This window comes from Megalodesulfovibrio paquesii, from assembly GCF_054653055.1.
In genome coordinates, this window is record NZ_BAAIGQ010000003.1 from 1 (window position 1) to 56,853 (window position 56,853).

Annotated in this window: 48 protein-coding genes (1 of these 48 only partly in view); 23 read left to right on the plus strand and 25 right to left on the minus strand. The window is 65.4% G+C overall.

Annotated features, from left to right (window positions below; all coding sequences use genetic code 11):
- On the plus strand, positions 1-384 hold a 384-nt coding region (locus ACYQ00_RS02220), incomplete at its 5' end, for an ethanolamine ammonia-lyase light chain EutC (RefSeq protein ID WP_460030581.1).
- A gap of 41 nt (positions 385-425) precedes the next feature.
- Here ACYQ00_RS02220 and ACYQ00_RS02225 read toward each other — a convergent pair.
- Both ACYQ00_RS02225 and ACYQ00_RS02230 read right to left on the minus strand, forming a co-directional pair.
- Positions 426-1,013, minus strand: coding sequence for a MerR family transcriptional regulator (locus ACYQ00_RS02225; protein WP_460030582.1), 588 nt, complete (start codon positions 1,011-1,013; stop codon positions 426-428).
- Positions 1,014-1,114: 101 nt separating this feature from the next.
- Positions 1,115-1,582 (minus strand): SRPBCC family protein, encoded by a 468-nt coding sequence (locus ACYQ00_RS02230; protein ID WP_460030583.1) that lies wholly within the window; start codon positions 1,580-1,582, stop codon positions 1,115-1,117.
- Positions 1,583-2,156: 574 nt separating this feature from the next.
- Here ACYQ00_RS02230 and ACYQ00_RS02235 point away from each other — a divergent pair.
- From ACYQ00_RS02235 to ACYQ00_RS02250, 4 genes are all read left to right on the plus strand, one after another.
- Positions 2,157-2,912, plus strand: a complete 756-nt coding sequence (locus ACYQ00_RS02235; protein WP_460030584.1) for a ParA family protein — start codon at positions 2,157-2,159, stop codon at positions 2,910-2,912.
- 2 nt (positions 2,913-2,914) lie between these two features.
- Positions 2,915-3,283: a hypothetical protein gene (locus ACYQ00_RS02240; protein ID WP_460030585.1), complete on the plus strand. Its 369-nt coding sequence runs from the start codon at positions 2,915-2,917 to the stop codon at positions 3,281-3,283.
- A gap of 62 nt (positions 3,284-3,345) precedes the next feature.
- Positions 3,346-4,155 (plus strand): hypothetical protein, encoded by an 810-nt coding sequence (locus tag ACYQ00_RS02245; protein ID WP_460030586.1) that lies wholly within the window; start codon positions 3,346-3,348, stop codon positions 4,153-4,155.
- Positions 4,156-5,225: 1,070 nt separating this feature from the next.
- Entirely contained in the window at positions 5,226-6,488 is a 1,263-nt protein-coding gene (locus tag ACYQ00_RS02250) for an ATP-binding protein (RefSeq protein ID WP_460030587.1), read from the plus strand.
- A 28-nt stretch (positions 6,489-6,516) separates the two neighbouring features.
- On the opposite strand, the gene ACYQ00_RS02255 is transcribed toward ACYQ00_RS02250, so the two are convergent.
- Positions 6,517-8,745, minus strand: a complete 2,229-nt coding sequence (locus ACYQ00_RS02255) for a sigma-54-dependent Fis family transcriptional regulator (protein ID WP_460030588.1) — start codon at positions 8,743-8,745, stop codon at positions 6,517-6,519.
- A gap of 340 nt (positions 8,746-9,085) precedes the next feature.
- On the opposite strand from ACYQ00_RS02255, the gene ACYQ00_RS02260 reads away from it, so the two are divergent.
- From ACYQ00_RS02260 to ACYQ00_RS02285, 6 genes are all read left to right on the plus strand, one after another.
- Entirely contained in the window at positions 9,086-10,507 is a 1,422-nt protein-coding gene (locus tag ACYQ00_RS02260; protein WP_460030589.1) for a dihydrolipoamide acetyltransferase family protein, read from the plus strand.
- Positions 10,508-10,558: 51 nt separating this feature from the next.
- Positions 10,559-11,011 (plus strand): Lin0512 family protein, encoded by a 453-nt coding sequence (locus tag ACYQ00_RS02265; RefSeq protein ID WP_460030590.1) that lies wholly within the window; start codon positions 10,559-10,561, stop codon positions 11,009-11,011.
- On the plus strand, positions 10,998-11,960 hold the full coding sequence (locus tag ACYQ00_RS02270; RefSeq protein ID WP_460030591.1) for a thiamine pyrophosphate-dependent dehydrogenase E1 component subunit alpha: 963 nt from the start codon (positions 10,998-11,000) through the stop codon (positions 11,958-11,960). Before ACYQ00_RS02265 ends, ACYQ00_RS02270 begins: the two co-directional genes overlap by 14 nt.
- Positions 11,961-11,998: 38 nt before the next feature.
- The gene (locus tag ACYQ00_RS02275; protein ID WP_460030592.1) at positions 11,999-12,970 is read left to right on the plus strand and encodes an alpha-ketoacid dehydrogenase subunit beta; all 972 of its coding nucleotides are present in this window, start codon (positions 11,999-12,001) and stop codon (positions 12,968-12,970) included.
- Positions 12,971-13,041: 71 nt separating this feature from the next.
- Positions 13,042-14,040: an NAD(+)/NADH kinase gene (locus ACYQ00_RS02280; protein WP_460030593.1), complete on the plus strand. Its 999-nt coding sequence runs from the start codon at positions 13,042-13,044 to the stop codon at positions 14,038-14,040.
- A 20-nt stretch (positions 14,041-14,060) separates the two neighbouring features.
- A complete protein-coding gene (locus ACYQ00_RS02285) occupies positions 14,061-14,363 on the plus strand; it encodes a DUF6506 family protein (RefSeq protein WP_460030594.1) in 303 nt (100 codons plus the stop codon).
- A gap of 216 nt (positions 14,364-14,579) precedes the next feature.
- On the opposite strand, the gene ACYQ00_RS02290 is transcribed toward ACYQ00_RS02285, so the two are convergent.
- Positions 14,580-14,903: a carboxymuconolactone decarboxylase family protein gene (locus ACYQ00_RS02290; protein WP_460030595.1), complete on the minus strand. Its 324-nt coding sequence runs from the start codon at positions 14,901-14,903 to the stop codon at positions 14,580-14,582.
- A 213-nt stretch (positions 14,904-15,116) separates the two neighbouring features.
- Entirely contained in the window at positions 15,117-16,103 is a 987-nt protein-coding gene (gene lplA, locus ACYQ00_RS02295; RefSeq protein WP_460030596.1) for a lipoate--protein ligase, read from the minus strand.
- Between the two features lie 146 nt (positions 16,104-16,249).
- Between lplA and ACYQ00_RS02300 the strand changes: the two genes are divergently transcribed.
- Both ACYQ00_RS02300 and ACYQ00_RS02305 read left to right on the plus strand, forming a co-directional pair.
- Positions 16,250-16,966 carry a metallophosphoesterase gene (locus tag ACYQ00_RS02300; RefSeq protein ID WP_460030597.1) on the plus strand — a complete coding sequence of 239 codons (717 nt, stop codon included), beginning with the start codon at positions 16,250-16,252 and terminating at the stop codon, positions 16,964-16,966.
- Positions 16,967-16,998: 32 nt separating this feature from the next.
- Entirely contained in the window at positions 16,999-17,394 is a 396-nt protein-coding gene (locus ACYQ00_RS02305; protein ID WP_460030598.1) for a tautomerase family protein, read from the plus strand.
- A 16-nt stretch (positions 17,395-17,410) separates the two neighbouring features.
- On the opposite strand, the gene ACYQ00_RS02310 is transcribed toward ACYQ00_RS02305, so the two are convergent.
- From ACYQ00_RS02310 to ACYQ00_RS02340, 7 genes are read right to left on the minus strand one after another with little or no spacing between them, the layout of a single operon-like run.
- A complete protein-coding gene (locus ACYQ00_RS02310; protein WP_460030599.1) occupies positions 17,411-20,230 on the minus strand; it encodes a PEP/pyruvate-binding domain-containing protein in 2,820 nt (939 codons plus the stop codon).
- Positions 20,227-22,860: a PEP-utilizing enzyme gene (locus tag ACYQ00_RS02315; RefSeq protein WP_460030600.1), complete on the minus strand. Its 2,634-nt coding sequence runs from the start codon at positions 22,858-22,860 to the stop codon at positions 20,227-20,229. The genes ACYQ00_RS02310 and ACYQ00_RS02315 overlap by 4 nt, the downstream gene beginning before the upstream one ends.
- Before the next feature lie 6 nt (positions 22,861-22,866).
- Positions 22,867-23,295 carry a response regulator gene (locus ACYQ00_RS02320; RefSeq protein WP_460030601.1) on the minus strand — a complete coding sequence of 143 codons (429 nt, stop codon included), beginning with the start codon at positions 23,293-23,295 and terminating at the stop codon, positions 22,867-22,869.
- Entirely contained in the window at positions 23,292-25,943 is a 2,652-nt protein-coding gene (locus ACYQ00_RS02325) for a PEP/pyruvate-binding domain-containing protein (RefSeq protein WP_460030602.1), read from the minus strand. Before ACYQ00_RS02325 ends, ACYQ00_RS02320 begins: the two co-directional genes overlap by 4 nt.
- 28 nt (positions 25,944-25,971) lie before the next feature.
- The gene (locus ACYQ00_RS02330; protein WP_460030603.1) at positions 25,972-26,730 is read right to left on the minus strand and encodes a TIGR02186 family protein; all 759 of its coding nucleotides are present in this window, start codon (positions 26,728-26,730) and stop codon (positions 25,972-25,974) included.
- Positions 26,731-26,733: 3 nt separating this feature from the next.
- Positions 26,734-27,678 (minus strand): sulfite exporter TauE/SafE family protein, encoded by a 945-nt coding sequence (locus tag ACYQ00_RS02335; RefSeq protein ID WP_460030604.1) that lies wholly within the window; start codon positions 27,676-27,678, stop codon positions 26,734-26,736.
- Positions 27,679-27,720: 42 nt separating this feature from the next.
- Positions 27,721-28,167, minus strand: a complete 447-nt coding sequence (locus ACYQ00_RS02340) for a universal stress protein (RefSeq protein ID WP_460030605.1) — start codon at positions 28,165-28,167, stop codon at positions 27,721-27,723.
- A gap of 209 nt (positions 28,168-28,376) precedes the next feature.
- Between ACYQ00_RS02340 and ACYQ00_RS02345 the strand changes: the two genes are divergently transcribed.
- The 3 genes from ACYQ00_RS02345 (at position 28,377) to ACYQ00_RS02355 (ending at position 32,195) form a co-directional block, all read left to right on the plus strand.
- Positions 28,377-29,897 carry a sensor histidine kinase gene (locus tag ACYQ00_RS02345; protein ID WP_460030606.1) on the plus strand — a complete coding sequence of 507 codons (1,521 nt, stop codon included), beginning with the start codon at positions 28,377-28,379 and terminating at the stop codon, positions 29,895-29,897.
- Positions 29,887-31,242, plus strand: a complete 1,356-nt coding sequence (locus tag ACYQ00_RS02350; RefSeq protein ID WP_460030607.1) for a sigma-54-dependent transcriptional regulator — start codon at positions 29,887-29,889, stop codon at positions 31,240-31,242. Before ACYQ00_RS02345 ends, ACYQ00_RS02350 begins: the two co-directional genes overlap by 11 nt.
- 131 nt (positions 31,243-31,373) lie before the next feature.
- The gene (locus ACYQ00_RS02355; RefSeq protein ID WP_460030608.1) at positions 31,374-32,195 is read left to right on the plus strand and encodes a sigma 54-interacting transcriptional regulator; all 822 of its coding nucleotides are present in this window, start codon (positions 31,374-31,376) and stop codon (positions 32,193-32,195) included.
- Between the two features lie 89 nt (positions 32,196-32,284).
- Here ACYQ00_RS02355 and ACYQ00_RS02360 read toward each other — a convergent pair whose 3' ends face one another.
- Complete coding sequence (locus ACYQ00_RS02360; protein WP_460030609.1) at positions 32,285-32,722, minus strand: hypothetical protein; 438 nt, start codon at positions 32,720-32,722, stop codon at positions 32,285-32,287.
- A 244-nt stretch (positions 32,723-32,966) separates the two neighbouring features.
- On the opposite strand from ACYQ00_RS02360, the gene ACYQ00_RS02365 reads away from it, so the two are divergent.
- Positions 32,967-33,371: a hypothetical protein gene (locus ACYQ00_RS02365; RefSeq protein WP_460030610.1), complete on the plus strand. Its 405-nt coding sequence runs from the start codon at positions 32,967-32,969 to the stop codon at positions 33,369-33,371.
- 83 nt (positions 33,372-33,454) lie between these two features.
- Here the strand turns inward: ACYQ00_RS02365 and ACYQ00_RS02370 are convergent, their stop codons facing one another.
- The 4 genes from ACYQ00_RS02370 to ACYQ00_RS02385 form a co-directional block, all read right to left on the minus strand.
- Positions 33,455-33,976 carry a hypothetical protein gene (locus tag ACYQ00_RS02370; protein ID WP_460030611.1) on the minus strand — a complete coding sequence of 174 codons (522 nt, stop codon included), beginning with the start codon at positions 33,974-33,976 and terminating at the stop codon, positions 33,455-33,457.
- A gap of 21 nt (positions 33,977-33,997) precedes the next feature.
- Positions 33,998-34,618, minus strand: a complete 621-nt coding sequence (locus ACYQ00_RS02375) for a hypothetical protein (protein WP_460030612.1) — start codon at positions 34,616-34,618, stop codon at positions 33,998-34,000.
- Between the two features lie 124 nt (positions 34,619-34,742).
- Positions 34,743-35,393 (minus strand): response regulator, encoded by a 651-nt coding sequence (locus ACYQ00_RS02380; protein WP_460030613.1) that lies wholly within the window; start codon positions 35,391-35,393, stop codon positions 34,743-34,745.
- Positions 35,390-37,459, minus strand: coding sequence for a sensor histidine kinase (locus ACYQ00_RS02385; protein WP_460030614.1), 2,070 nt, complete (start codon positions 37,457-37,459; stop codon positions 35,390-35,392). Before ACYQ00_RS02385 ends, ACYQ00_RS02380 begins: the two co-directional genes overlap by 4 nt.
- A gap of 94 nt (positions 37,460-37,553) precedes the next feature.
- Here ACYQ00_RS02385 and ACYQ00_RS02390 point away from each other — a divergent pair, with 94 nt between their 5' ends.
- Complete coding sequence (locus tag ACYQ00_RS02390) at positions 37,554-37,973, plus strand: hypothetical protein (RefSeq protein ID WP_460030615.1); 420 nt, start codon at positions 37,554-37,556, stop codon at positions 37,971-37,973.
- 7 nt (positions 37,974-37,980) lie between these two features.
- On the opposite strand, the gene ACYQ00_RS02395 is transcribed toward ACYQ00_RS02390, so the two are convergent.
- From ACYQ00_RS02395 to ACYQ00_RS02405, 3 genes are all read right to left on the minus strand, one after another.
- On the minus strand, positions 37,981-38,256 hold the full coding sequence (locus ACYQ00_RS02395) for a hypothetical protein (RefSeq protein WP_460030616.1): 276 nt from the start codon (positions 38,254-38,256) through the stop codon (positions 37,981-37,983).
- A gap of 79 nt (positions 38,257-38,335) precedes the next feature.
- Positions 38,336-38,503 carry a hypothetical protein gene (locus ACYQ00_RS02400; RefSeq protein WP_460030617.1) on the minus strand — a complete coding sequence of 56 codons (168 nt, stop codon included), beginning with the start codon at positions 38,501-38,503 and terminating at the stop codon, positions 38,336-38,338.
- 62 nt (positions 38,504-38,565) lie between these two features.
- Entirely contained in the window at positions 38,566-40,005 is a 1,440-nt protein-coding gene (locus ACYQ00_RS02405) for a putative sulfate exporter family transporter (RefSeq protein ID WP_460030618.1), read from the minus strand.
- 336 nt (positions 40,006-40,341) lie between these two features.
- Here ACYQ00_RS02405 and ACYQ00_RS02410 point away from each other — a divergent pair, with 336 nt between their 5' ends.
- Positions 40,342-42,780, plus strand: a complete 2,439-nt coding sequence (locus ACYQ00_RS02410; RefSeq protein WP_460030619.1) for a c-type heme family protein — start codon at positions 40,342-40,344, stop codon at positions 42,778-42,780.
- On the plus strand, positions 42,781-44,199 hold the full coding sequence (locus ACYQ00_RS02415; protein WP_460030620.1) for a sigma-54-dependent transcriptional regulator: 1,419 nt from the start codon (positions 42,781-42,783) through the stop codon (positions 44,197-44,199). It begins immediately after the preceding gene.
- 48 nt (positions 44,200-44,247) lie between these two features.
- Here ACYQ00_RS02415 and ACYQ00_RS02420 read toward each other — a convergent pair whose 3' ends face one another.
- The 5 genes from ACYQ00_RS02420 to ACYQ00_RS02440 all read right to left on the minus strand — a co-directional run bounded on the left by ACYQ00_RS02420 (position 44,248) and on the right by ACYQ00_RS02440 (position 52,938).
- Positions 44,248-44,817 carry a recombinase family protein gene (locus ACYQ00_RS02420; protein WP_460030621.1) on the minus strand — a complete coding sequence of 190 codons (570 nt, stop codon included), beginning with the start codon at positions 44,815-44,817 and terminating at the stop codon, positions 44,248-44,250.
- A gap of 209 nt (positions 44,818-45,026) precedes the next feature.
- Complete coding sequence (locus ACYQ00_RS02425) at positions 45,027-45,323, minus strand: EF-hand domain-containing protein (RefSeq protein ID WP_460030622.1); 297 nt, start codon at positions 45,321-45,323, stop codon at positions 45,027-45,029.
- A gap of 45 nt (positions 45,324-45,368) precedes the next feature.
- On the minus strand, positions 45,369-49,280 hold the full coding sequence (locus ACYQ00_RS02430) for an efflux RND transporter permease subunit (RefSeq protein ID WP_460030623.1): 3,912 nt from the start codon (positions 49,278-49,280) through the stop codon (positions 45,369-45,371).
- Positions 49,281-49,300: 20 nt separating this feature from the next.
- Positions 49,301-51,514, minus strand: a complete 2,214-nt coding sequence (locus ACYQ00_RS02435; protein WP_460030624.1) for an efflux RND transporter periplasmic adaptor subunit — start codon at positions 51,512-51,514, stop codon at positions 49,301-49,303.
- Entirely contained in the window at positions 51,511-52,938 is a 1,428-nt protein-coding gene (locus tag ACYQ00_RS02440) for a TolC family protein (protein ID WP_460030625.1), read from the minus strand. Before ACYQ00_RS02440 ends, ACYQ00_RS02435 begins: the two co-directional genes overlap by 4 nt.
- Before the next feature lie 320 nt (positions 52,939-53,258).
- Between ACYQ00_RS02440 and ACYQ00_RS02445 the strand changes: the two genes are divergently transcribed.
- The 3 genes in view from ACYQ00_RS02445 to ACYQ00_RS02455 are tightly spaced (each overlapping or abutting the next) and all read left to right on the plus strand, a layout consistent with a single transcriptional unit that may run on beyond the window.
- On the plus strand, positions 53,259-54,605 hold the full coding sequence (locus ACYQ00_RS02445) for a hypothetical protein (RefSeq protein ID WP_460030626.1): 1,347 nt from the start codon (positions 53,259-53,261) through the stop codon (positions 54,603-54,605).
- Positions 54,589-55,728 carry a pyridoxal phosphate-dependent aminotransferase gene (locus ACYQ00_RS02450; protein ID WP_460030627.1) on the plus strand — a complete coding sequence of 380 codons (1,140 nt, stop codon included), beginning with the start codon at positions 54,589-54,591 and terminating at the stop codon, positions 55,726-55,728. The genes ACYQ00_RS02445 and ACYQ00_RS02450 overlap by 17 nt, the downstream gene beginning before the upstream one ends.
- On the plus strand, positions 55,725-56,853 hold the 5' portion of the coding sequence (locus ACYQ00_RS02455) for an MFS transporter (RefSeq protein WP_460030628.1). It continues 137 nt past the right edge of the window; 1,129 of the gene's 1,266 nt are visible here — the first part of the coding sequence; it begins with the start codon at positions 55,725-55,727; its stop codon lies beyond the right edge, outside the window. Before ACYQ00_RS02450 ends, ACYQ00_RS02455 begins: the two co-directional genes overlap by 4 nt.

The following is a 56,853-nucleotide window of genomic DNA, read 5'->3' on the forward strand; positions in this document are numbered from 1 at the left end:
TTTCTTGCCGCCCTGGAACCGGCAGGGCTGCGCGTGGGAGCTGTCTGCGTGGTGCACAACGGCCGGGTGGCCGTGGCCGATGAGATTGGCGAACTGCAGCGGGCCCGACTCTCCGTCATTCTGATTGGCGAGCGTCCCGGCCTGAGTTCGCCGGACTCCATGGGCGTGTACCTGACCTGGAACCCCCGCCCCGGTACCACGGACGAAGCCCGCAACTGCATCTCCAATGTCCGTCGCGGCGGGCTCAGCCTCCTCGAAGGCGTGCGCAAGCTGTGCTATCTGGTGGAGGAGGCCTTCCGCGTGCAGGAAAGCGGCGTGAACCTCAAGGACCGCATGGCCCCCGGGCATCTGCCCTTCGGCCGCGAACTGATCCTGCCGGAGTAGCCGCCTGAGCGGGGAGCCGGCGAGTTTCCTGCTCCCCTCCCCTACTCTTTTTCCTGCTCCGCTGCTGTGCCCGCCCGCGTCCAGCGCAGCACGGCGTCCACGGCCTCGGCGTCCAGGCCCAGCAGACCCAGCAACCGCCGATGCGCTGCCGGGTTGCACGCTTCCAACTCCTGATGAAACCGCCGCTGGTCCTCCCGGCTCAGCCCTGCGGCCTCCAGGAGCGCGGTAAAGGCGGCCTTGTCTATACTGTCTATGCTGCCGATGGTGCCGATGCGTCCGGCCCCGACCTGCGCCACCGGCAGATGCAGCAGTCCGGCAATGAGCCGCTCCTGCGCCCGCAGCCCGGCCTGCTCCTGCTGCAGGGCCTGCAACCGGGCGGTGAGCACCGCCGTTCTGGCTGTATCCGCGGGATCCGGCGCATCCAGCACGGTCTTGATCTGCTCTAACGTCAGCCCGGCCCGGCGGTACAGGCAGATGCGTTCCAGCCGCGCCGCCTCGGCCTCGCCATAGGTGCGGTATTCGCCTGCCGCCCGACCCTGCGGACGCAACAGGCCGATGCCGTCATAATACAACAGCGTGCTGCGGGAGAGCCCGAAGCGTTTGGCCAGACGCCCCACTGTCCACTGCATGCCCGTCCTCCTGAGGCCTCCCGAAGTTGCGGGGGCCGGCAGCGCACCTTTCTCACGGGAGAGAGCGCCGTCGGACGCCCTCCCCGCGTGCTGCGTGGTTCCTACAACATGTTCCCTGTTTCAAGATAGTGGCGCAATTGCGTTTCCAGCCGGCCCATGCGCTCGGCCAGGCGCGGGCCGTTGAACTGTGCCATGGCCGTCTCACCAGTTTCGCCCAGCGCCGTCACCACGATGCGCCAGGCCATGTCCGAGCCGCCATCCGGGCGTTCCGTCAGGGAAAGACGCATGGCCACGGTGGCGCGGTCATGCAGAAAACAGACAAACTCAATACGCTGTGGCGGCTCGTACCGGCTGACCTGCCAGAGCCGGCCTTCCTCGCCGGGCATGTCTGTTTCAAAGAGGCAATCCAGCTCAGCCACGCCCGACGCGCTGTGGAGGAGCCGGCATTCCAAGCCGCGGATCCAGTCGTATTCCCGGATCGGACACAGCAAGGGAAACACGACCTGCGGCGGGGCCGGCAGGTGCATCACCCCCGAGTTGTCTATCCTGGGCGCCAGGCGAGGGACCATGGCGACAGTTGACTTCAGTGACTTCTGCAATGTCTGCGACTTCAACACAATGCACCTCCTGCAGTGCCATAGGCTGCAGGCGGCAGGAACGCCCTGCCCTCCTGCAGCGGGTTGATCCCGGCGTGCTGCAGGGTGAAGCCATAGACAGGTCAAGCGGATTGTGCGGGGCATATTTTTTTGAGCGGCCGTTCATAATTTTTTTAGATTCATAATTTAACATTTGATAAATCATTCGTTATGAAGCCCCCCCCCGGGCTCCGCCTCAGCGTGGCCTCGCACACGGACTCCGGCCGCTCATCCTGTGAATTTCTGAGTTGATATTTCGCTACTTGTGAATTATTAATTCACATTGCATCAATTATGAATTATTAATACGAATAAAAACGGAAGATTATGCCTAATATTTCATAAAATCATAATTCATAATGCGTAAGTTCACAATGTGGAAATTATCTAGAAAATATTTATTGTCGGCCACTGCGAGCCGTGCTACCGTCCCGTTTATCTGGTGGCCGGCAGACGGCCTGATGCCAATTTTCATTTTTATTAATTTCTACATTATGAAGGACCCCGCGTGAACATCCTCGCCATTGCCAACCAGAAAGGGGGCGTCGGCAAGACCACCACCGCCCTGAACCTGGGCGCTGCGCTGCACCGCGAGTCCGGCGTCAAACCCCTGTTGGTGGACATGGACCCGCAGCGGAACCTCACCCGCGCCTGCGCCGTGGATGGCGACAACCGACAGAGCACCTTTGAGTTTCTGGCTGGCACGGTTCCCTTTGAACAGGTGGCCGTGGAGGGCGCGGCCTTTGACCTTATCCCCAGCAGCGTCCGCCTGGCCGACGCCGATGTGACCTTTGCCACCAAGATTGGCCGCGAGCGTCTCCTGACCAAGGGGCTCCGCACGGCCGAGCAGTTCGGCTATGAATACGTTCTGGTGGATTGCCCGCCCAATTTGGGGCTGCTCTCCGTGAATGCTTTTACCGCGGCCACGCATGTGCTCATCATCGCCCAGTGCGAGTTCTTCTCCCTGGACGGGCTGGTGCTCATCAAGAAGACCCTGGCCGAGGTCCGCGAGGAGCTCAATCCCGGCCTCACGGTCATGGGCGTGGTCCCCACGCTGTACGACAAGCGCAAGACCCTCAATCGCGACGCCCTCAAGGCCATGCGCCACGAGTTCGGCGACGACGTGCTCACCCCCATCCGGGACAACGTCAAACTCGCCGAGGCTCCCAGCTTCGGCAAAACCATCTTCGAGTACGACCCGGAATGCAACGGCGCCTACGATTACGCCATGCTGGCGCGCGACATTCTCAAGAGGAGGACCTAGCCATGGGACTCGGCAACAATCCCCTCGCCACCGAAGGCGACCGCTTCATCAAGAACACCCTGGATACCCCCCGCGGCACGCCAAAACCCGCACCGGCCGTGCCCGTCGGAGCGGGCGGAGCGGGCGGGGCCATGCGTGACACCGAGCCCGGCGCGTACCCCGACGCGCTTCCGGGCACGCCGCGCACGGAACTGCGCGAAGCCCGGCAGGGCAGGGCGGCCAAGCCGAAAATCGGCAAGCACGTCAAATCCTTCAGTCTGGACGAGCACTTGGTGCAGCGGCTCAGGGCCTATGCCTTCCATGAGGAGGAAAAGGCCTCGGCCGTGGTCAGCAGGGCGCTGCATCAATACCTTGCCGACCGCGGCTACTAGCCCCCCCAGGCTTCCAAGGGTTCCCGGACTTCCCAGGTTTCCAGGGTCAGGAGAGATCGATCATGACGGACCGTACAGCCAAGATTGCGGAACTGCAGCAAAAAGACCGCATGACCCGCTTTGTGCAGCTCAAACTGTATCAGCAGCAGAGCGTCATGCCCAACCTGGCGGCCAAGTCCCTGCTGTTCCGCCCCACGGCCAAGGGGCGCCGCCCGCATTTTCCGGACTGGCAGCCCGTGCCCGTGCTGAACATCCAGAACATGGAAATGTCCTTTCGGAACTATCAGCTGGATCAGAATGATCTGACCGGCTGGCTGGTGCTCCTGCAGTTTGCCAAAAACCGGGAGGACCTCATCGCCGCCTTTTCCGGCAAGGAGTTCCTGCGTCGCATGCGCAAGCAGGGCAGCAGCCGGGACTATGCCTGGCTCAATTCCTTCATCGACCGCATCTCCGGCACCCAGGTGCGCATTGCCGTGTCCGGGGAAACGGAAAACGGCAGCCGCAAATTCCGCTATCAGGGCGCCCTGGCCCCGCAGGCCATGATCGAGGAAACGCGGGAGTTGTACGCCCTGGAGCTTTCCAAGGTGCTCTGGTCCTTCTTCGGCATCGACAGCTGGAGCTACGTGAACATGGAAGCCCGGCTGGCCCTGGGACAGAACCAGCTGGCCATGGCCTTTCAGGCCTTCCTGATGGCCAACCAGTCCCCCTTCTGGACCACCTGGGAAACCCTCTTTGCCATGTGGGGCGGCAACTATCAGGAAATGCGCAAGTTCAAGCACGCCTTTCAGGACCGGGTCTTCAATGAGCTGCTCAAGGTCGGGGCCATCGAAAAAATCATCCCCAAGGGCAAAAGCCTGGGTATTTTCTGGTGATCGCAGCGTGAAATCGCCGGACGTCACATACGGGAGACGGGGCCAGGCCAGGAGTAGGGCCAGGAGTAGGGCGGGGCGACGTGAAATCGCCGGACAACTCCGGAAGTTTGACAAGGCGGAAACAGTGCCTGCTTGACCGCTGACGTGAAATCGCCGGACATCTGGAGGAACTCATTCCTCCTTGTCGGGGCCTGGGAAGATGACGTGAAATCGCCGGACGTCGCGCCGCGAGCCTTTCCGGAAGGCTGGGTGACGTGAAATCACCGGACACTCGATCCCATCCCGGTCCTGCCAGTGGGTGTCAAATGGACCGGCAGCGTGAAATCACCGGACAGCCGCCGCCGTCCCGGCCGGCGGAAGCGTTTCTCCCTGGCCAGGGTCTGCCGAAATGACGTGAAATCGCCGGACACTGTCCACCTTCCTCCGGCAAGGCTGCGTGAAATCACCGGACACTCCTGAACATGACGTGAAATCACCGGACAGCAGCAGGTGGCCCTAAAAAATTCACAGAAGCAGATTTCGTGAAATTCCAGATTGTTATATATTTTGACGACGTGAAATCACCGGACAGAGGGAAACCCGGCCGCCTTGACGGCGTGAAATCACCGGACAGACAGCGTGATATCGCCGGACATCCGCAGTCCGAACAGCGTGAAATCACAGGACAAGCCACGTGAAATCACCGGACAGGGCAACGTGCGAACAGGGGACACCATGGCGTGATATCGCCGGACACAGACGCCTGGGAACCCGCGCCGCCATTGAGGATCCGGGACTCTAAAACTTGTCTTAACAACTTGCTACACATAAGAAGAGAGCCCGGCGTCTCTCAGATTTTACCCAGCAAACGTGATATCGCCGGACAAGCATTCTTTGAGGGGGCAGGCGTTGCCTGCTGAAGAACAGACCTGCGGGCCTGCGGCCCTGTACTGGGGGCCTTGCCCCCAGCCCCCCAAGCCCGGACTCGCAATAAGCTAGTATTATATGGAAATTTCAAAAAAAACCGAGTTTTGATGAAAAACATCCAGGCGGTGGTTGAAATTCATCCGCCAACCGGCTAATTTTCAGCCATGTATTCACGCTTCCTTTCCGCTGCCATCCAAGAAGCCATGGCCGACACGCCGGTGGTGCACCTCAGGGGAGCCCGGCAGGTGGGCAAGACGACCCTGGCCCGGCAGTTTGAGACCGAGACCCGGCCCTATCTGACTCTGGACAACGCCGCCATGCTTGATGCAGCCCGCCGGGATCCCTCGGGATTTGTTGCCGGCCTGACGCAGGGTGCCTCCGGCGGGGCCATCATTGACGAGGTGCAGAAGGCTCCGGCGCTGTTGCCGGCCATCAAGGAGGCCGTGGACCGGGAGCGACGGCCCGGCGCCTGGCTGCTCACGGGCTCGGCGGATATCATGGCCGTGCGGGAGGTCTCGGAGTCCCTGGCCGGACGCATGGAAACGCTGACTCTTTGGCCGCTCTCCTGGGGCGAGCTGCAGGGCCGGCAGGACTCGTTCCTGGATGATGTGTTCGATCCGGCCTGGCAGCCGGCGGCCGCTCCGGCCAGGATTCCGGGAGAAGAGCCGGATCTGGTGTCGCGTCTGCTAATGGGCGGGTACCCCGAAGCCGTGGCCCGCCCCACACCCAAACGGCGCGGGGCGTGGTTTGAGTCCACCCTCACCGCCATTCTGGAGCGAGATGTCCGGGAGCTGGCGGCCATACAGGATCTGACGGCGTTGCCCCGGCTGCTGCGGCTGGCGGCGGCCCGCAACGCCGGCCTGTGCAACCATGCGGCCATGGCTGCGGATCTGGGCATGCCGCAAACCACCTTCAAACGGTATCTGGCGCTGCTGGAGGCCACGTTTCTGCTCTGGGAGCTGCCGGCCTGGTCGGCCAATCTGGGGCAGCGCGAGGTGAAGGCCGGCAAGCTGATGGTTGCGGATTCCGGACTGGCTGCGCATCTGTTGGGCCTGACCCCGGAACGGCTGGACCAGGACCGCAAACTCCTCGGCTCCCTCCTGGAAGCCGCGGTGGCCGGCGAACTGGCCCGCCAGACGCAATGGAGCGAGGGCCGGGTACGGTTGTGGCACTGGCGCACCCATGCCGGCCGGGAGGTGGATATTGTCCTGGAGGATGCAGCCGGCCGGCTGGTGGGGCTGGAAGTGAAGGCTTCTGCCACGGTCACCACGCGGGATGCGGCCGGCCTCAAGGTCCTGGCCGCCGCTGCGCCGGATCGGTTCGTGCGCGGCCTGGTGCTGCATCTGGGCCGGGAAAGTGTCCCCCTGGCCGCCAATCTGCACGCCGTGCCGGCAGCCCTCATTGCGGGGCGCGCAGTGCGGCAGTAGGCGGCAGGGGAGGGGGCAGCGACGCTGGTCAGCAGATGCCGAACTTGCGCATCTTGGCGTACAGGGTGTTGCGGCCAATGCCCAGGGCCCTGGCGGTCTGGCTGATGTTCCCGCCGTGGCGCTCCAGGGCGGCGCGGATGGTGCCTTCGGCCACGTTTTCCAGGGTCAGACTATGTGGTAACCCCTGCGGCAACCCTTGGAGCAGGTCCTGCGCCGGGGCCGGGCCTGGCACAGCCGGAAATGCCGCCTCGCCTCTGGTGGAAAAGGCGGCGGAGAGCATGGCCGGAGCTGGCCTGCGGCCTGCAAGAATCCGCGCCGGCAAGTCGTCCAGACGCAACAGGCCGTCTTCCATCAGATTCACGGCAGCTTCGATGCAGTTGATCAGCTCCCGGACATTGCCGGGCCAGTGGTGGTCGCACAGCGCACACATGGCCTCGGGCGCAATGCCTTCGAACGGCAGCCGGAAGGCCGCGCAAAGCCGCCGGGCATGGTGTTCCACCAGCAGGGGGATATCCTCCGGCCGTTCGCGCAGGGGGGGAATCTGGATGGCCACAACATTGATGCGGTAATACAGATCCTCGCGGAACAAGCCCTGTTCCACAAGTTCGAACAAGTCTTTGTTGGTGGCGGCCACCACTTTCACATCCAGGGTGCGGCTTTTGGCGCCCCCCACCCGGACCACGCAACGCTCTTCCAGCGGCCGCAGCAGATTCACCTGCAGTTCCAGGGGCATTTCGGAAATCTCGTCCAGAAACAGCGTGCCTCGGTGGGCCTGCTCAAACTTGCCGATGCGGCCCTTGTCATCCGCACCGGTGAAGGAGCCGGCCCGGTAGCCGAACAACTCGCTCTGGGCCAGTTCCCGGGCCAGGGCACCGCAATTCACCGCCACAAAAGGCCCGCCCGCCCGCGCGCTGGCCTGATGGATGCCCTGGGCAAAAAGCTCCTTGCCGGTGCCGGTTTCGCCGCAAAGCAGCACCGTGGAGGGTGTTTTGGCGGCCTGGCGGGCCTTTTTGATGGCCAGGAGCAGGGCAGGGCTGTGGCCGATGATTTTTGCAAAGCCCGCGTCGGCAGTGGTGCCGGTAGCGGTGGTCGGGGGTGTGTACGCCGCCTGCGTGGCAGCGCGGTGGCTGGGGGTGCTGGCCGGGCGGGTCCGCTGCGGCTCGGTCAGGGTGACGATGGTGTGCCCCCACTTGCCGTTTTCGCTGGACACCAGGGCCGCCCGGGCGATGAGCTGCGGATTCTTCCAGCAGGCAATGGTCATGGCCTCGCCATTGGAGGGTTGTGCCCGCTGCCGGGTAACAAAGGCCCGATAATCCAGCAGGGAATCTGCCAGACGGCCGCGCAGGGCGTCCAGCTCCAGGCCCAGGAGCGCCGCAGCGGCCTGGTTGGCGTTGGTGATGCGGCCGTGCTCGTCCACGGTCAGCACTCCCGTAAGCACGGCGTTGAACACGGCGGAAATGAGCGAGCGGGACTTGTATTCCAGCTCCTGCAAATAGGCGCTGCTCAGCTGCCGTTCCAGCTCCCTGGCGGCTTCCATGACCAGTCGCAGGGACTGGGAATGGTCCGAGTCCGTGGGGCCGGAGATGTCAAAGCACCCCCAGACGCTGCCGTGAGGATCAAGAATGGGCGCCGCAGTGCAGCACCAGGAATGATGGCTCTGGCAGTAATGCTCCTCGGCAAAGACCTGCATGGGCCGGCCGGTGACGATGGAAGTGCCGATGGCATTGGTGCCCACGCTGGTTTCGGCCCAGTTGGCGCCAGGGCCGAAGTTGAGCTTGTCGGCCTTGCGCAGGGTGTCCACGTCGCCACAGGTACGGACCAGCCGGCCGTGGTGGTCGGCCACGGTCATGAGCAGGTTCCGTCCCTTGATGGCTTCGTAAATCCGGCGTTCCACGGTGCCGGCGATGCGCTGGAAGGTGCTGGCAAAGGCCTCCAGCTGATCCACGGGGGTAAAGTCCCAGCAGCTGCGAGGGGAGGGGTCCACCTGCCAGTCACGGCAGCGTTTCCAGGAATCCAGGATGTGGGGATCGCAGTCCGTCACCGTCAGGGTGCCGGTGCGCATGAACTGCTCCCACTGGCGGAAGTGCACGCGGCCGGCCGCGCGCAGGCCAGGGGTTCGCATGTCTGGCGTTGGGACGGCCTGATCAGACGGGCCGGATTCTTGCGTCCTGCCGGAACTGCCTGCGCCGCTTGCGGTCGCGCCCAGGTCTTCCTTGTGGATGCGGAACACATCGCCGTTACGCTGCAATGTGAACATGGCGCCTCCCGTTCCCGGGTGAACATTGTCGAATAACAATACTGCGCTGGGCAATTTTCAACCGGGGTTATCGGGCAATACCGCGGGGGGGATTTTGGGTCAATCGAGAAAATTGTCAAACGCGGTCATGTTGCCGCCGGTTGCCCTGAAGTGTTCCGAAATCGAACAGCGCAGTTGCCCCGCGGGCAAAACAGATGGTGAAATCAATGTTATTTTAGGTAGATGTCCTTGGCACTTTGGTTGCTATTCCCCGCTTGCACATGCGTTCAAGTCCGGCCTGCACAGCGGGCCTTATGCAGGATTCGCACTCACGGGATTTGCAACCAGAGGAGTTTTCGCCATGGCGCATCAGGTGATCATGCCCAAATGGGGCCTGACCATGAAGGAAGGCAAGATAGCACGCTGGCTCAAGGCCGAGGGCGAGCCGGTCCAGGCCGGGGAGCCGCTGTTGGAAGTGGAAACCGACAAGATCACCAACTCGGTGGAAGCGCCGGGCACGGGCGTGCTGTTTCAGATCGTGGTGCCGGCCGGGGAAGTGGCCCCTGTGCAGGCGCTCATCGCCATTATCGCCGCTCCTGGCGAGACGCCCCAGCGGGCAGAGGGCGGCGCTGCGCCCGCTGCCGCCTCCACGGCTGCGGGTGACGCAGCGGCTGCCAACGCTCCGGCAGCCGCTGCCCAACAGGAGGCCGTGGATGACGGCAAGTTCGTCCGCGCCACCCCGGCGGCCCGTCGCGTGGCCAGAGAGCTGGGCGTGCGCCTTGGCGCAGTGACCGGGACCGGCCCCGACGGCATGGTCACGGAAAAGGACGTCCGCGATGCAGAGGCCGCCGGCCCGGCCGTGAACGCCAGCCCCCAGGCCATCGCCTTTGCCAGGGAAAAGGGCATCGACCTGGCCATGCTCGCCGGCATGGGCACGGGGGAGGGTGGCAAGATCACCAAGGCGGACATCCTGCGGGCCATGAACCCCAACTTTGCCGCCCAGCAGCAAAAGCCCGCCACCCCTGCCGCGTCTGCCCCTGCCGCTCCCGCCGCTCCTGCGGCGGCGACTGCAGCCAGGCCGGCCGGTCCGCAACCCGGCAGCGTCATCCCCATGTCCGGCATCCGCAAGATCATTGCCGACAACATGATGGCCAGCCTCCAGGGCGCGGCCCAGCTGACCTGTTTTGTGGAAGCAGACGTCACGGCCATGGTGGAGCTGCGCGAAACCCTGCTGGCCCGCAACAAGAAAAATCCCGATTACAAACTTTCCTATAACGATATCATTGCCTACGCCGTCTGCCGGGCGCTCAAGAAGAATCCCATCATGAACTCCACCCTGCAGGACGACGGCATCCACGTGCACGAACACGTGCATCTGGGTGTGGCCGTCTCCCTGCCCGACGGGCTCATCGTGCCCAACATCAAGAACGCCGACACCTTCGGTCTGGAAGATCTCAAGGCCAAGGTCCGCGACGCCGCCACCCGCGCCCGCAAGGGCGGCCTGAGCATGGACGAGATCTCCGGCGGCACCTTCACCATCAGCAATGTCAGCATGATGGGTGTGGACGGCTTCACCCCCATCCTGAACCCGCCGGAAACCGGCATCCTGGGCGTGGGCCGCGTGGTGGAAAAGCCCGGCGTGGTGGGCGGCAGCATCGCCATCCGCAAGTGCATGACCCTTTCCCTCACCTTCAACCACATGGTCACCGATGGCGGCCCGGCCATGACCTTCCTGCGCACCCTGGCGGACATGCTGGAAACCCCGGCCCTCATGCTGGCCTGATGCCGGCCAGGGGCGTGACGTTGGCTTGACGTTTGCGTGAAGGAGATTGCCATGGCCAGAAAACGCTTTGCCATTGAACTCGGCTACGGCGCCGACCTGCACGGCGCAGACATGACCAAGGCCGCCGTGCGCGCGGTCAAGGACGCCATCTCCCGCTCCTGCCTGTGCGGCCTGGCGGAGATTTGCGGCATTGCCACCGGCACCTTCACCGGCGTGCATGTGCACGTGGAGATTGCCGCGCCGGATCCGGCCCAGGTGGAGGAAGCGGCCGTGACGGCCGCCGTGCCCATTGGCACCAAATCCTTCAGGGCCGTGCCCGGCGGCATGCGCGTGCCCGGGCTGGAGGTGCCCTGCTTTGGCCCCGGCGTGAGCGATATTGTGGTGGCCTGCGCCTGCCTGACCGTGTCTGTGGACCTGGAATCGTCTGATTCCGAAACAACTGGAACCGTCGCCCGCTGCCTGGCGGGAAGCAATACCGGAGGTGAACGCGATGAGCAGTCCTGACAAGAAGACCCTCATGGGCATGTACATCACCATGAACAAGATCCGCTTGTTCGAAACCAAGCTGCAGGAGTTCTTCGCCGCAGGCAAGATTCCCGGCTTTGTGCACCTGTACCTGGGCGAGGAGGCCGTGGCCACCGGCACTTGCGCCAATCTCACCAGGCACGACAAGATCACCAGCACCCACCGCGGCCACGGCCACCTGCTGGCCAAGGGCGGGGACCTCAAGCTGATGATGGCCGAGATCTTCGGCCGCAAGACCGGCTACTGCAAGGGCAAGGGCGGCTCCATGCACATTGCCGACTTTGATCTCGGCATCCTCGGCGCCAATGGCATTGTGGGCGGCGGCGGCCCCCTGGCGGCCGGCGCGGCCCTGGCCTCCAAGTACAGAAAGACCGACGAAGTGACCATCTGCTTCTTTGGCGATGGCGCGTCCAACCAGGGCACCACCCAGGAAGCCCTGAACCTGGCCAGCTGCTGGAAATTGCCGCTGGTCTTTGTGAATGAAAACAATGGCTATGGCATCTCCTGCCCGCAATGCAAGTCCATGGCCGTCACGGACATTGCCGACCGCGCCGCAGCCTATGACATGCCCGGCGTGGTGGTGGACGGCAACGATGTGCTGGCCGTGTACGAAGCCGTGGGCGAGGCCGTGCGCCGGGCCCGCAAGGGCGAAGGCCCCTCCCTGGTGGAATGCAAGACCTACCGTTGGCGCGGCCACTTTGAGGGCGACGCCTGCACCTACCGCTGCACCGAAGAGCTGGAAGCCTGGATGGCCAAGGATCCCATCCCCCGCTTTGCCGCCAAGCTTGTGGAATCCGGCGTGGCCACCCAGGCCGAGCTGGACAAGATTGCCGCGGACATTGCCGAGGAAGTGAAGCAGGCCGTGGACTTTGCCGAACAAAGCCCCTTCCCCGACGTCGCGGAGCTCACGGCAGACATCTACGCCTAGGCGCGCCATTCCACCTTTTGCACAACGGAGACGATAGCATGGCCAAGATCAGCTACTTGCAGGCGCTCAACCAGGCGTTGCTGCAGGAAATGGAACGCGACGAGAATGTGTTCATCATCGGCGAGGACGTGGGGGCCTTTGGCGGCTGCTTTGGCGTCACCCAGGGCTTGTTCAGCCGCTTTGGGGAAGCCCGCGTCATGGATACGCCCATCACGGAAAGCGTCATCGTGGGTGCGGCCACAGGCGCTGCGGCCAGCGGGCTCCGGCCCGTGGCGGAACTGATGTTCGTGGACTTCATCGGCGTGGCCCTGGACCAGCTCTTCAACCAGGCCGCCAAGATGCGCTACATGTTCGGCGGCAAGGCCAAGGTGCCCATGACCCTGCGCATGCCCCAGGGTGCGGGCATTGGCGCGGCAGCCCAGCATTCCCAGTCCCTGGAAGCCTGGTTCATGCACATGCCCGGTGTGAAGGTGGTCATCCCGTCCACCCCCTATGACGCCAAGGGCATGCTCATCAGCGCCATTCGCGATGATAACCCAGTGATCTTCCTGGAGCACAAGCTCCTGTACGGCGTGGAGGGCGAAGTGCCCGAAGAAGCCTACACCATCGACTTCGGCAAGGCCGACGTGAAGCGCGAAGGCTCGGACGTGACCATCGTGGCCACCTCCCTGATGGTCCACAGCGCCCTGGAAGCCGCCGAAACCCTGGCCAAGGACGGCCTGAGCGTGGAAGTGGTGGACCCCCGCTGCCTCCAGCCCCTGGATACGGCAACCATCCTCGAATCCGTCAAAAAGACGCACGCCCTGGTGGTGGCCCACGAGGCCGTGGGCTTTGCCGGCCCTGGCGCGGAAATTGTGGCCCAGGTGGCGGAACAGGCCCTGGACTACCTGGACGCCCCCGTGCGCCGGGTGGCCGCGCCGTTCTCCCCGGTGCCCTTTACCCCGCCCCTGGAGCAGGCCTTCATCCCCAATGCTGCAGACATCGTCAAGGCTGTGAAGTCCATCCGCTAGCACGCCTCGCATCCACATGGAACGCAGGCCGCCCCTTATGGCGCGGCCTGCGTTCCAGACGGGAGAATCCTGTGAGCACAGTGGCGATTCTGGCCAACCCGGCCTCAGGCAAGGACATCCGCCGTCTGATTGCCCACGGCAGCGTGTTCGACAATCAGGAAAAAGTCCGCATGGTCCGCCGGCTGCTTCTGGGCCTGGAGGCCGCAGGCGTGCAGAAGGTCCTGTACATGCCGGACGGCTACGGCATCGTCCCGCGCGCCCTGCAGGCCGTGGAGCTGTCCATGCCTGTCACGCCCATCGAAATGCCCCTGCGCCAGAGCCAGGAGGATACGGTCACCGCGGCCGGCATCATGGAAACCCTGGGCGCAGACGTGATGGTGGTGCTTGGCGGGGACGGCACCAGCCGGGCCGCCTGCAAGGGCAGCCTGCATGTGCCCATCCTGCCCCTGTCCACGGGCACCAACAACGTGTTCCCGGTGATGGTGGAAGCCACCGTGGCCGGCCTGGCCGCGGGGGTGGCCGCCTCCGGGGCGCTGCCCAAATCCAAGACCTGCCGCCGGGCCACCATGTTTGAGGTGCTGGTGGATGAAACGCCCGTGGATATCGCCCTGGTGGACATTGCCGTGTACGAGGATTTGTTCATCGCCTCCCGCGCAGTCTGGGATATGGACAAGGTCCCGCAATTGTTTCTCACCCGCTGCAGCGCGGATACCATCGGCCTTTCCAGCATCGGCGGGCAGCTCATGCACATCGCCCCGCACGAAGCCCGCGGCCTGGCCCTGGAGCTGGGGCCGGCCGCCCAGTGCGCCACCAGCGTGCAGGCGGCCATCGCCCCTGGACGCTTTGCCCGCGTGGGGATTCGCGGTACCATCGAGATGCAGCCCGGGGTGCTGTTCACCGTCTCGCGCTCCCCCTGCCTGCTGGCACTGGACGGCGAACGCGAGGTGGAAGTGCACCGCGGCAGCACGGCCCGGGTCCGGCTGCGCACGGACGGCCCCTGGGTGGTGGACGTGCCCCGCGTGCTGGCCCAGGCCAGGGGGCTGGGATTGTTCAAATCAACGGCAGCCTGACCGCTGCAAGGAGAAACGCCATGGATACCCTCAAGGCCGCGTTCATGTTCATTGCTCCGGAGGCAGATCCCGAGGCCCACCGCAGCTGGACCCGTACTCCCAAGGTCAACCTGCTGGCAGTGGCCGTTTCCAGTTACGAGCAGGCCGTGGAAGTGGCCAAAAAACTGGTGGCCGAGGAAGGCATTGTGGCCATTGAGCTGTGCGGCGGGTTCGGCAACATCGGCACGGCGCGGGTGGCTGAATCGGTAAAGGTGCCCGTGGGGGTGGTCCGCTTCGACATCCACCCCGGCCTGGGCAATGTCAGCGGAGACGCCCTGTTCTAGCGGGGGATTCGCCGGGCAAATTTCGAGGCCGCACGCGGCTTCGTCCAGTGTGTCGTCTCGGCCGGCGGCACGGGGCTTCGGCGTGGTGGCCGGGCAGCCGTCACGTCAGGGCCCGCAGGGGGATCGCATCTGCATGCGGTCCCCCTGTTTGCGCTGGCGGGCGGTCCTTTGCGAAATAAGATAATGGAAACAACCTCTTATTTCGAAGACGTCACACTAGAACAGGTCGTCCAGCTCTTCAAAGACGTACTTCATGTACATCACCTTGGGGGAACCGCCCATGGAGATGGCCAGCATGGCCGCCTGCATGATTTCCTCCTTGCTGGCCCCGAGGCTGGCCGCGCCCTGTACGTGCAGGGAGATGCACATCTCGCACTGGGACATCATGGCGCAGGCCACGAGGATGAGTTCCTGGGTCTTGTGGTCGATGTTGGCGAACTCACCGATGGTCTTGGTGAAGTTCAGATAGGGTTTGAAGACGCTGCCGGCATCGTTGGTCATCCGGGCAAGGACGGCAGAGGCTTTTTCCGCTGCATTCATTGGCTGGAACTCCTGGATAAGGGTGGGCTTTTCCAGAAGAAAGCAAAGGCTGTGCCTCGGCGCGCCAGTTTATTTGTAATGAAATATCAGTGGCTTGTCGTTTTGTGCTCCTGTTGGTCGCCCACGGTTCCGGCCCTGGCGGTGTCCCGGAAAGGGGCATTGCGCAAAAAACGAACAGCGGTGCCGGCGGGGGTGTTCCTGTCCTGGCGCGTTTCAGAACATGCAGTCCAGCAGTTCCGCCAGGGTCACGCCGCGCAGGTAGTCCTCGATGGGGAGATCGGCCAGGCGGGTCTGCAGGGCCTCCCGCTCGTGGCGGCAGCCGGGCAGCAGGGCTTCCAGCCCGGCGATGTCCCGCCGGCCGAAGAAGTCCCCCAGCAGGCGCGCGGCGGTGATGAGGCCGTTGTCCGTGTCCAGATGCACTTCCAGCAATCCGCCGGGGGTGCGGGTGACGCGGGAAAAGGCATAGGCCGGCGAGGCCCCGTAGTTCCAGTCCCAGGCCCGGTATTTGCGATCGGCCAGGAGTCCGGCGTGGCGGGCCTCTTCGGGGGTCAGGCGCAGGGTGCCCGGCCCGGTATTGCTTGCGACATCGCCTGCAACATCGCGCATCAGCCGGTCCATGAAGACCTCCACCTCCATGGGCTCGGGCAGGTGGGCGGCGATGTTGGTCACGCGTTTGGCCACGCTCTGCACGGCCTTGTCCTTGTATTTTTCGGCATTGACGCGCAGGGCCCCGGAAAGGTCGGTCATGGTGGCGGCAAAGAGCAGGGTGCCGTGATGCAGCACCTTGTTCTGATGCATGTATTGGGCATTGCCGGAGATTTTTTTGCCGTCGATCACCAGGTCGTTGCGGCCCTCAAAGCTGCAGGCCACGCCCATGCCCTGCAGGGCCTGGACAATGGGCGCGGTGAAACGCTGAAAGTCCATGGCACCGTCGCCGCTCACACTGATGAAGGTGAAGTTGACGTTGCCCAGATCATGAAACACCGCGCCGCCACCGCTCAGGCGACGCACCACGGGAATGCCGCGTTCCTGCACAAAGGCCTCGTTGATCTGGGCCCGGGTGTTCTGGTTGCGGCCAACGATGATGGATGGCGCGTTGCGCCAGAGCATGAAGACGTCTTCCTCGGCATGGCGCAGAATCCATTCCTCCACCGCCAGATTGAAGGCGGGGTCTGTGGTCTCCAGCTGCAGATAGCGCATGACTCCTCCGGGGGGCAGTCTGGGTATTGGGCGCGGGCGCGCTTGACGCCGGGCCGGTGTTGATCGCATGGTGAACACCGGCCCGGCGTCAGGCGACAAGCATACATCATACCACCATCCCAAGGCCAGCATCCGGATGCACCCTCATGGCGCTTCAACGTGAAGACCCCACGCGACGACGGTTCGTCATCGGCGACATTCACGGCCGGCAGGATCGGCTGCAACGGCTGCTCCGGCGGCTGGGCCAGCTGGAACGGGCGGACGACGCGCCGGCCCAGCTGATTTTTCTGGGCGACTACGTGAACAAGGGTCCGCAGACGCGCGAGGTGCTGGAAACGCTCCTGACCCTGCGCCAGATGCGGCCGGACACGGTCTTTCTCCTGGGCAACCACGAGGCCGCCCTGCTGCGCTACGATGAAACCCGGGACGCCGAAGACCTGCGCTACCTGCGGGTCATGGGCTTTCAGGCCACCCTGGACAGCTATGGCGCCGTCCAGGGGCCGGGCCTGAGCCCCCTGCCAGAGTCCCACCGGACCTTCTTGCGCCAGCTGGCCCCCTGCTGCCGCATGCCGGGATATCTTTTTTTTCACGGGGCATTGCCGGCGGAGATCGATCCCTGTACGGCCGAATTCTGCGCGGCCGATCTGGGCACCCTGGAGGCCTTCCTGGCCCGCCGGCAGGTGGATGCCCAGGGCTGGGCCGAGCGACACGCCCGCACCGGCGAAACCCTGGTCTTTGGCCACGTCCCCCTGGCCACGCCCCTGGTCGCGCCGGGGCTCATCGGCCTGGAAACCATGGGCGACACCAACGACGGCCTGCTCACCGCCCTGGAGCTGCCGGCCCTGCGTTTTCATCAGGTGTGAGCGCGGGGGAAACAACGCACAAGGAGAGCACCATGCCAAGCGTGTTGATTGAAGTTCGGCAAGCTTATCCACGCGAGACGGAAGAAGGCATCATGGAAGCGGTGCATACCGCGCTTCGGGAGAGCTTCAAGATCAAGCCCAATGACCGCAATGTGCGCCTGCTGGTGCATGAACCGCACCGCTTTGCCTGCCCGCCGGAGCGCGAGAAGCCGGAATGGTATACACACATCAGCATCGACTGCTTTGCCGGAAGATCCCTGGACGCAAAGCGCGCGTTGTATCGCGCCATTGTGACCAACCTGCAGGCGTTTGGCATTCCGGCGGATCACATCAAGATTCTGCTTCGCGAAATCACGCCGGAGAACTGGGGGATCCGTGGTGGCCAGGCGGCCTGCGACGTTGAACTGGGCTTCAAAATCGACGTGTAGTGTCGGGCGTAGGCAGTTACCCCCGCTCTCCCTGCTGCAGCGCCGTAGCCAGGCGCTCCAGGGCGTAATCCTGCTGCAGGAAGGCCTCGGCCACGCGGTCGGGCATGGCGTCGTCGATCATCACGGCGTCCAGCAGCCGGGTGAAGCCCAGGAGCCGGCCGAGCAGGGCGAGCTTTTCCCGCACCATCTCCCGCGGCCCTTCGCCAAACTGGCCGGTGATCATGTCCTCCTGCCGGGTGGCGTAAAAGCCTTCCTCGCGCAGGATCCGTTCCACGCAGCGCGCCCGGCGGACCCGTTGCACGGCCGTGGTGCCGCCGCCCTTGAAGCGGAAGCGGACGGCGTTTTCCCGTGGATTGGCCCCGCACACGGCGTCGATCATCACAAAATGATAATCCACCCGCGCGTTGAGGTTCAGATAGTCCCGGGAGATGAGGGCGTAATTCGGATTGCCCAGGGGCCGTTCCCCGCCCGCATCCACCAGACTGCGGTTCAACAGCCCGGAAACACCCAGAATCGGCGGCGGCCCCCGCCAGCGCAGGCCCGGCGTGGCCATGCCCTGGCACAGCGCGGCGAGGGGTTCGCTGCGCAGCTGATCCTGGCGGATCTCCCTGCCGCTTTCCGGGGCCAGGCCCCCGCCCAGGTCGATGATGAAAAACTGTAGCCCGATGTCATCCTGCAGCCGGTGAACGAGGTGGAAGACGTCCTCGGTGATGGCGTCTCCGGTGTGAAAGAGGGCCAGCACCGCCTTTTCGTGCACAAAACGGACGAGATCGTGCAGGCTTCGGCATTCGAGAATGGAGAAGGTGGGGCCGTAGGCGTCGGTCAGGTGCAGGGTCAGGGCCAGTTCCCGCACGGCGCGCAGGCTTCCGGATGCAATTCTCCCGGAAGCCTCGCCGTCCGTTGCGTCCTCGGCGGTGACCGGCCGGGGCGCTGCCGGCATGCTCTCCCAGAGCGAGGCCTTGGCCGGATAGACCACGCCCTCCCCGGCGTCCACCAGCACCCAATCGCCCGCGCCGGCCTGCCGCAGCGCGGCGGGCAGGGCCGTGGTGGCCGCGCCCAGGCCGGTGAGCATGGGAATGCCCCGCTCGCGCGCCACGCAGGCCAGATGGTCCAGAGGATTGCCCAGGTCCACCAGCACGGCGGCGGTGTCGGGAATGAGGGAGGCCGCGTCCACCAGACTCTGATGCAGGGCCAGGACCACGGGCCGCGGGGCTTGGGCCGCCCGGGTCAGCTCCGCGGCGCTGCGCACCACCACCAGCCGGCCCACGCCCTTGCCCGGCGAGGCCGGCGCCCCGCCCTGCAGCAAGGGGAGGGCGGACGCTTCGACAGGCATGGCCGCACTGGTGCTGCTGGCCGGTCGGCTGCGTTTTGCCAGTTTTGCCAGATTTGCCAGATTGGTCAGATTGGTCAGATTGGTCAGACGGGCCGGGCGGGCCGGGCGGGCCGGGCGGGCCTGCAGGATCCAGATGGCGCCAGACTCGTCAATGGCCCATTCAATATCCTGGGGTCCGTCGCCCAGAGCCTCGATGCGCAGGGCATGGTCGCGCAGGGCGGCCAGCTCGGCCGGGGAGAGCAGGGGCGCCGTGGCCGCGGCGTCTTCCGGGGCGATGTGCTCCAGCCGGGTTCCGCCTGCGTGGTCCAGCACCAGCCGCAGCGTTTTGCGGGCAAGCTCCGCAGGGGTGGATTCGATGGCCTCGGCTCCGGGCTCGCGGGCAGGGCGGAACACATCCGCCGGAGCCCGGCCGGAGACGGCCAGTTCGCCCAGGCCCGGCACGGCCGTGACCAGCATCCGGCCGCTGGCCGAATCCAGGGGGTCCCTGGTGAACAGCACGCCGGCCGTGCGCGGACTGATCATCCGCTGGCAAAGCACGGCCATATCCAGGGGATCGCGGCCGCTCGTCCCGCCTTGTGCATTCGCTGCCAGCCCATAGGCCAGGGCGCGTTCGGAAAAGGCGCTGGCCAGGACCGTCTTGAAGGCCTCCACCAGGGCCTCGGGGCTGCCCACCCCCAGCACGCTGGCATACTGCCCGGCAAAGGAGTGTTCGGCGCCATCCTCGCTGACGGCGCTGCTGCGCACGGCCAGCAGCGGCGCGGCTTCCCCCTGTTGCTGCTGCCTCAGCCAATCCCACAGTTCCCGCAGGGCCGCGGCAAAACCCGGCGCAGGGGAGGAGGCCCGGATCATGGCCTGGGCTTTGGCCGCCAGCGCTGCCAGGGCCGCCCCGTCTGGTCCTTCCCCACCTTCCGCCCGACGCAATTGGCCCTGGTGCATGAAGGCTTGCTCCAGGGAGGCGGTCAGGCGCGCATCCAGACGCGCGGCCCGCAGATACTCCCGGCAGGCCTGGCGGGTGACGACTGCTGCGGCCGGCACGGGCAGGCCGACCCGCCGCAGCAGGGCCAGGGGCAGGGCCTTGCCGCCAGCCTGTTCGCGCTGCGCGGCCGTGAGCTGTTCCAGGGGCAGCCAGCGCCCTGCCGGGGCATGGTGGTAGCGCTCCAGGGCCGCGTCCAGCTGCCGGCGCACGGCGTCCAGCCGCAGATACAGGCCGGGATAGGCGGATCCCGTGAGCCGGTTCAGGCCGTCGATCATCTCCAGAATGATTTCAACCAGGTCTTCTGCCGTGGCCTGGAGCCGGGCGGGGTCCTGTTCCTGCAGCAGCCTGTCCAGCTCGGCCATGCCCAGCAGGGCGCGTTCGTTGTCTGCGAGCAGGATGCGGAAGATGTGGTAGCGGGCCTTGAGCCAGCGCCCGGCCGTTTCGGTCTGATCGGCCCGGTGACGCTGCCAGAGGCGGCGCAGGGCCTGCAGGACCTGTCGGGGATGGAGCAGGGTGCGGGCGTTCATGCCGTGTCTCCCGAGGGGGCAGGATCCATGATCCCAGTCTCGCGGCAGGCGTCCAGAAAGACGCGGGCCTGACGGTCGGCCTCGACATCGGAGGTCAGCTCCACGTCCAGCTGGCGGGTGAAGGCCGAGAGCGCGCCGAGGACGCGCAAGAGCCGTTCGGCCTCGGCCTGCTCCAGCAGCTTGCGCTTGCCGACCACCAGATCCCCCTGCAACGAGACCTTGAAGCGCAGCCGGTGCAGGATACCCTGGATGAACCGGGCCCGGCGGATGCGGCGATCGTCGTCGGCAAAGCCGCCGGCATAGCGGAAGTACAGGAAAGTGTGCTCCGGCCGGGGCGAGAGCACGGCGTCCACCACGGAAAAATGATAGCCCAGGCGCAGGGTGATGTTGGCGTAATCCCGGGCGGCCAGGGCCAGGTTGCGGCCCACGGCCTGGGGCGGGGCCTGCAGGGCGCGGGAGGTGCGGCCCAGGCCGGCCATGATGTCCCCCAGGGAGAGCCGGCCGGGTTCCTGGCGGCGGACTTCCCGGCGCAGCAGGCCTTCCAGAAAGGCCCGCAGGGGCAGGCTGCGCACGTCCTCCAGCCGGACAACACTGTCCGCCGTGTGGATGTGGGGGGCGAGACCGTCGCCAAGATCGACGATATCCAACGCAAAGGGCGAGTCTTCATCCAGCCGGTGGGGAGCGTCGAGGTCGCCCTGGCCGGCAGGATCGGCCGCGCTGTCTGTGCGGTCACGCTTCTGCCTGGCCTTGGTGGAAAAGGTGCGGCTGGCCGGCGCCACGCCCAGGAGGCGGTCCACGGCGGTTTCGTGGGCGTAATGCAGGATGTCGTGCAGGGTCTGGCAGTGTTCCGGGCTGAAGGTGGCGGCGGCAGGGTCCACCAGATTCAGGGGACGGATGTAGCGCAGGAGCCGGCGCAGGGTCAGAAATTCCGGCGTGGCCACGGTCTGGACGTGTTCCATGGCCGCCTGTCGGAGCAGGGTTTCCTGGACCCCGGCGTAAACGCGCTGCTGTTCGGCATCCACCGTGACCATGGCGCCCTGGCCGTTCTGACTGTCCTGACTGTTCTGGCCATCTAGCGCCCCCTGGGCCAGGGCCATGGCTCCGGCCAGGCCGAACAGGGCCGGGGTGCGATGTTCGCGGGCCACGGTGGCCAGATGGCTGGCTGCGGATCCCACTTCCGTCAGCAACGCGGCCAGCCGCGGCACCAGGCGGGAGAGCCCTGGCGTGGCTGCCTGGGCCACACCCACCGCGCCCAGGGGCACGGCCTCGGGCGCGGTATCGTCATCCACCAGCACAACCGGTCCGGCAGCCACGCCATGGCAGGCGATCTGTCCGCCCTGCAGCCGCACCGTGGCTGAGGCGGCGGGCGGGGTGTCTTCCGTCTCCCAGGCCGGATCCCACTCCGGAAACGGCGCGGTGATGGGCTCCACGCTGGTGATCTGCAGCGCACCCGTGGGCGCCAGGGCCCAGTGCAGCACGGCCGGCCCGCCCAGGGCGCGTTCCGCAGCCAGCCCCAGTTCCGCCAGATGGGCCGTGTGGGCCGGCAGAAGCCAGGACGAGCCGCGCAGCAGGCCATCCCGCCCCAGGGTCAGGGCGGTTACGGGAGCGGACGCGGGCGGCAGGCCAGGGAGCAGGGTGGCGTCAGCCGTTCCCGCCGTTTTTGGCGTTTTTGGGGCGATGCGGCAGCGCAGGCAGGCATGCGGCGCGGCGCGGGAGAGCCAATACCGGTCCCCGCCCTCGGGATCATCCGGCGGATGGGCGATGGCCAGCATGGCCGGGGGCAGAAAGGGATCGTGGGCCAGGGTCTGCAGGGAGCCGCGAAGCATGGCCGGAAGTTTGCGGGTGATGCAGACGGCCAGGGCCGAAGGATCCGGGGAAATGGAGGAGGCCGGATCCGCCGTCCCGAACACTTCGGCAAAGGTCCGCAACACCGCCTCGGCCTCGGCCGGACTGGCGGCCCCGGCGCAGGCCAGGGCCTGGCCGGGGAGCACCCCGCGGGCCGCGTCGCCGCTGGTGGCGATGAGGGTCAGTTCCAGGGCTGCTGCAGCATTGCCGGAAGTTCTCGCAAGGGTGGCCAGTGCCTCATGCAACGCCGGCAGCACGGTCTCGTCCCGGCCCTGGCCCAGGGCGCGCATGCCGGTCACGGTCACGGCCAGCCCCTCGGGCGCGGGCAGGCCCATTTTATGCCCCAGCACGGCCAGGCCCACCCCGGCCAGGCCCACCAGTGGCTCCATCTCCCAGCCAATTTCCACAAAGGGCAGCACGGGCCGGTCGGCCAGGGGGCCCATGCCGCCGGCCAGAATGTCTTCCAGGCCGTCCTTGATGGTCTGGAAGGCGTCGTAGAGGGCCAGCCGATCCTCGCCGGTCATGCCGTTCAGGTGATAGGCCACGCGGTGACAGAGGTCGCACAAATCGCGCACGGCGCTATCGAGGAAGGCCTGATCGAAAATGTACTCCCCGCCCAGGGCCTGGTCCATCTGGGCCATGCGCTCCAGGGCCGCCGTGTTGCCGGCCAGGATGCGTTTGAAGCTGCGGAACAGAAAACGCGCCGAGCCGGGCAGGCCCGAGATGACGGGCGCCACCTGCCCCGCGGAAGTGCGTTCCGGATCCGGAGTGGCCATCGGGGTCATGACCGCCTAGGGGAGGAGCCCCCGCTCCTTTTCGATGCGGCGGACGGCGTCCAGGATTTCCGCCAGCTTGAAGGGTTTGGCCACAAAGTCAAACACGCCCTTGCGGAAGGACTCCCGGGCTGTTTCCATGGTGGCGAAGCCGGTGATGACGATGACGTCCGTGGCCGGATGCAGGGCTTTGACCCTGGCCAGAAAGGCCAGCCCGTCCAGGCCTTCCATCTTCAGGTCCGTGACCACCACGTCGAATCGCCGTTCCTGCACGCGGGCCAGGGCTTCGGCCGGGACGTTGAAAGTCTCGACCTCATAGCCGGCCTTCTGGAAAAAGGGCTTGAGCCGCTTGCAGACAATGGGCTCGTCATCCAGCACCAGGATGGAGGTTTTGGGCCGGCGCACACCTGGATCGGAGTGCGGATCAGTTTCAGGGGTGGATGTCATGACGGCACCTCGTGTGTGGATGTGGCCTGCCGGCCGGGCTCCTGCTTCATGGCCGCGATGCGTTGAAGGAACTCGGCATAAAAGCGGTCGGCGGTAGCGTCGCTGTCCAGTTTGGCGTCCAGCTGGCGGGTAAAGCCGAGCAGCCCGCCGAGCATGCGCAGCTTGTCCAGCATGGCCCGGCGGGGGTGTTTCTTGACGCGGCCGGTGACCATGTCTCCCTTGCGTTCCACCAGAAAGTCAAATTGTTCCAGGATGCGGGCCACCAGCCCGGCCCGGCGGGAGCGGCGGGTGATGTCCGTCACCCCGCCCATGAAGCGGAAGAGGATGGCGTTGTCATTGATGCTGTCGCCCAGGTAGGCGTCCACCACGGTGAAGTGGTAGCCCAGGCGCAGATGCAGGTTGACATATTCCTTTGAAATAACGGCCAGATTGCGCCCCATGCGCGAGGGGTGGGACTGGTCTGCCGAAAGGGTGCGGGTGACGCTGGACATGAAGCTGCCCATGTCCACGGGCACGGGATCCGTTTCCCACATGCCCGAGTCGGTCATGCCTTCCAGCAGGGCTTTCAGAGGGCGGCAGCGCAATTCGTCCTCGTGCACCTCGCTGCAGGCGGGTCCCTGCAGGGGAAGGGCCTCCGCCCGGTGGGCCAGGCCGTCTTCGATGTCGATGACCGTCAGGCCCAGGGGCAGGGCGGTGGCCAGTTTTCGGGGCGCGCCTTCCTGGATTTCCTGATGCGTCTCGCACAGGGAGATGAGCTTGTCCACGGCGCGCTGGTGCACGTAGCGGGCAACGTCGTGCAGGGTTTTGCAGGACTCGGGCCGGAAGGAGTCGGCATTGGGATCAATGAGGGTCAGGGGGCTGATGTGCTTGAGCACGCGCTTGAGTGTGCGATATTCCCAGGACTCCTCAAAAATGTCCTCACGGTCCAGTTCGTGGCGGCACAGGGCTTCCACCAAGCCGTCGTACACCACGTTCATGTCCGCATCCAGGGTGATTTCCTGGCCCTGGCGCAAGACCTTGGTGGCATTGCCCACGGCCACCAGGGTGGGGATGCGCAGCTCGCGGGCAATGGTGGCCATGTGCCCGGTGGCCGAGCCCACATCGGCGATGATGCCGCGGCATTTGGGCATGATCCGGGCAAAGCGGGGGGAGGAATGGCGGACGACGAGGATGGCGCCGTAGGGCACGTTTTCCAGATCCTCACCCTCCTGCACCAGATGCACGGCCCCGGCGGCCACCCCGCCCATGGCCGGAAAACCCTTGCCGGAAAAGAGGACGGTGGCGTCCCTGGCCAGGGAGGCGGCGTCCTGCTGCAGGCGGCACCACTGGGGCCGGATGGACAGGGGCCGGGCCTGGAGCAGGAACAGCCGGCCCTCACTGGTGAAGGTCCATTCCACATCCAGGGGGCGCTTGAAGAATCGCTCCAGATTCATGGCCGCCCGGGCCAGGCGGGAGAGCTGCTCCGGGGTCAGACTGGGGATGGCGCGCTGGGCCTCGGGGGTCTCCACCTGGCGCACGTCGCCCGCGGGATTGACCTCCACCTGCGTGGGTTTGATGGAAATATCGGCGTGTTCCAGATCATGGGGCGGGTCGCGGCGCAGGACGAAGGTATCGGTCTCGGCTGCGCCGTCCACGATGGGCTTGCCCAGGCCCCAGGCCGAGCTGATGACCATGGCCTGCCCGCGCTCGCCCATGGGCACATAGGTATAGAGTCCGCCGCTGACGTGGGATTCCACCATCCGCAGCACGCCCACGGCCATGGCCGGTTCCTCGCAGCCCTGGCCTTGCGTCCGGTGGAGCCGGCCGTGGAGCTGGTAACGCAGGGCATCTGCGTTGAACAGGCTGGCCAGGACCTGCCTGTACGCCTCCAGGATGCGATGGGCCGGCACGCCAAGCACGGTATCGAACATGCCGGCAAAGCTGGACTCGCCGTCCTCGTCCCAGGCGCTGGAGCGCACGGCCAGCAGGCAATGTTCCTCGCCGGCCAGCTTTCTGGCCGCCCGTTCGATGGATCTGGACAGCCCCCTGGGCAGGGGCATGTGCAGGATGGCCTGGCGCATGGCCGCGCTGGCCGCTTCCAGCCCCTGGGGATCGCGCTTGCAGAGTCTGGCCACGGTCCCGGCCGCTTTGGCCCGCAGGCCGGCAAAGTCCATGGCCTCGAAGTAAGCCCCGGCGGTGATGACGAACCCGTCGGGCGTGTCCAGCTCCAGGATGTTGCGGATGTCCCCCAGGCAGGCCATTTTCAACCCGCCCTCGTCGGCCAGGTCGTGGGTCAGCTCGGCCAGGGGGAGGATGTGATCCGTGCGGGACATGGCCCGGCGGCCGGCCAGTTCTTCCTGGATCTGGTGCTGGATGCCCTCGAAGGCCGTGAACAGGGCCACGTTCTTGCGCTGGCAGAGCAGACTCAGGTCGGAGATGAGCTTGAAGACCTGATCCCCCAGCGTCTCACAGGAATCGAGGATGTATTGCTTGTCGTAGATATAGTCCCCGCCGAGTTTGTCGCCCATGTCGCCAATGCATTCCAGGATGGCGTTGTTGCGTTCCAGGATGCTCTTGAACTTCTTGAAGAGCACGGAAAAGGGCATGGGGGGCCGTTTTCGGCCCCCATGCAGCAGTGCAACGATGGATTCATACAGCGGCAGTGTCATGGTGCGACTCGGTACGGCGCGGCGCAGCTTAGTGCGGTTCCTTGCTCTGGAAGACCATGCCAATGGCCAGCCCGGCCAGAATGGCGATGATGGAGGCCAGGATGCCGTACCACGCGCCGTGGTTGAAGGCCAGATTGGCGATGAAGGCCGGGGTGCCCACCAGGGCCACATCCAGGGGCGTGGCCGCCTGGGCGATCGTCTGCCCACCCTTGATGGCAAAAACCTCCACGCTGTACGTGCCAGGGGAAAGCCGGGAGGGAATGGCCATGTCCAGGGTGAAGGGTCGGACGCCGTTCACGGCCTCGCCCAGGATGATCCCGCCGGCCTGCTGGCGGAAGAGGCCGTCGCGGTCCTTGAGGTGCAGGAACTCGGGCACCAGCAGGGCGCGGTCGGCTTCGGCGGGTTCGATGACAAAGCCCCTGGCCAGGCCTTCCAGGCTCAGTTCCTGGCCGGCGGCGCCCAGATCCTTGAGCGGCGAGGAGGCCTCGAGCAGGCAGACCTTGGGCACGTTCCGGAATTCCAGGCTGTTCATGTTCATCCACAACAGGCCGAAGACCTTGCCCTTTTGCTTCAGGTGCACGGTTTCGGGGGCGCCGGTAAAGCGGACCACCACCTGCGCCCCCTCGGGCACGGCCCCGCGCACGGCCAGGGCCATGCCGTTATAGAATATCCCGATATCGATGTGTTGCGGGTCTATGCTGAGGGGCAGGGATCCCTCCGCCAGCACGGCGCCGGGGGCGGCCAGCACAGTCAGGGTCAGGAGCAGAGTGAGAATGATTGCACGCATGGCCTAGTGCCCTCCCACGTACGCCAGCAGCACGGCCGGCCTGGAGACGAGTTCGAACAGGATCTTGAACATCACCACCAGCACCAGGGAGGCCAGCAGGATTTTCAGCTGGTCGCCCTTGAGCTTCTTGCCGACCTTGGCCCCCACCTGCGCGCCAATGGCCGAACCCAGCAGCAGCAGCAGGGCCAGGATGAAGTCCACGGTATGGTTGGAGATGGACTGCATGACCGTGACGTTGATGCAGGTGAAGAGAATCTGAAACAGGCTGGTGCCCACCACCACGTGCATGGGCATGCGCAGCATGTACACCATGACCGGCACCATGATGAAGCCGCCGCCCACGCCCATGATGGCCGAAAGCACACCCACCAGGGCGCCCAGCAGCAGCGGCAGCAGGGGGGACATGCGCACCCCGGAGCGTTTGAAGTCCATCTGCCAGGGCAGCGCGCCCACCAGCCGGGCAAAGAGGCCGGGTTTTCTGGGCGCGGCCGCGGCGGTGGCTGCGGCCGGGGCCTTGGCCTTGCGCATGGACTGCAGGCTTTCGAGGAACATGTACGAACCCACAATGCCCAGCATCAGCACATACGTGATATTGATCAGAAAATCCGCATTGCCCATCTGTCGGAGAATCTTGATGATGCCCACGCCCAGGGTCCCGCCGCCCACGCCGCCCAGCAGCAGCAGCAGGCCCATCTTCACGTCCACGTTGCCCAGCCGCAGGTGGGCCAGGGTGCCGGAGGTGGAGGCCCCGACGATCTGGTTGGAGTCCGACGCGGCAGCCACGGTGGGTGGAATGCCCATCATGATCAAAAGCGGCGTCATCAGGAATCCGCCGCCCACGCCGAAGATGCCCGAGAGCAGGCCCACCGCCCCGCCCAGGCCGAACACGGCCACGATGTTCACGCTATTGCCCGCTATGGGCAGATAGAGTTCCATGGGGATGCTCATGCTGCGTCCTTTTCCTGTTGAAGTCCTGTTCGATGCACTGCCTCAGGGTGTTTTTTTGGGTGAGACCAGCTCCACCCGGCAGTCCACACTGTTGAAGATTCGCTGCAGGGCCCCGGGTTCGCCGGGTTCCCGGCCCTTGCCGTCTGCCTGTTCCGCAATCGGTACGAGTTCCGCTGCGGGCGCGCCGGCCACCAGCAGCGTCGTCTTCATGTGCCGGGCCGCGGCAATCACTTCCTCGTCGAACCGCCCTTCAGCCACAAAGAGCCGGACCCGGCCACCGGGAATGGCCGCTTCCTCCATGGCCGCTTCCACCCGGCGCAACAGCGTCGCGCCGCTGGCTGTGTGGCGTTCGATTCCGGCCATTCCTGCAGTGCCAAACACCACCAGCACATCCACGGAAGCCTGAATCCTGGCCGCAAGCCGCAAGGCCCGCAGCAGGGCGGCCTGGGAGGGATGCGCTGCATCAATGCCGACGAGTATTCGTTCCATACGCTTCCTGTGTTCTGCCCCGGGGCATAGCAAAGGGGAGGCCAGCGGAGGACGTATGCGAACATACTTGAATAAAAAGGATTTTATAGACAGATAAAACAGATTGGGCCGTCACGTTTCAGATTGAAACCTTTGGGCCGCCCGGAGCTTGTATCAAAGTGGAACATGAGCTACCCTGCGGGCCACTGCTTCACGCAGGGGAGGGCACAATGCAGACGATGCACTCGATGGCGCGCTTCAAGGTTTTTTTCAATTCCATCAAAGGGAAGATTTTCACCCTGTTTCTGGTGGCGTTTCTGGTGGCCTGCGGGCTCACGGCCCTGAACATCGTCACCTTGTCCACGGTCAGCGACCGTCTGCAGCTCACCGAGCGCTACGACGACCTGCTCAACGCCATCCTGGAAGCCCGGCGCTACGAAAAAAACCTGCTCATTTACGCCGATGCCCAGGATCTGGAAGAGGGCATCGACTATCTGAATGTCATTGACCGGTCCGTGCGGCTCCTGGGGGAGGATATTGCCAGTGTGACCGGCGTGGCCGGGCTGGCAGCCTTTCAGTTTGCCGTGAAGCGGTATCGCGAGGAATATCTGGCGCTGGGGAAGCAGCGGGCCGAGCATCCCTCGGACCGGCCGCCGGTGTCGGCCAAGGGCGAGATGGACAACGCCCGCAGTGCCGGCAAGCACCTGGTGGACCTGGCCGAGGAGCTCATCCGCGTCAAACGCGCCCGCATTCATGACACCATCTTTACCGTCTCGTTGATTCCCGTGGCCTATCTGGCGGTGTTTCTGGTGTTCATGGCTTTTTTGATCCACGTCATCGCCCAGAGCCTGCTCAAGCCCCTGGGCCTGATCGGGCAGATCACCACCCGCGTGGCCAAGGGGGACTTCAGCCCCGTGGAGACCGGCAGCCAGCACATCGAGGAAGTGGCCGGGCTGATCGACGCCCTCAACAGAATGGGCCAGGAGCTGACCGCGCATCAGGAAGATCTGCTCCAGGCCCGCAAGATTGCCGCCCTGGGCACCTTTACGGCCGGCATTGCCCACGAGCTGAACAACCCCATCAACAACATCATGCTTTCGGCCGAAACCCTGCTGGAGCTGCACGGCGACACCCTGGACGAGGACGGCAGGGAAGTGGCCCGGGACATCCTGGCCCAGGCCGAGCGGGCCGCGGAAATTGTCGGCAACCTGCTGAACTTCTCGCGCACGGAAAAGACGGTCATCAGCCCTGTGGCCCCGGAGGTGGTGGTCAAGACCTCCCTGGCCCTGCTCAGAAACCAGATCCTGATTTCCGGGCTGACCATCCGCGTGGAACTGGCCGCAGGCCTGCCCAGGGTGGCCGGCAACCTGCGGCTCCTGCAACAGGTGCTGCTCAACCTGCTGCTCAACGCCGTGCAGGCCAGTCCGGCCGGGGGGGCCATTGCCGTGGAAACGGCCGATGCCGGGGAGTTCGTGCGCATCACCGTGCGGGACTCGGGACCGGGTATTTCCCAGGAGAATCTGAGCCACATTTTCGAACCCTTCTTCACCACCAAGGAGGTGGGCAAGGGCACGGGGCTGGGTCTGGCCGTGACGTACTCCATCATCAAGCGGCACAACGGGCGTATCGAGGTGGAGAGCGAGCCGGGCCAGGGCGCGGCCTTTCATGTGTTCCTGCCCAAGAGCACCCCGCAGCAGGAGCAGGATATCCCTGCGGAATTGCAGGCAGCAGGAGCCGGCCATGCCCTGTAACCTTGCCATCGTGGACGACGAAGCAGTGGCCCGCAAGCGCCTGGCCGAGGCGTTTGCCCGGGACGGCGACGCAGTGACCGAGTTCGCGGACGCGGAGTCCCTGCTGGCCGCTCAGGCAGAATCGTCCGCCGAAAGCCCTTTCGACGTGATCCTGCTGGACCTGAAACTGCCCGGCCTGAGCGGCATGGAGGCCCTGCCCAGACTGCTGGCCGGGGGCAGGGAGGTGGAGGTGATCATGATCACCGGGCACGGTGGCGTGGAATCTGCGGTGCAGGCCATCAAGCTCGGGGCTTTTCATTATGTGGCCAAGCCGGTCCGCCTGGCCGAGGTGCGCAGTCTGGTCCGCAGCGCCGCGGAGCGTGTGCACATGCGCCGGGAAAACCGCCGCCTGCGCCAGGCCCTGCGGGAGGAACTGGGGCTGGAGTCCATGATCGGGGCCAGCGCCTCCATGCGTGAGGTCTTTGAAATCATCCGTAAAATCGCCCCCGTGAACTGCAATGTGCTCATCCAGGGCGCCAGCGGCACGGGCAAGGCCCTGGTGGCCCGGGCCATCCACCAGCTTTCCCCGCGCCGGGAACAGCCCTTCGTCTTCTTCAACTGCGGCGGCTTTACCGAGGAACTCATCGCCAGTGAGCTTTTCGGCCACGAAAAGGGCGCCTTCACCGGGGCCATGGCCACGCGCATCGGCCTGCTGGAATCTGCGGGCGGGGGCACGGTGTTTCTGGATGAAATTGGCGAGATGCCGCTTTCCATGCAGGTCAAGCTGCTGCACGTGATCCAGGAGCGGCGCATCCTGCGCGTGGGCGGCACCCGGCCCGTGGCGCTGGATATCCGCGTCATTGCCGCCACCAATCGCGACCTCAAGCAAGAGACAGCCAAGGGGCTGTTTCGCGAGGATCTCTATTACCGGCTCAACGTGGTCAACATCCACCTGCCCCGGCTTGCCCAGCGCCGCGAGGATATCCCCCTGCTGGCCCGGCATTTTCTGGACAAATACAGCCTGCTCTTTCACAAGCAGGTGCACGAGATCCAGCCCCAGGTCATGCAGACCCTCCTGGGCTACAACTTCCCCGGCAATGTCCGCGAGCTGGAAAACATCGTCGAACGCGCCGTGGCCCTGTGCGAAGGCGAGGCCCTGGCCCTGAACGACCTGCCAGACGACCTGCAGCAGATGGAATTCAGCTCCGTGGAGGGCGAACGGCTGCAACGACTCGAAGACATGGAACGCAGCCACATCGCCAGGGTGCTGGAACGCACCGGCCGCAACAAAAGCCTCACGGCCCAGATCCTGGACATCCCCCGCACCACCCTCTGGCGCAAGCTCAAACAGTTCAAGCTGGAATGAACAGCAGTTCCAGAATGAAACACACGGCCGGTCACGGCGTAAGGGTTGGAAATTATCATATGTGATTACAGAATGATGAAGACTCGCCTTGCCCTGCTGGCCCTGGCACGCATCTTGGTATGGATTGGGCCATGCGCACTCCTCCACATGCCCCCGTGTCACCTTCCCTGGCCCGGACCTTTGCCGCCCTGCCGGACTGGTTTGCCCGGCGCGAGGTCATTCCCCTGGATGAAACCCTGGCCCTGGTAGTCAGCCATGCGGCCATGCATGGCGTGGTGGCAGCCTGCCGACAGGCCGCGGAGTCTGGCCGGCCAGTGCTCCTGACTGGCGAAACCGGCGTGGGTAAGAGCCTGCTGGCCCGGTTCATCCACGCCCACCGGGATCCGTATGCGTCCTTCGTCTCCCGGGTGACGGAAGGGCTGGGAACCTCGACCCTGCTGGCCCGCATCTTCGGCGAGGGCGCGCCGGAAGACGTCCGCTGCCTGCTGGCCGAGGCGGCCGGCGGCACGCTGGTGCTTGAGGAGATCGGCGCGCTGCCCCTGGCCGTGCAGCAACGGCTGGTGGCGGGCTGGCACAGCGTGCCGGCCACACCTCCTGAATCGGACGGGCCGGCGCAATGGATTCTCTCCACACACCATTGCCTGGCCGAACGGCTGCGTTCCGGTGCGTTTCTGCCCGCATTTGCCGCGGCCTGCCTGCACGTGCACGTGCCGCCCCTGCGCGAGCGGCGGCAGGACATCCCGGCCATCCTGGCCGCCCTGGCCCGTCTGCACGATCTGCCCCATCTGACCCTGGATCGCCTGGAGGCCCTGGCCGACCACCTGGCCGGCTATGATTTTCCTGGCAATGTTCGTGAGTTGGAATCCATCATGACCATGGAAGCCTACGGCCTGCACTGGGAGCTGCCCCGGGAGCCCGCAGCGGCGACGGAAAGGTCACTGCCCAGAACGTGAGCGCGGGAGCAGGGCACGTGGTCGTGCCTTGCTCCCGCCGTCCCCTCATTCCCGTCATCCCCAAAATTCTGCAGTGTTCAAAGAGTTGATCAGTCGAGTCCGAATCCCCCGATGCGGATGCCGGTGTCTTCCGGCAGGCCCACGAGAAACGGGCCGCCGGTGCCGATCAGCAGGCCCTGGCGGTTGATGAAGATATCTTCCGGCGTCACAGCCTGGGCCGCGATGCTGTCCTTGAGCGCCGGGGTGAAGATCTTGTCGTACACGGCAAGGAAGGCCGCGGCGTCCGCCAGTTCCAGATCCTGCCCATCCAGGGTCACATACGCCGGGTACGACACCAGCGCCGCCACGCCGGGCTTGTCATCCGCGGCCACGCACTGCTTCACCTGCTCCACAAAGGCGACCACGGCCTTGAAGTCATTGAAGCCGAGATCCGAGTAATCTGGCAGTTCCCCGGCCTGGCCCGCGCTCAGGCCCAGCACCAATACCAGCGCCAATACTGTGGAGAGCATGCTTTTTATTTTCATCATATTGTATTTCCTGTTGTTGCTGATATATTGCCGGATGCCGCCCGGTGCGAGCTGCCCGCGGCAGATGGATATCTTCCTAGGATACCCTGCCGGTGATGTCTGTACGGGAGAACACGGACAGACAACAACCGCGGGACAGGCTATACATAAACCATCGGACGCGCCCTGTCGTCTTCGAAGCACCCGGCCACTGCATGCGCCGATGCGACAACGATGATGAATGGCACAGAAACGGAGAACTGACATGTTGAAACAGGCAGCTGCAATGGTGGCCGGTGTGTTGATGCTGGGGTGTTTTGCCTCGGCAGGCTGGGCCATCAATCCTGCAGGCACCTATGTGTACCAGGAAAAAGGCTATACCGGCACCATGGTAATTGAACAGCAGGGGCCGGGGTTCGTGTTCACCTTCAACACCACCAGCAAGAGCAACGGGCAGCAGTGCGACTTTCAGACCTATGAAACGCCCATGGATCAAGGCGGCGGCCGCGAGGACGACGACCTGCCAGCCAAGGGCGGCACCGAGGACGACGGCATCAAGTTCACCATCGCCTTTGAAGGCAACAAGGCCGTGGTGGATGTCGAATCCAAGGGCGAGGAATGCGGCATGTCCGGATATTTTGGCGGCGTGTACTTGAAGAAGACCAAGTAGTCGAGTGCGTTAGGCTACGCGGCTCTTCAAGGGACGGGGGGCAGAGGGGACGGCCTGGCCGTCCCCTCGCTTTTTGTGGCGCGTTATGGCCGGTCGATCCAAAAGCCGTAGATGGAATCCTCGCCGGCATCGGCCGCCACTTCCAGCCGGAAGACGAAGCCGTCATGGGTCCACACCGTGCTTGTGCCATCCTTGCGGCCGGGGCCGGCATGGGTGGCCAGCCAGGCAGCCAGCTCCCTGGCCGGGGGGTTCTGCTCGGGGGCCATGGCATCCAGGATGATGCCTTGCAGCGGCCCGCCTGCACCGGGGCTTTGGGGTGGGCCAAAATCGAAGATCAGGGTCAGGGGCGCCGTGTCCGGGCTGGCGCTGTAATCGTACTGCAGGCGTTCCGGTGTATCGAGCCCCAGGCTTTCTGAGGGCAGCAGGGGCGTGACGGTCGCCGTCACTTCGGCGCGAGTGGTGGCGGCGGTGATCTCCACCGTGCCGCCCTGAAGGTGCAGGGGAAAGGCCTGGAGCGGTGCGGGCAGGGCCAGGCACAGGGCCAGGCACAGGCTCGTCAGCGCAAGGACAAGGCCGCGGCGCAGGGAGGCGGAATGCTGGCGCATGGGGGATCCTTTGGGGTGGGGTTATTGTTCCGCTACCGAGTAATCGAGCAGGACATACCGCTCGTCCCTGGCCTGGATACGGGCCGTGAAGCTGGCGCCGGGAGTGACGTCTTCCCCGGCCTTGCGCCACTGTTCCGGCGTGCCGTGGGGGTCAATGTCCCCGCCAGGGCCGGTGTAATAGATGAAGCCTTCGGCGCGGAAGATGTCCTGGCCCAGATCGGTCAGGGTGCGGATCTGGGAGAACACGTAGGCTTCACCATCGGCCAGGGGCACGGGGTAGGCTTTTTGGGCGTGCGAGGGCAGGGGGGCACCCAGGTATTTGATGAGGATGGTATCCACCATGTCCGCCGGCACCAGGACGCTCTGCCCGTCGGATGATTTTTTCAACGACTTGAATTTGTTGATGTAGGCGTGCTGCAGGGCGAAATCCAGCCGGGCCTGGGGCGGGAGCGTGCCTTCGGCGAAGCTGGGCACGGCGGCTTCGGAAAAATTGCTGAAAAAGGTGTTCAGCTGCCGCTGCTGGGCCGGGGTCATGGCCACCGGGGTTTCCGCCGCGGTAGTGGTGGCGGCCTGCAGGCAGCAGGCGAAGCACAGTAGCAACGAGAGCACACAGGGAACAGGCCTTGGCAAAACGCGTGGCATGATGGCTCCTTTTGGGTTGGAAAGGGGGGCCAGCATACCCGGTCGGCTCGCGTTGTCTGCCAGGAAAAACACGGCAATGTTGTCCGCAACGCCCCGGACGAAGCGGAATGAACCCGGGTGGGGATCAGAGCCTGTCCGCACTCTCCAGATGCAGCCGGATGGCCTGCTTGCGCAGTTCCTTCATGCCCGCGATATCCATTTTTTCCATGATTCTGGAATAATAGGTTTCCACGGTCCGCACGCTGATGTGCAGGGCCCGGGCAATCTCGGCGCTGGAATCGCCACGGCCGAGCATGGCCAGGATTTCTTCTTCCCGCTGGCTCAGGGCGCCTCCTGTGGCCTCGGGGGCAAGCATGCGGCTGGCCATGGTCCGGGCGGCCACAGGACTGACGTAACGCCGGCCGGCCAGCACTTCGGCAATGGCCTCCAGCAGCACGCCGGCCACTTCGCGCTTGGTCACGTAGCCGTGCGCCCCGCGGCCAAAGGCCCGCTCCACCGCCCCGGCATCCTCGTGCATGGAATACACCAGGGTGCGCAAGGGCGGCTCATGGGGCAGCGCCTGCAAGGCGTCCAGCAATTCCAGGCCGCTTTCACCCCCCAGGGAGAGATCCACCACCACCACGTCGGCTCCGGCCGCCTGCAGTCCGGTCAGGGCCTCGGCATGGCAACCGGCCTCGCCGCAGATTTCGCAGCCGCTCTGCCGCAACAACAGCGCCAACCCCTGGCGCACGGCGGGATGATCATCCACCAGAAACACCCGCACGGCTGCACTCATGCCTGCTCCTCTTTGTTATTCCGATCACAGGTGACGCCGCGGACGATGCCGGCAATGCGACACGCAACGACCGTGCCGGGCGCGGCGGCGTCTGGCGAGGCATCCGTGATTTCCAGTTCCCCGCCGGCAATCCGGGCCCGGTGCGCCAGGATGCGCAGGCCCAGGCCGCCCTGCGCGCCGCCTTCCGGGCTGCCAGCATTCCGGCCATCCCCGCGGCGGCCTTGCCCGTCGTCCCGGACCTCAATGGCCAGGGTGCTGCCATCACAAGCAAGGGACACCTGAATGTGCTGCGCCCGGGCGTGCTTGGCAGCGTTGGTCAGGGCCTCCTGGGCGATGCGGTACAGCTGGACCAGATGTTCGTGACTGCATGCGGCGCACGGCAGATCGCGGGTGACGGCAATGTGCACGCCGGTGCGTTCGGCTGCCCGCCGGGCCAGCTCCTCCAGCGAGGGGCCGGCGGCCTCGGCATCATGTTCCACCGGCCACAACCCCACGGAGAGGGCATAGGCCTCGCGCACGGTCTCGTTGAGCAGGGAGGACAGGGCGGCGATATTGGTGTTGCTGCTTTCATGGGCTTCGGCTGGCGCGGTGTTTTCCAGCACCGAGCAGTGCAGCCGCGCGCCCGTGAGCTGCTGACACAGGCCATCGTGCAAATCGTGACTCAGGCGGCGGCGTTCGGCCTCGCTGGCGTCCACAATTTCCCGCACCAGCCGGTTGCGTTCGGCCATTTCCTCTTCCAGGGCCACGTTCTTGCCTTCCAGCTCCGAGGAAAGCTGCTCCACCGCCGTGAAGGCCCGCGAAAAACGCCGGGCCAGGGCCAGGGACTGGAACAGGATGAAACCGAACATGCCCACATGAATGATTGAGCCAGTGTGAATGATGCCGGTATCAAACAGCATGTCATTCAGCCCTGCGGGGCCGAGGATCGCAAACCCCATGAGAATGAATCCTGCGCCTTCACGGCCCCGCCTCCGGGCCCGGTTCAGGCAGTACAGGCAGTACAGGATGAGCAGGGAAGAGGTGAGGTAATACACAGGCAGCAGGGTCGTCAGCCAGCGCAGGGGGCCTACCACGGCCACCAGACTGGCCAGCGCGCCCCACCCGATAGCCAGCCGGTGCAGCCTGGTGGAAAATTCCTGCAGATACAAGGATCTGAAAAAGGAATAACCCACCGGGACGGAACAGAAAAAGGCCACCAGGGCCACGCGGTCCAGCAGGATGGAGGAGATGTCCGGCCAGGCCAGCCGGATAATCCACCAGCTGGATTCCGAGCAGGAAAAATTCGTCAGCCAAAGCAGGCAGTAACAGCCAAAATACAGGGGTGAGGGATCCTTGCGCCGAAAGAGGCCCAGGCACAGGTGGTATACCCCCATGAGCAGCAGGCCACCGGCAAAAAAGGCCGCCACCCCCCAGTTGCGCAGCTGCATGGACTGCATGACCCCGGGCGGGCCCAGCAGGATGGGGGAGGGGATGCCGCCCTCCATGTGGTGCTGGTTGGAAACCTGCAGCACCAGCTCCACCGGGCTGCCTGTGCTGAGGAATTCTCCCAGCTGCACGTCTGCCCGGGGGGATTCGGTGCGCATGCTGGCCCCCACCGTGCCGCTGGCAAGCAGCCGGGCGCCGTTCACCCACAGGGAATAGGCCGAGCGGATGTAATACAGCCGCAGGGCCAGGGGCTGCACGCCGGGAGGGGGCTGCAGGGTGAGGCGCAAGGTGGCATGGCGGAACTCCCCGCGCTCCAGGCCGGCGGCCGTGCAGGTCCGCCAGCTGCTGGGCAGGGGCTGGAAGCCGTCAGGAACCGGGGGAGGGGAAGCCTGAAAATCCGCCGGAGTGAGCAGGCGGCCGCAGTACAGCTCCCAGTGCGTGTTCAGGGGAATGGGGGCGGCGGGCTCATGCAGGTTCCAGGCTGCAAGATCCAGGATGGCCGGCTCTGTGGCCGGCTGGGCCAGGCCGCCTGTCGCGCATCCGGGCAACAGCGTCATGCACAGGGCAAGCAGCAGGATCCCGAGGGCCTGAAGGGCGGCGTGGTGGGGCGGGGACATGCCCGTCAGGTAATTTCGGGACACAGATGCAGCGATCCTCCGGACAGACGCAGTCCCAAAGGTTCCGGTATTTTCCCAGTTTCGTCAAGGAGAGTCCACCGGGCAGGGAGGCTTGGGCATGTGCATGGGTCGGGCAGGCTGGATCATGACGGCGTTGCTGCTGGTGCTGCCATGGCCGGCGGCGGGCCGCCACGCGCAGGCGAATCAGATATCCCAGGCGAGCCCGCAGGCCCAGGCCCTCCGGCCTGCTCCCCGGCCTGCTCCCCAGCCTGCTCCACGGGTGCGGATCCGGGCCGCGGTCATCGAGGAGCAGGGCGTGGCCTTTGCCGTGGTCTACGTGAGCGGTCCTGTTCTGGAGGACACGGCGGCAGCGGTCCGGGCCCAGGCCCGGTACGCGCGGTTTTTTCTCCTCCCCGTGGTGCTGATGACCGACGATGCCAGGGGCCCGCGGTGGTTTGGCCGGGAGGATATCGTCCGCTTTCTCTCGGCGTATGCGTTTGAAGACATCCCTTGGGAAGTGCACGAGTTGCCGGAGTGAAGGCGGCTCAGCGCATGGCCTGTTTCATGACGTAGGCCAGTTCAAAGATCTCCTCGCCCACGCGCAACGTTTCGGCAATACCCCGGGAATAAATGAAATCCGGTCCGGGCATGTTCACGAAGATGTCCAGATCCTGCAGAAAACGCAGGGCGTCCCGGCCGTCTTCGGTCTCATGTTCGGCCATGGCCGCCTCGATGCGCGGCCTGAGAGCCGGGCGGGCGTCCGCGTGCAGACGGTGCATCAGCCGTTCCAGGATTGCTTCGCACTGGGCGATATGGTGCATGCTCTTGCTCCAGGGAAAAAGGCCCCGGACCGGCTGCAAACTCCGGCCCGGGACGGGATGACAACGATGCGGAATCAGCCTAGCCGTGAGCCGCGGGGAAGAACGCCGCGCTGACCCAGTACAGCACCACCAGGGAAACCACGCCTATGGTGAGGCTCCAGCGGATGAGCTTCAGTTCGACGGGCAACAGCTCGTCGTATTCCATCTTCTGCATTTCCTCGGCAATCTTGTTTTCATCCAACTGCATGAGTGTGCTCCTTTTGCAATGCAATGTGCCTCATGTTGCGTCCTTATTTCGTGGACATCACACTAGACGGTGGGCGGCTTGACACCATGGAAGAACAGCCAGGAAATGAACAGGCCGATCCAGATGATGAAGCCGAACAGGCACACCACGTACACCGCCGCCAGCTTGCCGATGCCTTCTGCCCAGAGTTTCTTGAAGTTGGACACCACGCCGATGGTGAAGAAGGTCAGCACAAAGAAGATGCCGCGGAACGTGCCCGTGCCGGCGATGGTGGCCTTGCCCAGCTTGACCATGTCCGGCCCCATGGCGCACAGGGCCAGCAACACCAGGAAAGTGATCACATACCCCAGCACAAAGCGGGGGAAGCGGTCCAGCACAGCGCTGAACTGCATGCGCTGGCCGGGCTTGCGGTCGATGAACGTGCACCACACAATGGCCAGCACAAAGGACCAGATGCCGATAAAGACGTCGATGAAGATCTTGATGGTGGTGGCGGCCATGGTCACCCAGCCTTCCTGGTACTGGACGCCAACCTCGGTCAGGGCCTTGGCGCGGATGAGCGCGTCGGTGATGGCCCCGGAGGCGATGGCGCCGCCGTCGCTCTTGACCGCCAGACCCATCCAGGCGCCCGCGACCATGGGCTGATCCCACAAGCCCCACTGGGCGGCAAAGGGCAGCAGCAGCATTTCAATGCAGGTGAAAACAACCACCAGGGACGACACCATGATGGGCACCACCGGTCGGGCCCGGGTGGCCCCGCCCGTGGCAATGGCCGCGGACACGCCGCAGATGGAAATGCCCGAGGCCAGCGGGGCGGACCACTCCCGGCTGAACTTGAAGTACTTGCGGGCCACGTAATACACCAGCGCCCAGTAGATCAGATAGGCCTCGACAATGGCGCACAGCCCCCGGAATATCACCGAGGAGGCCAGCCCCAGGGCGTCCACGGCCTTCACGCCCAGTTCCGCGCCCAGGATGACGATGGCAATCTTGATGTACATTTCCGGCCGCAGGGCTTCCTTCAGATTCTCGGCCAGACCAGGCATGAAGTTGCCCACAAAAATGCCCGCCAGCAGGGCCAGGATGAAGCCGGCTTCGCCGGTCAGGCCCATGGCCCAGGTCAGGTTGTACTTGGCCAGCTGGTCCGGCGTGGCCGCGATGACGGCATAGTGGCCCACGGCCCAGCACAGCATGCTGAGGAAGAAGACCACGGCAAAGGACTTGACGAACCTGGGCACATCCGCCCCCAGGTTCTTGAGCCCCACGGCCAGAAAGATCGTGATGAACACAAACGTGCCCAGCAATGAGGCAATGCCGGGAAGATCCTTGTAATTGCCTGATGCCGCGCCAAAAATCTTGCCGGCGTCGGTCCAGACGTTGGTCTTCACGCTCCAGCCCAGCACGTCCAGTCCCACAAAGTTCAACGCGCCCAGGATGAAGAGGAACAAGCCCATGATCAGGGCGAGCTTGTCCTCAGTCAGCCACCTCTTCTTTACCGTCATACGGTCCTCCTTGCTCGCTCGTTCGGGGTGGATGCGGCAACCGTTCCGGGCAGGCCGCGCCCGGTGCGCCGGCATTCCGCTATCCAGCCACCCCGTTGTTTCCCACCATGCCGCGGCACTCCCTGTGGCCGCAGCTGGTTCCGAAGAGAGCAAGGAGGGTGCCATCAAGTTGTAACAAGGTAATTGCTCAATATTATAAGGAAAAGATTAAATGGCCGGCGCGCGTGGTGCTGCCAGGAGGTAGCAGCATGCTGCCTCCTGGCAGCAGCCCTGCAAACTTTCGTTGTCATGGAGGCAGTGGCGCGGTATGGAGCCGGAAACACGGGAGGCACGCCCATGCATCGGCTCATGCCGCATACGCTGCAGAGCAAGTTTTTATCCGGGATGATCCTGCTCATGTTCGGGCTGGTGGCCTTTTTCGGCGTGGCGCTGAACAGGCATCTGGGCCAGCTCATGGAGGGCGAATCCCGGGACAAGGCCGCGCTGATCCTGGCTCAGGTGGAGGCCATGCAGCATTACGTCCGCAGCACACTGCGGCCCACCATGTACGAGACCCTGCCCAACGATCAATTCGTCCTGGAGGCCATGAGCACCTCCTTTATCACCCGTGCGGTAATGAGCGATCCGAACCTCGCCCGGGAAGGTTTCCTCTACCGCCGGGTGACCAGAAACGCGCGCAATCCGGATTACGAAGCGGACGGCATGGAACGTGAATTCCTCCGCCAGTTCGAGGCTGACCCGGCCCTGACCCATGTGGAGCAGGTGGCCGTGGTGGACGGGGAGCCGAATTTCATCACCGTGTATGTGCAGCGCTTTGACGAAACCTGCATGCACTGCCATGGCGATCCGGCCGAGGCCCCGCGCGAACTCATTGCCCGGTACGGCGCCGAGCGCGGTTTTGGGCGCCAGGTGGGGCAGATTGCAGGCATCGACATGATCCGCCTGAAAATCCAGCGCAATGTGGGCAGCATTCGCGAGGCCACCTTTTCCTTTGCCCTGTTTTTTGCCTCGGGCTTTCTCTTGCTGTTTTTGTTCATCCAGGGGTTTTTTCACCGGCTGGTGGTCCAGAGCCTGCGCCGGGCCACGGGCGTGATGCAGCGGCTGTTCCCCGAGGAAGCCCAGGGCCAGGCCCAGGAACTGGCCCTGCAGCCTGCCGGCCGGGATGATGAGATTGAAGGCATTCTTCATGGGTTTGAACTCTTTGCCGAGCATCTCCGGCAGGCGCGGCAGGATCTGCGGGACTACGCCGCCACCCTGGAGGAGAAGGTCGCCGGCCGCACCGTGGAACTGACCCGCCTGGCTGACGAACGCCGGGCCGACGTGGCGCTCTTTGTCTCGCTCCTCAACAGCCTCAATGACAGCCAGAGCAAGCAGGAATTGCTGCTGTCCGCCCTGCAGCTCATTGCCGAACGCTTTGGCGCGGCGCGCGCGGCCTATGTGTGCCTGCTGGCCTCCTGGGATTTTGCCGCCTGGCCCGATCCGCGCATCCGGCCCGCATTGCCCCGGGACTGGCACGACCTGGTCACCAACAGCGAAACCCGCCTCGACCCGCAGGCCTGGTACATCCCGGTCCAGACCTCGGGCACCAGCCGCGGCCTGCTCTGTCTGTACTGGGACGACGCCCCCCGCAGCCATTCGCGCATGGCCGACCTGGCCCGGGCCGTGGGCCAGCAGCTGGGCATTGCCATGGAAAACCTGGAGGCCCTGGACGGCCTCCTGCGGCAGAATGCCATGCTCTCCTCCATCTTCGAGGGCGTGGCCGATCCGCTGCTGCTGCTGGATGCCGGCGGGGCCGTGCTCCTGGCCAACACGCCGGCCCGGGAACTGGCGCGAAGTCTGACTTCGTCCCCGGGTGATCCTCCGGGTGATTCCTCTGGAGAATCCTCTGGAGAATCGGGCAAGGATCTCCTGCTGGACCGGCTCTTCGCCGCCACAGCCAGCACGGACAGCGGGGAATTCGAGCTGGAGGACGGCCGCGTCTTTACCGTGAACCTGTATGCGCTCAAGGAATCCGGCGGCCGTCGCGTGGCCTCCCTGCGCGACATCACCCTGGAACGGCGCATGGAAGGCCAGATGCTGCGCAACGAACGCCTGGTGGCCGTGGGCCAGCTGGCCGCGGGGCTGGCGCATGAGATCAACAACCCCCTCGGCGTGATCAGCTGTTATACGGAACTGCTGATGACCTCTCAAAAAGAAGAGCAGGCTCAGGCGGATCTGGCTGTGATCATGCGGCATATCGTCCAGGCCCGGCGGGTGGTGCGCGATCTGCTGGACTTCGCCCGCCCCCGGCCCGTCACCTCCGGCCCCAGCGATCTGGCCGCCGTGGCCGCCGCCACGGTGGAGGTGCTCCAGCCCCGGGCCAAGACCAGCAAGGCCACCCTTGTCTTTGCCGCCCACGGGGCACTTCCGCCGGTGGAGGCCGGGGTGGACATGCTGGAGCACATCCTGACGAATCTGATGATGAACGCCCTGGACGCCGTGGACAATCTGGAGGCCAGATGCGGCCGGCACGGCGCGGTGCAGGTCTCGGTGTGCCGGGAGGACGGCCTGGCTCTGCTGACCGTGGCCGACAACGGGCCGGGCATTCTGCCAGAGCATCTGAACCGCGTCTTTGACCCCTTCTTCACCACCAAGGAAGCCGGCAAGGGCACCGGCCTGGGCTTGTCCGTTATTTACGGGCTCACGCGGGAGCTGGGCGGCAGCATCGAGGTGGAAAGCACCCCCAACCACGGCGCGGCCTTCAAGGTGCGCCTGCCCCTGGCGGCGGAGGCATAGATGGGACAGCGCATCCTTATAGTGGATGATGATTCCGACTTCACCCACGGCCTGGCCCGGCTCCTGGCCGGAGGCTTCCCGGAGGTGGAGATTGCCCTGGCCGGCAATGGCGCCCAGGCCCTGGGGCTGCTGGCTGCAAAAAGCACGGATCTCCTGCTCTCGGACCTGCGCATGCCCGGCATGGACGGCCAGGAACTCCTGCATCAGGCCCTGGAGCTGGAACCGGGGCTGACGGTGGTGTTGCTCACCGGTCACGGCAGCGTGGAAACCGCCGTGGCCGCCCTCAAGGCCGGGGCCTATGATTTTCTGACCAAACCCGTGGACCGCGAAGAGCTGTTCCGCGTGGTGCAGAAGTGTCTGGAACGCGGCCGGCTCCTGAACGAAATCCGCACCCTGCGCGAGCTGGCCTGCCGCTGCGAGGGCGGCCGCCGTCTGGTGGGCGAGGCGCCATCCATGCGGCAACTCAAGGCTGCCGTGGCCGCCGTGGCCGACTCGGACTATACCGTGCTCATTCGCGGGGAATCCGGCACCGGCAAGGAGCTGGTGGCCGAGAGCATCCACGCCATGAGCCGCCGCGCGGGCAAGCCCTTCGTGGCCGTGAACTGCCCGGCCATTCCGGAACATCTGCTGGAAAGCGAACTCTTTGGCCATGTGAAGGGCGCCTTCTCCGGCGCGGACAAGGCCCGCACCGGCCTCTTCGTCTCGGCCAAGGGCGGCAGCATCCTGCTTGATGAGATCGGGGACATTCCCATGTCCGTGCAAACCAAGCTCTTGCGCGTGCTGCAGGAACACGAGGTGCGGCCCGTGGGTTCCAACGAGACGGTCAAGGTGGATGTGCGCATCCTGGCCGCCACCAATCAGAGCCTGGAACGACGCATCACCGCCGGGCAGTTCCGGGAGGATCTCTTCTACCGGCTGAATGTGCTCACCGTGGCCACGCCGCCCCTGCGCGAACGCCGGGAGGATATTCCCCTGCTGGCCGCGCACTTTCTGGCCCAGACCTGCGAGGAAATGCGCCTCACGCCCAAAGTGCTTGGGCCGGAGGTGGTGGCCTGCCTGTGCGAGCGGCCCTGGCCGGGCAATGTGCGGGAACTGCAGAACTTTGTGCGCCGGCTGGCCGTGTTCTGCCCGGGGCCGCAGGTGCAGCTGGCCCACCTGCGCCAGGCCGAGGGGCAACCGGTCGAGGCTTCCGGCGGCAATGGCGGCGGCCCAGGTGTTGCGGGAGGCCCGGCCGCCGGCCCCTGCGAGCCCCTGGCGCCCTACAAGGATGCCAAGGCCCTGGTGCTGGAGCGCTTTACCCGCAATTACGTGGAACGCATCCTGGAGATGACCGGCGGCAATATCTCCGAAGCCGCCCGCCTCTCAGGCATCGAACGCGTGAGCCTGCAGAAGATCCTCAAGCGGATCGGGAACGGATAGAGACGCCGCCGGCAGGGAATGCCGGCGGTGCATGTTTCGCCTTCCCCCTCACCCCTTCAGATATCCATATAAGGTCTGGCGGCTGACGCCGAATTCCCGGGCCAGGCGGGCCTTGTTTTCGCCGCGGCCGGCCCGTTCGCGCAGGTCGCGGGCCTGTTCGGTGCTCAGGGCCTTTTTGCGCCCCTTGTACTTGCCCGCGGCCTTGGCCAGGGCAATGCCCTCGCGCTGGCGTTCACGGATGAGGGCGCGTTCGAACTCGGCAAAGGCGCCCATCACCTGGAAGAGCAGCCGCTGCATGGGGTCCCCTCCCCCGCCGGCCGTGCTGCCGCCGAAGACGAGATGCTCTTTGTGGAAGTGCACCACCACCCCCTTGGCCGTGAGCTGGTCCACCAGCTGTTGCAGGTCGGCCAGATTTCGGGCCAGACGGTCAATGCTGTGAACGTGCAGGGTATCGCCCTCGCGCAGCCATTCCAGGCACGAGCGCAGGGCCGGGCGGGCCGTGTCGCGGCCGCTGCATTTGTCCTCAAACACTTTCTCCAGGGGCACGCCCTCCAGCTGCCGGGCGGTGGACTGGTCCAGGGTGGAAACGCGGATGTAGCCGACGTGTTGACCGGGCATGCAGGGCACTCGTACTGCGGTTGAAAGGAAAAATGTCAAGATAAAGTCTATAAAATCTGCGTCGCTTTGTCAAGAATAAATGCAGGCGACCCTATGTTGACGAAGCGTCGGGCTGCGGGATCGTGTATGGTTAGGGTACGGTCTAAAATACCATTGCAGGAGAAGGCCGCGCGCCCTCCCCTGCAATGACTGTGACCAACGGGGCCGGGTTATTGATGCGTGCCATGGCTCCCGTGCCCGCCGTGGGCGGCTTCGTGCTTGGTCAGCTCGTCCAGGCTGATGGCTGCGTCGCCGTTGGCGTCGGTTTCCTTGAAGGCGGCCTCGGAATCCGGGCCCATCATGCCCTTGTATTCTTCCAGGTTGATGGCGCCGTCCTTGTTTTTGTCCATCATGTCAAAGTGCATCTTGCTCTTGGCGGCCTGGTCCATGGCCTGGGCCGCGGGGGCTGTGACGAACAGGCAAAGGCCAAGCAGGACAAGCGCGCGCAGCCGGGTCAGGGTGATCATGTGGAGGTCTCCTTTGCTGAGGGATTGCTGAAAAGGTGTGCGTGGTCAGGCGCGGCGGGCGAGCCGCCATTCCGCGAACAGACAATAAATGACGGGGGTGGTCAGCCAGGTGAGCATGGCCACGGCCATGCCGCCAAAGGAAGGGATGGCCATGGGGGCCATGATGTCCGAGCCCCGCCCCGAAGAGGTCAGCACCGGCAGAAGGGCCAGCATGGTGGTGGCCGTGGTCATCATGGCCGGCCGGATGCGGCGGGACGCGCCTTCCACCACGGCCCGGCGCAGGGTCTCCCGGTTGTCAAACCGCTTGCCGCCCAGCTGTTGTTCCAGGAAGGTGGCCATGAGCACGCCGTCATCCGTGGCGATGCCGAACAGGGCCAGGAACCCCACCCACACGGCCACGCTCAGATTGACCGGATGAATTTGGAACAGCGCCCGCAAGTCCACGCCAAGAATCGTCATCTCCAGGAACCAGGCCTGCCCGTACAGCCAGAGCATCAGGAACCCGCCGGACCAGGCCATGACCACACCGGAGAAGACGAGGACAGTCAAGGGGATGCGCTTGAATTGAAAATACAGCAGCAGGAAGATGAGCAGCAGGCACAAGGGCAGCAGCACGGCCAGCCGTTTTTGCGCGCGGATCTGGTTTTCGTAGCTGCCGGCAAAGGTGTAGCTCACCCCGGCCGGCAGGCGGAAGCTGCCGTCGGTCTGGCGCTGCTCCAGATAGGCCTTGGCGTGCTCCACCACGTCCACCTCGGCAAACTCCGCCACGCGGTCAAAGAGCACGTAGCCGGTAAGGAAGGTGTCCTCACTTTTGATGACCTGCGGCCCGCGCACGTAGCGGAGGTGCGCCAGTTGCGAGAGCGGCACCTGCTGGCCCATGCTCCCGGCCACCAGGACCTTTTCCAGGGCCTCGGGAGAGTCCCGCAGCTCCCGCGGGTAGCGCACCCGCACGGGGTAGCGTTCCCGCCCCTCCACGGTAAAGGTGATGGGCATGCCGCCGATGGCCGTCTCGATGACCTGCTGCACCTGGGCGATGCGCACGCCGTAGCGGGCAATGGCCTGACGGTCGATGACGATTTCCAGATACGGCTTGCCCACGATGCGGTCGGCAATGACGGCCGAGGCCTGCACCGAGGGCACCTCCTTGAGCAGGGCCTCAATCTGCAGGCCCACGGCCTCGATGGTCTGTAAATCCGGTCCCTTGATCTTCACCCCCATGGGGGCGCGCATGCCGGACTGCAGCATGACGATACGCGCGGCGATGGGTTGCAGCCTGGGCGCGCCGGTCACGCCCGGCACCTCGGCCGCGGCGACGATGCGTTCCCAGATGTCGTCAGGCGTTTGCACACCGGGCCAGGCCGCGCGGCCGGGGTTCAGGGCCGGGTCCAGGGCGGGCCGCCAGAGCCGGAAGGCCTTGCCCGAGGCATCGGGGATCAGCTGTCCGTGCTCATCACGCAGAAACCGCCCCTGGATCAGATACGGCAGGCCGTCCGGCGCGGGTTGAGGTTGGCCCTGGGGATTGCGGAAATAGTCCTGCCGGTCCGGGTCGAAACGGAAGCGCGGCACCGTGTTGCCTGTTCCTTCGGAATCTTGCAGGTATTCGTCGCGGTAGGAGATTATGGTCTCGATCATGGAGATGGGCGCGGGGTCCAGGGGCGTTTCGGCCCGGCCCAGCTTGCCCACGGCCAGTTCCACCTCGGGCACGGCCTGGATGGCCATATCCTGCCGCCGCAGCACGGCCTGGGCCTCCTGCAGGGAGGCGTGGGGCATGGTGGTGGGCATGAACAGGAAGGCCCCTTCGTCCAGGGGCGGCATGAACTCCTTGCCCAGGCCGGGAAAGGCGGCATTGAGGGCCACCATGGGGCCGGCCTGCCGCCACTGCGTGGGCAGCCAGGCAAGAAGCCGCGGCGTGCCCAGCCACGAGAACAACCCCAGGAGCACGATGCCCAGAGGAATCAGCAAAAACAGCAGCTTGAATCCCAGCACGCGGGCCAGCACCCAGGGATAGATACGCACAATTCCCAGGAACACCGCCATCAGGACGGCAATAACCCCGCCGGCAAAGGCCGTGTTGGCCGGGAGTCCCTGGCCGTGGCCAAGGGGCATCCACTGCGCCGCCAGCACGGCCACGATGGCCAGGGCCGCAGCCAGATTGTCCAGCAGGCCCCAGATCGCGGCCACCCGTTCCGGCAACAGCGGCCGCGCCATGCGCCGCAGGCCGAGATACATGAGCGGCAGGCCCGTCCACCAGGGGAACACCAGTGATGCCGCTATCCCCGCCGCCAGATACAACAAGCCCCGGTTCAAGAGCAGGGCGCGAGGGCGTCGGAACGTGGCCCGCCCGTGCCCGTCGCCCTGTTCCGCCGGTCCCATGACAAAGGAGGCAAAGGCCGGCAGCATGGTCAGCCCCACCACCACCGCGGCCACCAGGGCAAAGGTTTTGGTAAAGGCCAGGGGTTTGAACAGCTTGCCCTCCGGCCCTTCCATGGCAAACACCGGCAGGAAGCTGACCACCGTGGTGGCCACGCTGGTCAGGATGGCGCTGCCGACCTCCGTGGCCGCGGCATAGATGACTTCTATCCGGGAACTGCCGGCCGGCGCGCGGGCGAAGTGCTGCAGGATGTTCTCACACAGCACGATGCCCACATCCACCATCACCCCGATGGCGATGGCAATGCCCGAAAGCGCCACGATGTTCGCATCCACCCCGGCCAGCTTCATGGCCACAAAACACATGGCAATGGCCAGGGGCAGCAGGGAGGAGATCAGCAGCGAGCTGGCCAGGTGCATCACCGAGAGCACCACCACGATGATGGTGATCAGCACTTCCTGGGTCAGGGCCTCCTCCAGGGTGCCGAGGGTCTCTTCGATGAGGCCGGTGCGGTCGTAGAAGGGGACGATGGTCACCTTGCTCAAGCGGCCGTCGGCCAGGGTTCTGGCGGGCAGGCCGGGTGTCAGTTCGCGGATTTTGTCCTTGACGTGCTGGATGGTTTCCAGCGGGTTGCCGCCCTGGCGCACCACCACCACGCCGCCCACAGCCTCTGTGCCGTCCTTGTCCAGCACGCCGCGGCGCAGGGCCGGCCCCAGGGAAACCGTGGCCACGTCGCCCACGCGAATGGGCGTGCTCTCCCTGGCCACGATGACCGCGGCTTCCAGATCCGCCACGCTCTTGATGAAGCCCACGCCGCGGATAAGGTATTCCGGCCCGTTGATTTCGATGGATCGCGCGCCCACGTCCAGATTGGACTGTCGCACTGCATTGACCACCTGTTCCAGGGTCAGGCCGGCGGCCCGCAGGCGATCCGGATCCACATCCACCTGATATTCCTTGACGAACCCGCCAATGGAGCCAACTTCGCTCACGCCTTCGGCACTGAGCAGACCATAGCGGACGTAATAATCCTGAATGCTGCGCAGCTCGGCCAGATCCCAGCCACCAGCCGGGTTGCCCTCGGCGTCCCGGCCTTCCAGGGTGTACCAGAAGACCTGCCCCAGGGCCGTGGCGTCCGGGCCCAGCGTGGGCCGCACGCCAACAGGCAGCGTCCCCGCAGGCAGGCTGGAGAGCTTCTCCAGGAGCCGGGAGCGCGACCAATAGAACTCTACATCCTCTTGAAAAATAACGTAAATACTGGAGAAGCCGAACATGGAGAAGCTGCGCACGGTCTTCACGCCGGGCACACCAAGCAGGGACACCGTGAGCGGATAGGTCACCTGGTCTTCCATGTCCTGCGGCGAGCGGCCCGGCCATTCCGTGAAGACGATCTGCTGGTTTTCGCCGATGTCCGGAATGGCGTCCACATGCACGGGATCCCGCGGCAACATGGCGGTATCCCAATGGAACGGCGCCACCATGGCGCCCCAGCCCACACACAGCATGGCCAGCAGGCAGGCCACCAGCCGGTTTTCCAGAAAGAAGCGGATGAGGAGATGAAGGGGATTGAAGGAAGAAGGCTGCATGAGAGGCCACTGCTCCTTGGCTAGCGCAGGGCGGGCAGTTCGCCGCGCACGTCGCCGCAGCCGGGCATGGATTTGCCCATGTACGGGTTACGGATGTTCGGATCGGGCTGCAGCCAGTCCGCGCCCTGGTAGTCAAAGGCCATGGGACAATGCAGCTGGAAGAGCTGCCCGCCGGTGCGCAGCCCCAGGGTGCCGGCCGCGGCGATGAGCGCCCGGGACACGGGCCAGAAGCCTTCGCGCAAGGCGTCGAGATCCTGCGCCCTGGCCAGGGTGGCCAGCCCGGCTTCCATGTCTGCGCGGACCGGGGCGAAGCTGCCTGCGGCCTCGCCCTGCAGCTGGCCGGCGTCCACCGCCTGCCAGGCCGCAGAGGTAGCCGCCGCCGCGGCCCGGGCTGCGGGCAGGTCGTCCCTGGCCAGGGCGTCCTGCAAGTCCAGATAGGCGGTAAAGACCTGCCCCAGCTGCGTCTGGACGGCCGGGGGCGCGGGGGTGGCCGGCCCGGCCGCCGCGGCGGCAAAGGCGCGGTAATCAAACACCGTGCGCAGCTGCTGCAGATGCCCGGCCAGTTCGGCGGCGTGCCAGCGGATTTCGGGCATGGATCGGCTATCCGTGCCGAGATACACGTCATTGTGCAGGAGCATGGAGAGCTCCTTCCAGTGCATGGCCGGTTCGCTTTCCGGCGGCGCGAGGGTGGAGGCGTCCATGGCTGCCAGGGCGGTGCCCAGGGCCGCGAAGGTCTGCCGGGCGGCGTGCAGATCCGTCCCGTTGGCCGCTTCCGCCAGGGTGGCGGCCGGGGCGTCCAGGGCGGGCAGCTGGCGCAGGAACTGGGAAGGAACCCCGGAAAGCGCGCCCGCGCCGCTGCCTTCGGGCAGCATCATACTTGGCCGGGCCTGGAGCTGGGCGGCGCTGTCCACCAGAAAGGCCCCGCGCGCCACCACCTGTTCGCCTTCGGCCAGCCCCTGGCGGACCACGTACCGTTCGCCGGCCCGGGGGCCGAGGACGATTTCCCGCCCCTCGTAGTGTCCTGGCACGGTGGCGTTGGCCACGTACACGATGGCCCGCGTGCCGGTGACCAGGGCCGCAGTGGCGGGGATGGTCAGCTCCTGGCCGCCGGCCCGGGACTGCTGCACCGCATGGGCCAGCATGCCGGGTTTGAGCCGGCCGCCGGGGTTGTTGACGTTCAGGCGCACGCGGAAGGTGCGGGTCATGGGATTGATGGTGGGATCGATGAAGGCCACGACGCCGGAGAAAGTCTCCCCGGGCAGGCCCTCGGCGGTGAATTGCACGTGTGCGCCCATGGCCAGCCAGGGCAGGTCAGCCTCATAGGCCTCGAACACCGCCCAGACGCGGGATAGATCCGCAATGGCGTAGAGTCTGGCCCCTGTGGTCACATAAGCACCTTCCAGCACGTCCTTTTTCAGCACCACGCCGCCCACGGGCGCGGTGAGGGTCATGTGGTCGGAAGGGGCGTTGCCGGCGAGCACGGCCTTGATCTCCGCTGCGGAAAAACCCAGCAGCCGCAGCTTTTCCCGGGCGGCGTGGGCCGTTCTGGCCGCGGCGTCCCGCAGCACGGCTGCGGCCTGGGGGCCGAGTCTGGCCACGGCCCGTTCCGCCTCCAGCAATTCGGCCTGGGCGGCCACCAGTTCCGGGCTGTAAATGGCCGCCATCTTTTGCCCGGCCCTGACCTCCACGCCGGTTACATCCACGTACAGCCGGTCCAGGCGGCCGGCCACTCGGGCGGTGATGGAGGCCAGGCTGGTTTCGTCGGCCTCGATGGTCCCCTGCAGCCGGGTGGCGACTTCCACGCTGCGCCGCTCCACCGTGGCCAGCTCCACCTGGGCCAGGGCCCGGGCCGACGGCGTGAGGCTGATGGCTCGCAGGCTGGTTGCCGCGCCGCCCTGCCCGCTCTTGCGCACGGGAATAAGATCCATGGCACAGATGGGGCACAGGCCCGGCTCCGGCAGGCGGATCCAGGGGTGCATGGAGCAGGTCCAGTAGGCAATGTCCGATTCGGTGGCGGATTCGCCAGCCATTTCGCCGGGCGCATGCGCATGCGCGCTGACATTGGCGTTCATCTGGCCAGATGAGCCGGACTGCCCGGACTGGCCGGACTGCCCGGACTGGCCCAGCCAGTAGCCCATCCCGAAGAAGACCACCACCACCGCCAGCCAGAGCCACCATCGGGCTGCATGTCCTGGCAGGGAATGGCCTGTGCGGCCCCGAAGCATTGCGTTCATTGCCCGCCCTCCCTGCCGGCCTGCTGCGCACCGGTGTTCCAGGCGGCGCGCATGGCCTGGAGGGAGCCGTGCACCGTCACCGGCACCTCCTCGCCCACCAGGGACTCGATTTCCGCCAACCGTTGCGCCTGGGCGGCCATGGCCTGGATGGCATTCAGCTCCATTTCCAGCAGGCTGCGCTGGGCCAGGATCAGTTCCGCATAGCGCCCCGTGCCGGCCTGATAGGCGGAAAGCGCCGCGCCGAAGGCCTGCACCGTGCGCGGGATGAGGGCCTCCTGATACAAGGCCACCTTGCGGACGGCATCCTCCAGGTTGAAGCGGGCCAGGGACAGATCCGCCGCCAGCCGGTCGCGCAGGCCTTCCCTGTCCTTGATGGCCGCCAGTTGCCGCGCCCGGGCCTCCCGGATGGCGGCCTGGCGTTTTTCGTAAAAAATCGGGAGATTGAAGGAAACGGAGGCCACCCAGGCATCTTTGCCCGAGTCCCCCGGAGGCGGCGAGGGCGAGGCCATGACGTTGCCGCTGTTGTCCACGCCGCGGTAGACATCCCAGGGATTGGTGATCACGGTCTCAATGCCCAGGGTCACATCCGGGATGTAGTCCATGCGGGCCAGGGTTTCGCCTGTTTTTTCCCGGGCCAGGATCTGGGCAAACACCTTGAGCTGCGGGCTCACGGTGTCCAGCCGCTCCCGCAGGGCGGCTTCGGTCATTTCCAGGGAAAACAGCGGGATATCCGGCTGATCCTGCAAGGCCGCCTCGGGCGCCCGGTGCAGGGCCGCATTCAGCGCCACCACCAGCGGGGCCCGCCGCGCCCGCAGGGTGCTGATCCTGTCGCGCATCAGGTCGCGCTCGGACTGCAGGGCCAGCAAATCGGCCTGCGGGGCCATGCCGGCAACATATCGCGCGTTGACCACGCCTTCCAGATGCTCCAACAGCGCCTCGGCCTCTCTGGCGGTCTCAGCTGCGGCTTCCAGGGCGGCCAGCTCATACCACAGGCGTTTGACATCATAGACGATGACCAGACGCAGGGCGTCAAAACGGGCTTTCTCCGCCTCGGCCTCCAGGGCGGCGCGGTCGCCCTTGGCAATGAGTTTGCCGATCCAGGGCAGGGTCTGCGTCAACCCCAGGCGGGCCACCTGCGGACCGACCCGGGTTTCCACCGGCGTGATGAACCAGCCGAAGGTGATGCGCGGATCCTGCAGGCTCCTTTCCTGGGGGATTTTTTCCAGGGCCGCGTCCACCCTGCTCCAGGCGGCTTTCAGCCGCGCATTGCCGGCCTGCGCCTCCAGCACCAGCGCCGCCAGGGGGGAGGTTGCGTCCGCTTCTGCCGTTTCTGCGCTGCGAGGCAACGCGAGCAGCAGCAATGCCACCACCAGGACCATCATCCGGGCCAGGACCGGCGTTTCCACGAGTTCGCCACGCGACACAACAGCCCCCTGCGGTTGCAGTATGGTGCAACGGTCAGCAATTCAGACCAAATTAGGTGAAAAACAATGAAGCCGTAGCTTATCACGAAATTTCCAGAAACTGAAGTGACAGGATCGTCACATAAGGTCGGCTGGCAAGGTTCCCTTGCCGTTCTCACTGCCTTCCATTGCTTCCCGGACTGCTTCGGGGTATGCGGTCCGGGCGGCGCGTTCACCGTTTGCGCGCCGTGCCGTGCCATTGGTTGCGCATGCTGCCCCGTTTCTGAAGGCCGGGGCCTGTGCCTGTCCGGGGCGGCAAGCGACGGTGGCGTACAACGACAATGGATACGACGCTTTCCCTGGAAACTCCACCAGACGCGGCCTACACCCGCGTGCTGACCACGGCCGCCGAGACCCTGGCCCGTGCGCAGGGGCTTGCGCCACGTGAACAGCTGCGATTTCAGCTGACCGTGGAAGAGTTGTTCACCTATCTGGCCCGGACAGTCCCCGACCATGGCCCCATCCGGACGGTGCTTACGGGCCGGCCGTATCAGGTGTGCGCGTCCATCCGGTTCCGGGCCAACGGGCTGTGCCTGGGCGCCCTCAATGCCGGCACCCCTGCCCTGGGGGCCAAGGTGGCCGGGCTGGCCGCGGACGAAGGCGAAGGGGGAGACGCTGGCGAACCATTGAATCTCATCCTTGCCGGACGGGCGGCGGATCGCTTTCGCATGGATACCGAGGGCGGGGACGCCTTCATCCTGCATGCGGAGGTGGACAAGGTCTATCCCGCCTGCCGCCCGGAGGCTTCGTCGCCCCGGCGCATTGTCCTTGCACCGCCCTATCACGCCAGCCTGGAGACGGATTCCAGCCGGCTCATGCAGGCGGCGGCCCTGGCTGCCTGCCGCTATGCGGCCTGGCACTGCCCGGCCAGCTTCCAGACCCCCGGCAAGGTGGCGGATTTGCACCGTGCCGGCCAGCTGTGCGCCGTGCTGGCCAGGGACAAGGCCGGGCGCCCGGCCGGGCTGCTGAGCTGGACCTGCTCCGGCGAACGGGGACTTTCCTTTTCCGGCCCCTTTGTCTTCGCCCCGCCCGGGGACGGCCCTGCCGTGGCCCGGCTGCTCGTGGAAGCCTTCCTGGCCGCCGTGGCCCGGCAGGACGTGCACATTGTGTTCAGCGAGCGGGCCACCCCCGACGCGCCCGAGAGGTACTTTGAATCCCTGGGCACGCTGGCGCACCATGGGCAGGATGGCTGCTGCGAACAGCCGGTGCTCTACCGCCACCTGCGGGAGGATACGGGCGATACCGTGTGGGCTGCGCCGGAATTGACGGTTTTTTTGCGCCAGGCCTACGACCGGCTGGCCATGTGCCGCGATATCCTGCCTGCGCATCCGCCTGCGGGGTACGAGCGCCAGCGTTCGCTGTTCTCCACCGTTCTGGACAAGGGCAAAGGGCTGGCGGTGTTGCGCCCCCTGCTGGATGGCGCGGACGCTGCCGATATTCTGGCCGCCCAGGCCGGCCTGCTTTCGGCCCGGCGGATTCCGAATATCCTGCTGTATCTCGACCTCTCCCGGGCCTGGGAAGCCGCCCTGGCCGCGCCGGCCCTGAGGGCGGGTTTCCAGCCAAGGCTGGTCCTGCCCTGCGCCGGCCGCTCGGATGTTCTGGTGCTCCAGCATGCGCAGTCTCACTGAACTTGCCCCGGCCCATGTGCTGCAGTTTGAGACCTACCTGCCGAGCCGGCCGGACGAGGTGCTCATGCAGCAATACGGTGTGCCCAGGCTGCTGCGACTGAACAACAACGAAAATGCCCTTGGCCCGCCACCGGCCGCGCGGGAAGTGCTGGCCGGTTTTCCCCCGGCAAAGGCGGCTGTGTATCCGCAAGGGGACTGCTTTTTTCTCCGCGAGGCCCTGGGGCGGACCTTTGGCAAGCATCCCGACCGGTTCCTGGTGGGCAACGGCTCCTGCGAGGTCATTACCGCGGTGCTCAAGGCCTTCTGCCAGCCGGGGGATGCCATCGTCACCGCGGACAAGACCTTTGCCGTGTATGAATGGGTGGCGGCCTTCTCCGGGGTGACGGCGGCGCTGGTGCCGCTGCGCGACATGGCCCTGGACCCCGAGGCCATGCTGCAGGCCGTGACCGGCAAGACCAAGATCGTCTTTGTGTGCAACCCCAACAACCCCACGGGATCCTGGTGGAACAAGGCCACCCTGGAGCGTTTTCTGCACGGGATTGCCGGGCGGGCCGTGGTGGTGCTGGATGAAGCGTACGGGGAGTTTGTGGAATCTCCGGATTTTCCGGACGGCATGGAGGTGATGGAGCGGCATCCCAACGTGCTGGTGTTTCGCACCTTTTCCAAGGTGTACGGCCTGGCGGCGCTCCGGGTGGGGTACCTGTGCGGACAGGCCGAGGCCGTGGACATCGTCCGGCGGACGCATCTGGTGTATTCGGTGAACACGCCAGGACAATTGGCAGCCAGGGCGGCCATTGAAGACGGCACCGGCCATGTGACCGCCACGCGGAAGATGGTGACGGCAGCGCGGGATTTCCTGCGCCAGGAGTGTCGCGCCCTGGGGTTGGAACACCTCGCGGGCGAGGGCAATTTTATGATGCTCCGCACGCCGGTTTCAGACACCCTGCTTTACCGGTTGCTGATGCGGCAAGGGGTGATGGTGCGCACCATGACCGGCTTCCGGTTCCCCAACTGGATCCGGGTGACCCTGGCCCGGGAACCCGAGATGGTCGCCTTTGTCCAGGCCCTGCGCAGCGTGCTGGACCAGACCGCGGCGCGATCCTCCGCACGGGGCAGCCGATGACCCCCCTGCCCCAGGCCGGCCCGGAACGTCTGTTCACCTATGAATTTACGGTGCTCTGCCTTGCGGCCACGTTCGGCTTCTGCAACATTGCCGTGTTTTACGGGCTGGCCGGCCACCTTGCCGCCATCGGCATTGCCCCTGCCTGGCGCGGTACGGTGATTGCCGCCGAACCCCTGGCCGCCCTGCTGGCGCGGCCGTTGCTGAGCGTGTTGCTTTCGCCACGCCGGGCCCTGCTCCTGGCGCGTCTGGCGCTGGTGGGCATGGGGCTTGTCCTGCCCTGCTACCAGGTTGCCGGGAACGTGCCGACACTGCTGGCGGTCCGTCTGCTGCACGGGGTGACGTTTGTCTGTCTGGTGAGCGCGGTGACGGTACTGCTCGCCAATACCGTCTCGCCGCGGCAGGCCGGGCGAGCTTTTGGCTATTTTTCGTTTTCCTCGCTGGTGCCCTATGCCCTCATGCCGCCGTTGGTGGAATGGCTGCTGCCGCTGGTGGGCGGAGAAGCGCGGGCCTATGCCTGGACGGCGCTGCTGACCCTCCCGGCCCTGGCACTGCTGGTACCCCTGGGCAGACCTGTCGAAGCAGCAACATCAATGCCTGACGGCGGGACAGTCGCCAAGAACGGGGAAGGCCGCCACCCCTCCCGAAGCGAGGTGCTGGAAACCCTGCGCCGCGTCCCGGTGCGTTTGCTGCTCGGGGCAAATCTCCTGGTGTTTGTTGGCACCACCCAGGTGTTTTTTTTCATCAAATCCTATGCCGCCTTCGTGGGCGTGGCCGAGCCGGGGATATTTTTTACCGTGTCCACCGCGGCCTCCATTCTGGTCCGGTTGCTGGTCGGGCCGTATTTTGACCGGCTGCCGCGCCGAGGGGCGGCCCTGCTGGCCTTGCTGGCCCTGGGCGGGTGCATGGCGTGTTTTGCCTGGGCCGGGCACGGTCCGGCTTTGTTCGCCCTGGCCGGGGTGTACGGCGCGTGCCTGGGCGTGGCGCTGCCCATGCTCAATGCCTCCATGTTCCTGGAATCGCCCGCGCGCGTGCGGGGCATGAACATGAACCTGATGCTGTGCATGATGGACGCGGGCTACGTGCTGGGGCCGCTGCTTGGGGGCGCCTTGGTGGCCACAGCGGGAG

Coding starts and splice junctions, on each gene's coding strand:
- ACYQ00_RS02405 (WP_460030618.1), bottom strand. CDS start 40,005: ATGACGGTAAAGAAGAGGTGGCTGACTGAGGACAAGCTCGCCCTGATC.
- ACYQ00_RS02360 (WP_460030609.1), bottom strand. CDS start 32,722: ATGATGAAAATAAAAAGCATGCTCTCCACAGTATTGGCGCTGGTATTG.
- ACYQ00_RS02425 (WP_460030622.1), bottom strand. CDS start 45,323: ATGATCACCCTGACCCGGCTGCGCGCGCTTGTCCTGCTTGGCCTTTGC.
- ACYQ00_RS02345 (WP_460030606.1), top strand. CDS start 28,377: ATGCAGACGATGCACTCGATGGCGCGCTTCAAGGTTTTTTTCAATTCC.
- ACYQ00_RS02315 (WP_460030600.1), bottom strand. CDS start 22,860: ATGACCCCGATGGCCACTCCGGATCCGGAACGCACTTCCGCGGGGCAG.
- ACYQ00_RS02365 (WP_460030610.1), top strand. CDS start 32,967: ATGTTGAAACAGGCAGCTGCAATGGTGGCCGGTGTGTTGATGCTGGGG.
- ACYQ00_RS02245 (WP_460030586.1), top strand. CDS start 3,346: ATGACGGACCGTACAGCCAAGATTGCGGAACTGCAGCAAAAAGACCGC.
- ACYQ00_RS02370 (WP_460030611.1), bottom strand. CDS start 33,976: ATGCGCCAGCATTCCGCCTCCCTGCGCCGCGGCCTTGTCCTTGCGCTG.
- ACYQ00_RS02305 (WP_460030598.1), top strand. CDS start 16,999: ATGCCAAGCGTGTTGATTGAAGTTCGGCAAGCTTATCCACGCGAGACG.
- ACYQ00_RS02290 (WP_460030595.1), bottom strand. CDS start 14,903: ATGAATGCAGCGGAAAAAGCCTCTGCCGTCCTTGCCCGGATGACCAAC.
- ACYQ00_RS02330 (WP_460030603.1), bottom strand. CDS start 26,730: ATGCGTGCAATCATTCTCACTCTGCTCCTGACCCTGACTGTGCTGGCC.
- ACYQ00_RS02255 (WP_460030588.1), bottom strand. CDS start 8,745: ATGTTCACATTGCAGCGTAACGGCGATGTGTTCCGCATCCACAAGGAA.
- ACYQ00_RS02230 (WP_460030583.1), bottom strand. CDS start 1,582: ATGGTCCCTCGCCTGGCGCCCAGGATAGACAACTCGGGGGTGATGCAC.
- ACYQ00_RS02430 (WP_460030623.1), bottom strand. CDS start 49,280: ATGCAGCCTTCTTCCTTCAATCCCCTTCATCTCCTCATCCGCTTCTTT.
- ACYQ00_RS02445 (WP_460030626.1), top strand. CDS start 53,259: ATGGATACGACGCTTTCCCTGGAAACTCCACCAGACGCGGCCTACACC.
- ACYQ00_RS02435 (WP_460030624.1), bottom strand. CDS start 51,514: ATGAACGCAATGCTTCGGGGCCGCACAGGCCATTCCCTGCCAGGACAT.
- ACYQ00_RS02300 (WP_460030597.1), top strand. CDS start 16,250: ATGGCGCTTCAACGTGAAGACCCCACGCGACGACGGTTCGTCATCGGC.
- ACYQ00_RS02350 (WP_460030607.1), top strand. CDS start 29,887: ATGCCCTGTAACCTTGCCATCGTGGACGACGAAGCAGTGGCCCGCAAG.
- ACYQ00_RS02250 (WP_460030587.1), top strand. CDS start 5,226: ATGTATTCACGCTTCCTTTCCGCTGCCATCCAAGAAGCCATGGCCGAC.
- ACYQ00_RS02325 (WP_460030602.1), bottom strand. CDS start 25,943: ATGACACTGCCGCTGTATGAATCCATCGTTGCACTGCTGCATGGGGGC.
- ACYQ00_RS02400 (WP_460030617.1), bottom strand. CDS start 38,503: ATGCAGTTGGATGAAAACAAGATTGCCGAGGAAATGCAGAAGATGGAA.
- ACYQ00_RS02260 (WP_460030589.1), top strand. CDS start 9,086: ATGGCGCATCAGGTGATCATGCCCAAATGGGGCCTGACCATGAAGGAA.
- ACYQ00_RS02275 (WP_460030592.1), top strand. CDS start 11,999: ATGGCCAAGATCAGCTACTTGCAGGCGCTCAACCAGGCGTTGCTGCAG.
- ACYQ00_RS02265 (WP_460030590.1), top strand. CDS start 10,559: ATGGCCAGAAAACGCTTTGCCATTGAACTCGGCTACGGCGCCGACCTG.
- ACYQ00_RS02355 (WP_460030608.1), top strand. CDS start 31,374: ATGCGCACTCCTCCACATGCCCCCGTGTCACCTTCCCTGGCCCGGACC.
- ACYQ00_RS02420 (WP_460030621.1), bottom strand. CDS start 44,817: ATGCCCGGTCAACACGTCGGCTACATCCGCGTTTCCACCCTGGACCAG.
- ACYQ00_RS02450 (WP_460030627.1), top strand. CDS start 54,589: ATGCGCAGTCTCACTGAACTTGCCCCGGCCCATGTGCTGCAGTTTGAG.
- ACYQ00_RS02375 (WP_460030612.1), bottom strand. CDS start 34,618: ATGCCACGCGTTTTGCCAAGGCCTGTTCCCTGTGTGCTCTCGTTGCTA.
- ACYQ00_RS02415 (WP_460030620.1), top strand. CDS start 42,781: ATGGGACAGCGCATCCTTATAGTGGATGATGATTCCGACTTCACCCAC.
- ACYQ00_RS02320 (WP_460030601.1), bottom strand. CDS start 23,295: ATGACATCCACCCCTGAAACTGATCCGCACTCCGATCCAGGTGTGCGC.
- ACYQ00_RS02380 (WP_460030613.1), bottom strand. CDS start 35,393: ATGAGTGCAGCCGTGCGGGTGTTTCTGGTGGATGATCATCCCGCCGTG.
- ACYQ00_RS02270 (WP_460030591.1), top strand. CDS start 10,998: ATGAGCAGTCCTGACAAGAAGACCCTCATGGGCATGTACATCACCATG.
- ACYQ00_RS02340 (WP_460030605.1), bottom strand. CDS start 28,167: ATGGAACGAATACTCGTCGGCATTGATGCAGCGCATCCCTCCCAGGCC.
- ACYQ00_RS02240 (WP_460030585.1), top strand. CDS start 2,915: ATGGGACTCGGCAACAATCCCCTCGCCACCGAAGGCGACCGCTTCATC.
- lplA (WP_460030596.1), bottom strand. CDS start 16,103: ATGCGCTATCTGCAGCTGGAGACCACAGACCCCGCCTTCAATCTGGCG.
- ACYQ00_RS02390 (WP_460030615.1), top strand. CDS start 37,554: ATGTGCATGGGTCGGGCAGGCTGGATCATGACGGCGTTGCTGCTGGTG.
- ACYQ00_RS02395 (WP_460030616.1), bottom strand. CDS start 38,256: ATGCACCATATCGCCCAGTGCGAAGCAATCCTGGAACGGCTGATGCAC.
- ACYQ00_RS02335 (WP_460030604.1), bottom strand. CDS start 27,678: ATGAGCATCCCCATGGAACTCTATCTGCCCATAGCGGGCAATAGCGTG.
- ACYQ00_RS02225 (WP_460030582.1), bottom strand. CDS start 1,013: ATGCAGTGGACAGTGGGGCGTCTGGCCAAACGCTTCGGGCTCTCCCGC.
- ACYQ00_RS02310 (WP_460030599.1), bottom strand. CDS start 20,230: ATGAACGCCCGCACCCTGCTCCATCCCCGACAGGTCCTGCAGGCCCTG.
- ACYQ00_RS02410 (WP_460030619.1), top strand. CDS start 40,342: ATGCATCGGCTCATGCCGCATACGCTGCAGAGCAAGTTTTTATCCGGG.
- ACYQ00_RS02285 (WP_460030594.1), top strand. CDS start 14,061: ATGGATACCCTCAAGGCCGCGTTCATGTTCATTGCTCCGGAGGCAGAT.